The organism is Paraburkholderia ultramafica, from assembly GCF_902859915.1.
In the GTDB taxonomy this organism is placed as follows: domain Bacteria; phylum Pseudomonadota; class Gammaproteobacteria; order Burkholderiales; family Burkholderiaceae; genus Paraburkholderia; species Paraburkholderia ultramafica.
Genome location: NZ_CADIKK010000014.1, coordinates 1 through 57,671, shown reverse-complemented (window position 1 = coordinate 57,671; position 57,671 = coordinate 1). Strand labels below are relative to the sequence as shown.

Below are 57,671 nucleotides of genomic sequence, written 5' to 3'. Positions count from 1 at the left end.
GGCCAGTCGTTCGCACCGTTGCGTGAGCTTGACGTCCAGCGCGGCAAACAGATCACACAGGTGGCCGAAGCTGGGAACCGGGATGTCCAGCCCCCGGGCAGCCCAGTAATCTTCCATATAGCGGTGATTTGCCGCATTCCCCAGCCGAACAGCCGGTAGAACGTATAGATCAGTTCAACGTACGGCCGGCTGTACGACGGCAGCCGTCCAGACACTCCGCGCACATACGGCGACGCCGTGATGAATTGCGCCTTGAGATCGCCATCGGGAAAATAGAGGCCGATTTTTCCACGCTTCTTCAGACTCTCGTTGTATTCACGACAGTTCGTCACCCGATAGTCAGGTTTTTTGCGCTTACGCTCCTGACCGTCTTTGAGTCTGGCTTTGTACGGCATCCGCTTTGATCCACGCGCCCCTTGATCTTGCGATTCTTAACACCCGTCCCCCTTCCGAACAAAGCCGTACGGCAGCGCCTGACGTACCAGAAGTTTGAGCATCTGTACGTAAAAGAAGAACCACGCGCTGCAAGAGCCCAAGTCGGAAAGACAGTTTTGCTTGATGCGGAACATCGTGCGGCGGAGGTTAGCGCCGCGTGCAAAAACGTTCATCAAAGTGCGGCAAGGCGAGTCAGCACCATACTGCCTTCGTCTGTGAGCGCAAACTGCGTGTCGATGATCTGCACGAGTCCCGCATCCACCAATTCAAGATAATCGGCGGTACCGGATGTCAGCTCTACGGGCGCAGATGAGAGCAACAGCAGCGCGGCAAATTCATGGGCGCTCAGAAGGCGCCGAAGCCTGCCGTGGTGCGACAACATATTCAATTTGAGAGCCTTGTAGCGGTCATACTTGCCACCCGAAATCGGAGCAAAATCCTAGAGGTCCGACCCGGAACCTGTCATGTGTTGGTGCCAGCATGAGTCATGGAGCGTATTTCATAACAATGCACTCATGCGTCGAATGCCGAATTTCTAACCATGGCGAATTGCTGTCGCTATCCTGTGGGCTTGCTCCAATTCATTGTAGATATAGCGGCGCGACCACGGCAGTGTCTTCGCGCTGCGTCCTGCCTTGCGGCACACCACCTGATAGATCGACGCGTCGTCGTTTTCGAATGCATACGCGCAGCCCGCGAGATACACGCGCCAGATGCGGAACTTCTCGTCGTCGACGAGCTGCTTTGCCTGTGCAGTCGTGGCCTCGAAGTTCTCGGCCCAGATATCGAGCGTGTGCGCATAGTGACGGCGCAGGCTTTCGACGTCAACCGCTTCGAGCCCACCGCGCTGCATCGATTCGAGCGCGAGGCTGATGTGGGGCAGTTCGCCGTCGGGGAACACGTATCTGTCGATGAACTCGCGGCCGCCGAGCGCCGTTTCGCCGCTGTCGTAATCCGCCGACGTGATGCCGTGATTCATCGCGATGCCGTCATCGGTGAGCAGGTCGCGGATCTTCTGGAAGTACGCGGGCAAATTCTTGCGGCCCACGTGCTCGAACATGCCGACGCTCGTGATGCGGTCGAACTGGCCTTCGACATCGCGATAGTCCTGCAGCCGGATTTCGATCTGGCCTTCGAGCCCGGCTGCTTTCACGCGCTGCGTCGCGAGGTCGAACTGGTTCTGCGACAGCGTCACGCCGACGCACTTCGCGCCGAACTTCTGCGCCGCGCGCAGCACGAGCGCGCCCCAGCCGCAGCCGATGTCGAGCAGACGCTGACCCGGCTGGACCTGGATCTTCGTCAGGATGTGATCGATCTTCTTGATCTGCGCGGTGGCGAGATCTTCGTCGCCGTTCTCGAAGTACGCGCACGAGTACACCATGTTCTCGTCGAGCCACAGCTTGTAGAACTCGTTCGAGACGTCGTAGTGATACTGGATCGCTTTCTTGTCCGACGTTTTCGAGTGATTGAAGTAGCGCCGCACGCGCGCAAGCTTGCTGGCACTGGTGACCGTGCTGCGCGCAAGCGAATAGCCGATGTTGATGATGTCGGACAGCTTGCCTTCGATGTCGATCTTGCCCTTCACATACGCCTCGCCGAGATTGTCGAGGCTTGGTTCGAGCAGGAGGGGCAGCGCGGACGCGCTGTTCACCTTCATTGTCACCTGCGGAGCCGCGAAAGTCCCGAAATCGAAGTGCCGCCCATTCCATAAGACGAGGCGAACTGGCAGGTTCGTGTTCGTTCGCACGGTTTCCACCCATCCACTCAATTTCTTTTCGTAAATCATTCTCGTATTCCCCGAATCCGTCATCTGACCCGTAAGTCCTCGGTGCAACGCATGGCGTCACGCGACCCGTTCACAGCCTTTTCTATATACGCACCATCTCGAACTCGTTCTTTTTCGCGTCGCACAATGGGCATACCCAGCTGTCCGGGACGTTGTTCCACGGTGTTCCAGGTGGAATGCCGTCTTCCGGCACACCGGACGCTTCATCGTAGATCCATCCGCAGATGATGCAGACCCAGAGATGGCTAGCGGGTGAAAAGGGTTCGACTGTTTCGCTCATCGCTTCACATTCAGGTTGACAATTTCTCTCGCCAGGAGGATCGCGCGTGCCTTTAAGAACCCCTGCGTCGCAAGCACCCGCCGGCAAGTGTTATTACCAGATCAAGATAGGTAAAACCCTTGCATCCCGGAAGACCTGCCCGGACAACACAGCTTTGCAAGTTTGGGATGACTGCCATGACTGAGGATGTCTGTATGGATATACCGGCAAGCGACCTTGCATGTTCAGGCTCAAGCGGCAAAACACCGGATCCGAAAGCAGCGCGCATTACGTTGGTAGGCCCTTTCCTGTAATACTGATTTCGAAGCACGGCACTTCTGACGATATCGCGGTCGTCACTAGAATCGGTTTCAGGAGCGATTGCCGACGCAGATGTCCATTGTGCTGATATCAACCTGCAGCGGATCGCATCGAACGCCGAAACCGGCTGCTTCCCCTATCAGGCTGCACGAAGCAAGGATTCCGAGAAATGCCCGTAGCGCCCACTGTCCTTTCATCGCATCACGAGCTGCGGCTCGGGTGGTCATTGGCTGCCGTCGCCGGAGTGCTGAACGCGACCGGCTTTTGCGTCGCAGGCGTATTTTCCGGGAATATGACTGGCAATATCACCTCGCTGGCAGACAACATGGCGTCTGGTGAGGTGCGCTCCGTTCTTACGCTTCTGACGCTCATCGCGATGTTCATAGCAGGTGCAACGCTGTCGGCGGTGCTATTGGAACTGCGCGGCCCGACGCACGCCGCCGAAGCCTGCGCGATTATCCTTATGACTGAAGCTGTGCTGCTCGTCGTGCTAGCGGTTGCCGACGTCACTTTACGTACAGGTAGCGGACCGGTCCTTGTTTTTGGGCTCGGCTTTCTGATGGGCTTTCAGAATGCGGCTGCGGCCGTTGTATCGAACTTCCGCGTCCGCACCACTCACTTTTCCGGAACATCAACCGACATCGGTGTCAATCTCGGCGCAATAGTCGCCCATGCTTTGCAAAGGAAGACGTTGACCGACAGAGACTCCCATATCGATGGTCTCAAGCACAAGGTCATGGCGATGACCGCCTTTTGCGCGGGGGGAGTCATTGGCGCGGGCCTTTACGCACTTGTCGGCGAGATGACCCTGCTGATTTCTGCGCTGGGAATCGTTTTTCTTTCAATACCGCCGTTGCTGCAGTCAGTCCGCCGGAAGGCATAGCGATAGAGGCAACAAGTCAGAGATTCCAGACACCTTGATCGAACATATGGAACTCGAGCACGGTGCAAAGCGCCAATGCAAGCAGTCGACAGACACGAAAACCGGATCATTCAGCAGACTAACGGTACTGAGTTGCAGCATCTGGCGCGTCCATCCCTTGGGACCGAGCCGCTACGACCTTCGACGGATCTAGCTCCAGTTAGCCGACTCGGCACGGGACATGGCGCTACTTGTCGTACAGCCGGACCCGTCGCCGGATGAGTGCGCTCGGCGCGCGTGGGCTCTCGCCGTGCAGGTCGACCAGTCAATCGAAACTGCGCGGATCGCCATCAACAGCATTCCATCGCTCAAAGTAAATGAGCACGCTTTGCTGAGACACCTGTCAAATGCTCTTGATGACGCAGTTCATTCCCGCGATTCGTTGAGTTCACTATCCGCAGTGCTCGAAAGCGATTCCCATATTGGCCGACGCCTTGAACGCGTTTCCCGTTGCCTGAACACATTAGCGGCACTGCTCAGTCTGATTGGCACGGCGATTGGCGACCCCCGATGCACCATTCCGGGTGGCGCTGCGCAATGGTCTGTTTCGACTGTTGGAGCGAATTGAAGAAGCACTCGATCACCATACGCGTGTCCAATTGTGCAGTGTTTCGAACCACGTCATTCTGCTGGATTCACCAGGCGGGCATCGTAAGCCTCGCGTCAATCAGCGATGGTTCGATCGCCCGGCCTTTCTCGTTGCGGTGTGCCTGACGGCGCAAAACAGACTTTCCGAATCGGTCGTTCCACGCGCCCGGATCGGCGCCTATTCTACTTGCTTCTCTCGTTCAATCCTTCCTGAACCTTCACTTCTTAAGGTGTCGCTGCATCGCCCATGACTTCACCCTCTTTCCCGACCGCGAAATGTTCGGTGCTTGCCCTTTCGTTTTGCGCCTCGTTTCTCACAACGACTCTTACCCATGCTGCTGATCGCGTCGTCGTGCTGGATTCCGGCGAGGCAACTTTGAGCCTTCTGGACGAAGCGGGCCACAAGGTCGTCGCGACCGAACCCACGGGGAAGGAGCCACATCACCTGATGATTACGCCCGACGGGAGCTCACTGATTGTGGCGAATTCGGTCTCGAACGACCTGATGTTTCTCGATCCGCACACTGGAAGCGTACAGCGGCGCCTCGAAGGTATCGAAGATCCCTATCAGTTGGGCTTCTCGCCAGACCATAAATGGTTCGTCACGGCCGCGCTGCGACTCGATCGTGTGGATATCTATCGGTATGACGGACATAACTTCCAGCTCGCGAAGCGCGTTGCGGTAGAAAAGACGCCGAGTCACATGACCTTCGCGTCTGACAACAAGACTGTGTTCGTGACGCTGCAAGACTCCGGTGAGCTTGCCGCGATTGATCTTCCGACGCAGACGGTGCGCTGGAAGATGCCGGTCGGTAAGGTACCCGCCGGACTCTGGATGACACCGGGCGACCGCTATCTGCTTGTCGGCATGACTGGTGAAGACGATGTGACCGTGGTCGACTGGCGCACGCAGCACATCGTGAAAAAGATTACGACGGGACGCGGCGCGCATAACTTCCGCAATCTGGACGATGGTACGCACGTCGCCGTTACCAATCGCGTTGATAGCACCATCAGCATTCTCGACTATAACAACCTGACCAAGACTGCTGACATAACGGGTCTGATGCCTGGTCCTGACGATATGGAACTGTCGGCAGACCGCCGCTACTTGTGGGTCACATTTCGCTTCGCACGTCACGTCGGCGTAATCGACCTGACAACGCGCAAGCTGATCGACACAATCGCGGTAGGCCGATCTCCTCACGGCATTTATTTCGCTGACCGCGCATCCGTCTATCCGCCCAACCCCGATTGAGTCGGAGGCCACCTGAGCGGTGGTGTGTACAGAAGGTAGCGAGAACGCAATCGGCACAAACCGGGGCTATTGCACCAGCCCTTCCCGGCGGAAGATGTCTGCATAGAAGTCAATGAACGCCCTGACCTTCGACGATACCGTCTTCTTACGCGGATAGATGGCCCATATCGCTGGTTCACTTCTCGTGGGTTGCGCCTCCCACTCAGGTAGGATCTGAACCAGCTTTCCTTCGCGGAAAACAGTCCGAATGGCCCAGGTAGGCAACATCGCTATCCCTTGGCCAGCAACGGCAAGATCCAGCATTGCTTCGGTATCGTCGACACGCAGACGTCCATGTAGCTGGACAGGGATTTCTCCGTGCGTTGCGCTGCCGCGGTTGACGAGCAACCATTTGTCGTCGGGTGTGAGCGGAAATCGCAGGGTCTCGTGGTCAACGAGTTCCTTCGGCGACGCGGGGGTTCCATGCCTGGCCAGGTAACCTGGGCTCGCGCAGACGATTCTTCGATGCACCGCGAGTTGGCGCGCCATCAGTTGCGAATCCGGCAGCACGCCGATCCTGATCGCAAGGTCAATACCCGAATCGATGATGTTGAGAACATCGTCAGTCACGACGCCATCGACGTCGATCCTTGGGTAGCGATCCATGAATTCCGGAAGATGGGCGATCACATGCCTGCGACCAAACGATCGTGGCATCGTCACACGCAAGAGTCCTTGGGGAGAACTGTTAAGTGATGCGGTGATCTCACGTGCTTCCTCCAGGCTCTTCATGGCAACCTGCGCATGCTCGCGGAAGACCCGCCCTCCTTCGGTCAGCACGAGTCCGCGCGTCGATCGGTTGAATAGCGCAATGCCGAGGTCTTTCTCGAGCTCATTGATGTAGCGCGAAACGGTGGATGTCTTGACTTCGATCTTTCCCGCCGCCTTGCTGAAACTCCCAAGTTCGGCTGCGTGAAGAAAGGCGCGTATCGCTGAAAAATAATCCATTGGGCAGTTCTCGCGAAGGTGAAGCCGCATGGCCTGGCCCCTTGTTCAAGGGTCGCGTCGCAGTTCCCATGACGCCCTGGCGGCCTTGATTCTATCTATGTCGGCCAGGATTCGCTATGTCCACTGCTTCGTGTCCGTCAGCGACCGGACATAGCCAGGAGGAAGCGGTTCGCGCTGGCTGTCGCGACGCGTCGTCACAAGACGACCCTTTCCGGTCCGCTCCCGATGCGGCGGGACGATTCGTGAACCGCCACGTAAGCCGTGGCGCGATCGCCCGCGCGAAACCGAAGGTTCGCACAATTGGAGCATGTCACCCACCAGAAGACGCTCCGCATCAGGCTGCGATGAAAGAAGATCCGCCTGATGCAAATTGGCGGCGTCCCGGTCATGTGAAATTCCATACCAGACGCAAATGACGACGGACCCACAACAGAACATCGCACGCGCCAGCCATGGCGAAGGACGATATCGTTGTGAAGAAGGTCTGATTAAGTGCATCACGGAATAAGTGCTCAAGTGTCCGAGTGACTAACGTGGTCCGATCTGCTTCTGCTCCGGGGTCGCGCAAAGCATCGCTGGAACCGCGTTCAACCAATGTAAAAGAAAAGGAGCACGATGGTTATCCCTTTTGTGCAAAGCTGATTTCTGGCTTGCGTGATTCTGTCTGGTGAAGCTTGGTCCTATAGTTGATCCCAACCCCACGCATCAGCGAGTGCCGCTGTCAGAACTACGTGTGTCCCTTCAGGAGTTTCTACCATGCTTGAAAAAACCGCTTATTCGACGCTTCAACTGACTGACGATGAAGTTACCCGCGATGCCGAGTACTTCGAATACACGTCGTCGGCAAATCCGATTGGCGCGAAGCTGATCTCCCGGGTGCCCTATCGCTCATTCTTCGGCTCCCTGTATGACAGCGGCCCCACGCGTATCGTGCCGCTTGATCTGTCTTCGGATCTCGGCTGTGACTATCCGGCCACCGGTCCGGCGCTGATGGCCAATTTTCTGCGAATCGTCGCGGGCGAAAAACTGTCCGTGAACCCGAACGCGACTTCACAGGTGTTTTACGTCCTCGACGGATCGGGCACAGTCGCTCAGAAGGAGGTTTCCTTGACGTTCGCCACGGGCGACTTCTTTTCGCTTCCCGGTGGTGCTGAAACCGTTCTGGCAGCGGACTCGACCGCGCGCCTCTACTATGTCAACGACGCGCCGTTGCTTGCCTACCTCGGCGTTGAAACGGCGCGTGCCCGCTTCACCCCGACGTTGTATCCCGCTGCCCGCGCACAGGAAGAACTGCAGAAGGTAGCCACAGCACCGGGAGCGGGCCAGCGCAATCGCGTGAGCATTCTGCTCGGCAATACCCACTTCCCGCAAACGCGCACAGTGACTCATTCGATGTGGGCAATGTTCGGTGCTGTTGCGCCGAATACTTCCCAAAAACCCCACCGCCATCAGTCGATCGCGCTCGACTTCATTCCTGATTGCAAGCCGGGCGTCTACACGCTGGTCGGTACCGAACTGGACGCCGATGGCAATATCGTCGATCCCGTCCGGGTCGACTGGGAGCCGGGTATGGCTTTCGTGACGCCGCCGGGCTACTGGCACGCCCATTTCAACGAGTCGGATAAACTTGCCCACGTGATTCCCCTCCAGGACGCTGGGCTCCAGACGTACCTGCGTTCGCTGGACATCCAGTTCGCACGCTAATCGGTAGTCGTCGCGGACGGCTGCGACTGTCAGTTGCAGCCGTCGCGTTCCAGAACCACGCTGGTCCCATTCCACTTAGCCGGAATTTATGCGCGATTCATTCACGTCAGCCACAAGCGCGTTCGTTGCGGCACTGCTATCGGTGGCCAGCGCGACTTCGTTCGCACAGGTTGCGGCGCCCGGACTGCTCGCGCGCTCTTGGGTCATCATGGACGCGGCCAACCAGCAGGTGCTCGCCTCGTCGAATGCCGACTCACGCGCCGAGCCAGCGTCCCTGACCAAGCTGATGACCGCGTACCTGGTGTTTCAGGCGCTGCATTCGAAGAAAATCTCGCTAGACCAGATTGTGCTGCCAAGCGATGCCGTGCGTGCTGTCCGATCGGACGAATCGCGCATGTTCATTGCGCCGAACCAGCCGGTGACCATTCACGATCTGCTGTACGGGCTGATTGTCCAGTCGGGCAACGATGCAGCTATTGCACTGTCGGAGGTGGTCGGCGGGAACCAGGCGCAGTTCGTCAACCTGATGAATAGCGAGGCGCAGCACCTCGGCATGACTCACACGCATTTTGCCGACGTAAACGGCATGCCTGATCCGAATCACTACTCCAGCGCCGGAGATCTCGCGTTACTCGCCACACACCTGATCAATGACTTTCCGGAGTACTACCTGATTTTCTCCGCCAGGAGCTTCACATACGACCACATCCGGCAGTCAAACCGGAATCGATTGCTTTGGCTCGATCCAAGTGTCGACGGCCTCAAAACAGGACACACCCAGACCGCGGGATATTGCCTGATCGCCAGCGCGAGACGTCCGGTGTCGGGCACGCCGGGCACGACGCAACGCATCATCACCGTTGTAATGGGAGAACCGACGGGATCCGACCGCGAACGCGACAGTCTGAAGATGCTTGACTTTGCATTCCATGCATTCGAGGAAGTACGGCCGTACCGCGCAGGACAGCTCGTCCAGACAGCACGCGTCTACAAGGGGACGCTTCTGACTGTAAAAACCGGCATAGAAGGCGACTTCTTTGCGACGATACCGTCCGATGCCAGTATCAAGGTCGTTCCCCGAATCACGCTCGACTCACCACTGGTTGCGCCGCTCGCCGACAGGCAGCGCGTCGGCACGGTCGCACTGGTCGTAAACGGCAAGGTGGTCGCGCAAACACCGCTGATTGCGCTGGAGGCAGTACCGCAGGCCGGATTCGCCAGCCGCGCATGGGACTCGCTGCTGCTGCTATTCGGGGCGAAGGCGTAAATGGCTATAAACCCCTCGGAGGCGATACTGCCGGAAGACAGCGAACCGGAACCGAACTTTGCTGACCCGACCGATTTCACCCGAGATTGTCAATTGCTGGAAGATGCCTGGTCCAGGGCCTTGAACGGAGCAAAAGCGATCGCGACTTTTCCTTATTGTATTTTTCCATCTATGCGGTACGGCAGCGCATTGACGTGAACGAATTCATGATAGTACGTGTAAATCACTACAAAAAACGATGCGCGCAGGTTGAAACCCAGTCCTGTGCGTAGCAAGAGGAGAGAGAATAGGCTGAAGACCAAGGCCTGGCGTTTGGCGGGGGCTGCAAAGCCCCCGCTTTTTTATGAATTTTCCGGAGGCTTCAATTCCACGAACGAGTACTCTGCCGACATCACTCTTGAGCTCAGACTGCGTGTCGCCGGTTCTCTGATCGAGATCGCTAGCCGTCCGGATTCAATGCCGATGACGTCACATATACCGGGAAAATGCTTTGCTTCAACTGCGAATCAACGCGTCGCCTGAGGTGCATCGACGTATCCGTGCGCGACCAGATTTCGAGATTTCGACGCGTAATTTTTTCATCCGGACTCGAAAAGAATCCTCCTCGCACCTTTTGCCACCCATATCGCAGCATATATAGCCAGGTCACAACGTTCTGACGGGACGTTGCGGACTTGGAATCCTGCGTCCGCGTGTCCACGCATTCAACGAGTGCTATCGGCGGGTGGATCCGGGGCCAAGCGGCCTTGTGTCGCGCCCCACGTTGGACAATCCGTTCACTCAGTCTGCCTCGTGTGAGACCAACATGATAGTTGCCGTTAACCAGGCGAATGGCATAGACATGAAATGTCCATTCCAAGGCTTTCGACCGCTTTCAGCCTGTTTCGCGCGCAATACGGGGTGAACCGATGGTCTCAATCTTGCCTTTCACGGGCGCCGATCCTCGCCGTGCAGTTGATAGACGCCCGCCGCGAGTTGGACGCCCAAGTCCGTCACGGTAAGAGCACCCGTCAAGCCGTCGTGAAGGACGTGCTCAAGTGCCCCCATTACTTTGAGTTCACCGAGACAATCGATAATGAGCGAGTGGTCAAACATCGTGCGCGCATAAAGCATCGCGATTTGCTCTCGCAGATTTTTGTCGCGTCCAATCGTCGTCAGATGCCATAGCAACAGGGGTGCGGCAATCGCGAATTCGGTTTTGTCGCGCAAATGAATGCGAGCAAATGTGGCGTTCGTGGTATGCGGTGGGGGGCTTTCTGGTCGCATCGGCGGTTGACTTACAGATGGTGGGCACAGGCATATGGCTGGTACTTCTGCGGAAACGGGCGACTCCAGCCAGGTGCAACGCTACTGAAGTCCAACCGCGCACAGAAGCGCCCATTCGGGAAATCAGCTTTGCGCTGACGGGCTAGCTTTGTGCGCCTTCCACCAATAAAGTGGAGTCGATGCCTCGGACCCATACGCTTCACTGTGCGCGCGATACCGGCGTATAGGCTTTGGACCCTGCAGGTGAATACGCCATAACCGACCGTACGATAGATTCCAGCGTCCCCGGCGTCTATTGTGAGGGACATGGACGGCGCGCATTCGCAGAGCGCCCGCCCCACGAAATCTGGTTTATGCGTCGGCATCCGAGACTTAATCGTCCAGCGGTATCCGTGCGGCCTGCATGCCCCGGCGATGCGTGAAAACCGGGCAACGATATGAAAAGCCAATGATCGTGATTGTGTCACGCACCATTCTTGTTGAGAAATCCATGTTTTTTGGCGAACGAACACGAATGAAGATGTTGCAGCTAGCACAGGCGCATCCTTGGCGTCATAGCACCAAATGGCGGAAAGCCAGATCCGCTGTCATTGCTGCGACGCTTGTCGTGTGCTCGTGGACACTGATCGAGACAGCGTTGGACTTTCTTTGGACCATCAGTGAAGCGGCATTCGCTGCCGCTTTGTCGGCAAGACTGGTGTTGTTGGGCGCCGGCATTGCATCGCTGGTCAGAGTTCGCCATGCCGCTACGGTTTTCTCGTTCCTGTGCGCGATGAGCGTTTTTGCGCTTGCCCCGTCGACCCCAGTGGCCTTTGACCAGTCCGCGCTCCTCGGCTGCGTGGTAGTGATCGACTGCGTAACGAAGGCGTATTTCCTCGCCTGTCTCTATGCCGGGACTGTACGCTCCGATTCGTTTCCCGCACAGCGGCGGAGCTTCATATGCTGTATCCCGATTTTCACAAGATCGCCGTCTCGCGACGGCTGCCAAGGACCTCATATGTTGAACAAGCTGCATAACTGGATCTATGTCGGCGCCAATGCCTACGTCGAATATACCTTCGTGCCCTGGCTCAGCCGGAACGTGTATCGACGAACCGTCGACCTGAACCAGGTCTGCCTTCAATAGGCAGAGCAGTCACTGTTCGCTGGTTGCGTGTTGTTAGGCACGCGCGCTCGTAATCAGGAGGGAATACGGTGATTACCAGACCAGGTTTCCGCGTTGAATGTGATTCGTTGGGCGAGCGGGAAGTACCGGAGGACGCGTACTATGGCATTCACACGCTTCGCGCCGTCGAGAGCTGTCAGATATCAGGGACGCCGCTAGCCGCACACCCAGACCTGTTGAATGCGCTCGCGGCGGTCAAGCAGGCTGTGGCGCAAGTCAATGCCGACCTGCATTTAGTTGAACCGGCACTAAGCGACGCGATCGTCGCCGCTTGCGGCGACGTACGCAACGGGCGCTTGCATGACCAGTTCGTCGTGGACATGATTCAAGGCAGCGCTGGCAGTCAGGCCGACATGAACGCGAACGAGGTGATATGCAATCGCGCTCTTGAACTCTTGGGTCATCGGCGCGGTGAATATGCTCATCTGAATCCGAGCGCGCACCTGACTCTTGGATCCGGCAACGTCTACCCGACCGCTCTTCGGATCTCGATCTGCTTTGCGATCGAACGCCTGTGTTACGAGATGGATGCGTTGCGGTCCGCCTTCGCGAAAAAGGCCGAGGAACGCCGTGATTTGCTGAAGCTCGACTGCACCATCCGGCTATTCGATGCAGGCCACATGGCGCCGGGTTTCAAATTTCTGACGCACGCGATGATGCTGGACGAACAGATAGCCAGGTTGCGAGAGACATCCGCGATGATTCGTGAGATATACGTGGGGGCGACTGCGATTGGCGCGGGTCTTAGGGCCCATCCCGAATATGCAGCTAAAGCGGTTGATGCACTGAACGCAATGACCGGGCTCGGGTTGAGTGTTGGATCTACTCGGGTCGAAAGAACCCAAGACTGCGCCCCATATCTGCAGATCTCCGGCATTCTGACCGACGTCGCCGTCAAGCTTTCGAAAGCATGCAGAGATTTGTGTCGGCCGCCCATCGGAGCACTATCCGGCGAGCGTGAAAGCAAACTTGCGTCGATGCAAACTAACTCCGCCACCGCGCCGGCCAGCCCAAACGCAGTCATTCCCGAAGTCGTCAGTCAGATTGCTCTCGACATTTTTGCGAGCGATGTCGCGGTCACATTTGCAGCAGAATCTGGCGAGATGCATCCCGATGCCTTCCAGCCATTGATCGCGGTTAGCCTCCTTCGAAGCTTCAGGCATCTGACCAATGGATGCAAGACGCTTGCAGAGCTTTCCGGCACCGGAATAACAGCAAATTCTGAACAGTTCCAAGAGACGGCCGCGTCTTGTGGCGCAATGGCTACTCCACCGAATCGCAATGTTAGCTTGAAGAGTGAACGCATAGCCGATGCGCATCCTGGCTGGAACGGAACTGAAAACTGATTCGGGACATCGCTGGATGACGTACAGCAAGGATGCGTACGAAGGCGGGCGCATCTTTCTAACCGCTGAACAGAAACAAGCAGTCGACGAAGGTAAAAAATTTGCGCAACGCGCGTACGCTGACGTCTGGGCTCGGGATGCCGGGCTCGTCCAGCGCGTGCGGACATTCCTCGGTGACAACTTCCACTGGCACGGCCGCCTATCGCAACGGGGAACCGACCTTGAGGTTATTCAGACGCTGCAATCGATGATTCGCGGCGAAAGCGTGGTGCTGGTTGCCGAGAAGCCGCGATCAGGCGGCGCTGGCAATACTGGGCTATTGGCGTCCATCGGGTCGGCATTCGTTGCGTACGACGACGGTGAAACACGCGAGCAGATGCGGGCGTTTGCCAGAAGCATTCTCTACCCGCCTGGTGAACCCGTACTATCGGGCTCCTATGATCCGGCCACACAGCAAGCAAAGCTGATCGCAGCCCGCGCCTCGATAGCAACCATCGGCGGCGCTTTCGATGATGCTGCAGACGCGTCGACGTTGCTTGGCGATGCGCAGCCGTTCGAGTACGGCGAGGATATGCCGGCCGGCGACGACATAGAACTGGCTGGTAGCGAGGGAACGCCCCGCAACAACCAGGCGCAAAACGCGCAGTTCAAAGCCGTTGTGAGGGCACTCGGTCTGGATCCGAGTCAGGCCCGGCAGCTTCACGACGAAATAAGCAAACAGGGACTCGGCTATCACGAGATATTGGAGCGGGGACAGGACATGTTTGGGGGTGGCGATGATTGATGCGAAGACGGAGATTGCGCGGCGTCTTTCCGCACTTGTTGGGCTCGATGTCAGTTGGGTCAGCCACGCGGCGGACATGCTCACCGTGCAATTCGGACCGCAAAGGCAATACACGACGCCTAGAGGGACTGTCCGCGAAGGCGGCGCCTGGGCGCTGCACGTCCAATGCTCCTGGCGGCTTGAGCGCGCGGGCGCCATTGTTGCGACCCAGGACGATCTTCGCGGCCCCGATGAAAAGGCGCACGGGGCCGCCGGCCGCCTCCGAGAAATGTTGGTCGAGCACGGCCCTGCCATTGTCGAGAGCGTGTCAGCAAACGAAACGGGCGGCGTGGTGCTCGCGCTTTCAAGTGATCTGCGCCTTGTCGTCATCCCGGATGGAATCGAGGGAGACGAAGATTGGCGGTTCTTTGCACCCGGCGTCGATGCGGCGCATCTGGTGATTGAAGGTGGGACAGTCGCTCCCGAATCGTTCGATTGAGCCGCTCGAAATTGAGTCGACATGATGCGGCGAAGTGGGACCGTGGACGCACCATCGAGATTGACGAGTACCGATAGGCGCGTGTTTTATCCTGGCCCGCCTCGCGCTGCCCGACCGGTCGCCTACGCACCGGCATGGCGACGGCCGCGCGATTGATAGCAATTGATAACGTAAAAGCACGCCGCGCCATGCGACCTATGATGTAAGCGACACCCTTACGTCAGAGGCAAGCTATGACGAGCCGGGATGTGTTGGGCGCGGGGCGGCGCGAGGCCGTGCGACGTGCAGCATACAGCCTTGCCGACAGCGGCAAGTATGCCGACTGTCAGGCAGTCGAAAAAGCGCTTCGTGCCCGCTATGGCGTGCTTGATGCTCACCAGTTACTAGGCAATCCAGTCGTGCGCGCCAACATCGATCAACGGTGCGCCGCTGCGCGGCCGAAACCCCACGCGGCATGACGACCGATGAGCGCAGACCCAACCGGCCACCCGTGGCCGCGTGGAGTGTCTTTGTGCTCGCGGTCACCCTTTTCGCAGAGATGGCCATCGAGCTCGATGCACTGGAGATTTAGGCGGTTTAACCGGATCGGCGCCCCAGTTCGTCCCGTTCGTGTTGTGGGCCTTTGCGCGGTCGACGCGCGCCGGATATTGGCCAATCCGCTGACTTCCCAGCGCGAGCCAAAGAACCCGCGATAGAACCCGCCCAAAGACCATTCGCCGCCGCAGCCAAATTCTGTTGAGACACGCCCCTCACACAACAATCGGCAGCGCCATCTCCAGACGGCGCCCCTACGATTCAAGTACAATCCGCACGCCTTGCAATTTGGCACTTCAATCCAGAATAACGTGCGCCCGACCTGATCCTCATGCGAACGGTAATAGGACGCAAGCAGACCGGGGCAGTAATGACAGATATTAAAAAGAATTTCGACGAGTACGGTTTCGCTATTCTTCCGTCGTTCTTTCGATCGCGCGCGATTTGAAGAGGCGTACCTCGCCAAATATCCCGATGTCGCGCAAGCCGTTAGAGACAACGCTTTTGCTTCAGGGATTCAGCACTACGATCTCCTGGGAAAGACAGAAGGACGGGCAATCCAAGACTCCAGGCCGCCCCCGCGGCGGCCGTCCAGGGAGTCAGCGCTGCCCACTGCACACATCCCTCCCGACCCTCAATTTCCCATTTGACTCACCTCGGCCCGGAGGCGTATAACCATCCCACTGGATGTCAGCTGGATGGCACATGGATGCCAGATGGAGTGCAAATGCCCAAACTCAACCTGGTCAACAACTCGCGCCCGAAAGGCGGCGAGACCGAGAAAATCACCATCAACCTGGGTCCGATCGATCTTGGCCAGATCGATCTGCTGGTCGAGGAAGGTTTTTACTCGAACCGCACCGACCTGATTCGCACGGCGATCCGCAATCAGCTCGCGGTGCACGCGCAGATCGTCACGGAAACGGTGACGCGCCGCGCGATGGTGCTCGGCCTGCAGCACTTCTCGCGACACGACCTCGAAGCCGCTCAAGCCGCGCACGAACAGCTCGACATTCACGTACTCGGCCTCGCGAGCATCGCCGCCGATGTGCCGCCGGAACTCGCGGCGGCCACTATCGCATCGGTCGTCGTGCTTGGTGCATTTCACGCGTCGCCCGCGGTCAAGGCGGCGCTCGCCGGCCGCATCAGCTAGGCGCTTCGTTCGACTCATCACGCGGCTGAACCGGTGGCTCACCACTGATTCGCTCACGCCACCACACAGTCAACGCAAACCGTCATGAACATGAACGAAGATTTCCTGAAGTCGATGAAAGACGCCTTCGAGCTGCTGCGCACGAAGGGTCCCAATGAAGCGACCGCCGCGGTTCAGCGCGCGCTCGCGGGCGTCAACGCTCAAGCGGGCCGGGCGCCGATACCGCCCATGCCAGCGGCCGCGAGCGATTGGGCGCAAAGCTGGGCACAGGTTCGGACCCAGGCTCAAGCACAAGCTCAAGGACAGGCGCACGCGCAAACCCACCCTCGTCCCAATTCGCACGCCCCTGCCCCGTACACCTTCGACGCCGAGACACCCGGCACCTTCAGCACGCACACGTTCAGCAACAGCGCGGGCCAGCGCCAATACAAGCTGTACGTGCCGGCCGTCTACAACAACGAGCCGGTGCCGCTGATCGTGATGCTGCACGGCTGCACGCAGAACGCCGACGACTTCGCGGCCGGCACGCGCATGAACGAAATGGCCGAGCGTCACGGCTTCATCGTCGTATATCCGAATCAGTCGCAAGCGGCCAATCGTTCGACATGCTGGAACTGGTTCAAGCCTGCCGATCAGCAGCGCGACCACGGCGAACCGTCGTTGATCGCGGGCATCACGCGCGAGGTGATGACGCGCTATCGCATCGATGCCGCGCGGATCTACGTGGCCGGTTTATCGGCGGGCGGCGCGATGGCTGACGTCATGCTGAAGACCTCGCCCGATCTGTACGCTGCCGCCTGCGTGCATTCGGGCCTCGCCTACGGATGCGCGAAGGACTTGCCCTCGGCGCTCGCCGCGATGAAGGGCGGCAAGCCGCAGCGCAACCGCTCGCGCGCCGCGCCGCAACGTCCGCTGATCGTGTTTCATGGCGAGGCGGACACGACAGTCCATCCGTCGAATGCTGTCGAGCTCGTCGCGTGCTTCGATGCTGGCACCACGATCAGCATGCCATCCGCTGCGGCAAGCGCGCCGGGCAACCGACGCGGCGCCACGCTGCAAAGGCTGGTCGCGGCGAACGGCGTCGAAGCGGAGTACTGGTCGATTCACGGCGCGGGGCACGCATGGGCCGGCGGCAGTCAGCGTGGCTCGTACACCGACCCGGCGGGTCCAGACGCCACCGCGGAAATGCTGCGATTCTTCCTCGCTCATCCACACCCGCACTACGCTCCATTGCGGGGCAGGTTCTCTTGATGCGAGGCAGCAGGATATGTTCCCGCACAGCATTGCCGTTCACCGCCAATGCCACCAACAACGCGACACCCACGCGACGCATCAGGGTCGGCGCATCGCCACCGTCGGCCGGATACGCGACGATACCGATACTCGCGGTGATGTTCAGCGCGGTCCCGGCGCAGTCGATCGATCCGGCGATGCGGCCCAGCGCTTCGGCCGCGACCGCATCGGCCGCCGCGTCGGACCGGCGACCGTTATATTCGCGGATATCGCTCGTCGGCAACATCGCATCGATGGGTTCAACGGCGGCGACCGGCGGGGGTGCCGATTATTGGAAGCGCGTGGCGAGGTAACACGGCGCAGCTTTGCAATGTCTGCGGCGCAGCGGTGGCGCAAGCCGCTGCACTGCATCTCGTCGATGGTCGAAAGAAAGAGCCTGGCGTGACACGCCGCGCCGACGATGCGCGCTGCTCAGGACGCCGCGCGCGGCAACGCCGCTTCGATGAACACCGCGCACAGCGCTTCCATGCCCTTCGCGTCTTCCTCATCGAAGCGCGCGACCACCGGGCTGTCGACATCCCACACGCCGATCAGCGTGCCGTCCGGTGCGACGAGCGGCACGACGATCTCCGATTGCGACGCCGAATCACACGCGATATGGCCGGGAAACTCGTGCACGTCGCGCACGACCTGGGTCTGACGGGTTTGCGCGGCCGTGCCGCAGACACCTTTGCCGAGCGCGATGCGCACGCACGCGGGCTTGCCCTGGAACGGTCCAACGACCAGTTCGCGGCCATCGTGAAAGTAAAAGCCGGCCCAGTTCAGATCGCTCAGAGAATGAAACACGAAGGCGGAAAAATTCGCCGCGTTGGCGATCCAGTCGGTTTCGTCGGCAAGCAGCGCGCGCGCCTGGGCGACCAGTTCTTCGTATTGCGCGGCTTTGGGCAGATGCGAGGCGGAGGAGACTTCGAACATGACGGCGTCCGTGATGAAAGCGGAAAAGGGAACAGCAAGGCGTGCAGTGTAAAGCAAGCGGCCGCCTCCTTCACGGCGCGCGGCGCTGCGCATTGCACGCCGAGCTCTTTATGTTCTCTGCCATCCGACCCGCCCGCTTCCAGCCAGATCTGCCGAAGCAGTCGGCGGACGCCGGACCTCGATTACTGATCGACGCCGATGATCACGCTCGACGCCTTGAAGATCGCCGTTGCCGCTTTACCGCTCGCGAGGCCGAGACGGTCGACACTGTCGTTGGTGATGATCGCCACGACCTGCGCGCCGCCCGCGCTGATCGTCACTTCCGAATTCACCGCGCCCTTCGTCACCGCAGACACCGTGCCGGCGATACAGTTGCGCGCCGACACCTGGCTCTTCGCGACATCGACCATCACGATCACCGACGACGCCTTGACCAGTGCAAATGCTTTCCTGCCGGCAGCAAGGCCGAGCGAGGTCGCGCTGCCATGCGTGATGATCGCGACGATCTCGAGACCGTCCTGGGTACGCAGCGTGACTTCGTCGTTCACGGCGCCGTGTTTGACTTCGGCTACTTCGCCGGCGAATTGATTGCGTGCGCTGGTTAGCATGTCGTGCTCCTTGCTGATTGGGCCGCCTCGCACGAACGTTGCGAGGCGAGATGTTTAGGAATGAGACGAGTGTAATGGAAGGCCCGCCGGCTGCGATAGCGTGCGCACGAAGTGCGATTTCGCGCAGCCGCCATGAGCGATCCGAATCCACATGAGAACACATTAGCGCTGTGCATAGGCGTGCATAACGCGGCACCGGCACAACACGTCGCACGACTCGCGGACACCGTATCATCGTGTCCTCGGACCCACTCTGTCGAAACCCATGCCTGTTGCCGTCCTGCCCCGCCGTGCCGTTTCATGGTCGAACGCCTGCCGCGCCGCCGCACTGTGCGCCGCTGTCGCGACGCTCGCCGCCTGCAGCACCCCGTCGCCGCCGCGCGACGTGCACGCACCGATCGACATCGTCACGCTGTTCCCGATCGCCCGTTATGACCAGAACGTCGACCACTGGCTCGAACCCGACAGCCCCGGCTACGACCAGCCATTCCTGAGCCCGGCGGACCAGCAGGCGCACTTCAGGGCGCTCTACGCGCGCTACTTCGGCACCGGCACGAACGCGCCGTCGCCGTGGAATTCCGCCTACGTGACGACGCGCGTCTATCGGCAGCAAGGTGCGGACATTGCCGCGTTGCAGCAGCGCCGCATCGACAGGTTCGACAACACCGGCAAGAGCGGCGCGGCGCTCGGCTACGGCGAGAACTTCCGGCCGCACGACAAGGCGTGGATCGACGCGATCGCGCAGAACATGAACGTCGGGCAGTTCACGCAGACGCCGGTGTATCGGCCCGAGCGCCGCGTAATCGCCACCGGCAACGTGATGGTGCGCGAGTTGCCGACCACCGACCCGTCGTTCTACGACGATCACCTGGCCGGCGAAGGCTATCCGTTCGACAACCTGCAGATTTCGGCGGTGCGCCCGGGCACGCCGTTGTATGTGCTGGGCAGCAGCGTCGACGGCGCATGGCACTACGTGCAGACGCCCGACGTCCAGGGCTGGGTGCGCAGCGACGGCGTCGCGCTGGCCGATGACCGCTTCGTCGACACATGGCGCGCCGCGACCGGCAAAGCGCTCGGTGCGGTGACGGTGGCGTCGGCGCCGGTGCGCGACAGCCGCGGCGTGTTCCGCTTCGACGCGCCGGCCGGCACGATGTTGCCGCTGCTGCCCGCCAGGCCGGCAAACGCCGCACGCCTTGCGCCAGCCGACTCCGCCGCAAGCGAGCCGCACAGCGCCGCCGCCCCCGCTATGCGCCAGGTGCTCGTCCCGGCCCGTGATGTCGATGGCCGCGCGCTCATCCGCACCGCCACGCTGAGCGAAGAACAGATCGCACCGATGCCGCTCGCCGCCACGCCGCGTCATCTGGCGATGCTGATGAAAACGCTGATCGGGCGCCCTTATGGCTGGGGCAATAGCGGCCTCTACAACGACTGTTCGTCGGAACTGCAAAGCATCTTCGCCGTCTTCGGCGTGTGGCTGCCGCGCCATTCGTCGACGCAGATGAGCGCCGGGCGCATGGTCGACCTGTCCGCGTCCACGCCTGCAGAGCGGCTCGACTACCTTGCGCGGCACGGCGAACCGTTGCGCACGCTGATCTACATCGGCGGCCACGTGATGCTGTACATCGGCAACACGACTCGCGACGGCGTCACGGTGCCGGTCGTCTATCAGGACGTATGGGGCTTACGACCGGCCGACGACAGCCGGCGCGCGGTGATCGGCGGCTCGGTGATCCTGCCGCTGTTCGAGCACATCCCCGAGGACGCTACGCTGCAATCGCTGGCGGCCGCGCCGACGTTCCAGATCAGCATCCTCGGCGCGCCGGGCGGCAGCGCCGCGCCGCCGTCCGCTGCGCCGCCTGATGAAGACAATCCGGCCGGTTAAAGTCGTCCGAGGGCACGGCGATGCGGCGGCCCCGGCCGCCGCCCCCCGGCACACCCTTAAGCCCTTACTCCCGCACTCCCGCACTCCCGCACTCCCGCACTCCCGCACTCCCGCACTCCCGCACTCCCGCACTCAAAAATATTTTTTCCGGAGTGTCGATTCAACTGCGCTGAACTCGTCGTAACGTTGAAGGCCTGGCTGACGCAGCCGGTCTTTCAACTCACGAACCTGTTACTTCAAGGAGTCACCGTCATGAGCAGCGCCGCTGTCAAACCGATCCCGGACGGGATGCACTCGCTTACCCCCTATCTGATCTGCGCCAACGCCGCGGATGCCATCGCGTTCTACACGAAGGCCTTCAACGCCGTCGAACAGTTCCGCCTGCCGGGCCCGGACGGCAAGGTGATGCACGCCTGCCTGAAGATCGGCGACTCCATGCTGATGCTGACCGACGAATGGCCCGACCATCAGACGTTCGGGCCGAATACGCTGAAGGGCACGCCAGTCACGATTCATCACTACGTGCCGGACGTCGACGCCAGTTTCAAACAGGCCGTCGAGGCCGGCGCGACCGTCGTGATGCCAGTCGCCGACATGTTCTGGGGCGACCGTTACGGCCAGGTGAAGGATCCGTTCGGCCATAGCTGGTCGCTCGCCACGCACACGCGCGATCTGAGCACGGAGGAAATCCAGCAAGCGATGGCCACGATGAAGTGAGACGGGTGACGCGAGGCCCATCCGCCTGACAGGGAGGAGAAACGTCATGCAGAAGATTGCGCCGTGCCTGTGGTTCGACGGCAACGCGGAAGAGGCGGCCCGCTTCTATACGTCCGTGTTTTCCGATTCCCGCATCGCCACCACGCTGCATTACACGGACGCAGGCCCCGGCCCGCAAGGCGGCGTGCTGGCCATCACGTTCGAGATCGAAGGCCAGGAGTTCATGGCCTTGAACGGCGGCCCGCAATTTCCGTTCACGCCGGCGATCTCGCTGTTCGTGCACTGCGGCTCGCAGGATGAGATCGACCGCTACTGGTCGAAGCTCCTCGACGGCGGCAAGCCGTGGCAATGCGGCTGGCTGCAGGACCGCTTCGGCGTGTCGTGGCAGATCGCGCCCGACGCGCTCGGCCAGATGCTGCGCGATCCGGACACCGCGAAGGCGAGCCGCGTGATGAAGGCGATGATGAAAATGGAGAAGCTGGAAATCGCGCCGCTGGAGCAGGCGTATCGCGGCGGATAGGAACGCCGCGTGGCCTCGCGGCCACCGGGCAGCGAGGCCACCACGGCGCTATCTTTGACAGGATCGGTCTCGCCCCATAAACGGCGGGACATCAACGGTGCGCGTCAATCATCAGGCTTTCTTCTGCTCGCTGTTTGTCGCGCGTCTCGCCGATCAGATCCTGCTGTTTCTCGTGCCGCTCCTCGTACCAGTTGGGTTTCGTCCTCGGTCCAATGCTGGCCGTTTGCCGGTCTGCTGGTCACCCTGTTCTCCGCGCGTGCGCAGACCGGCGCGCTGATAGTCGCGCTTTCGCTGGCGATGGGGGCATCGGCGCGGCGGTGTCGGTCGGCTCGGCACTGCTGCGGCGCAAGCGCGCGCTGTCACTCGGAGAATGACGCGGCGTTCGCCACCGAGCCATGCGCGCAGCGCACCTTGTCGCGCATCGACAACAAGGGATCTCAACGCCGCAACGCGCCTAGACCGGCTCGCACACCACCGCGAATTTCAGCAGTTGCGTGGGCCCGAACGCATTGCTGATCGCGACGTCGGCCGCGTCGCGCCCGCGCGCCATCAGAACCCGCCCGGTGCGCGGCGCGTTGTTGCGGGGATCGAACGTCTGCCAGCAGCCGCCGACGTACGCCTCGAACCACGCGGCGAAATCCATCGGCGCATACGGCGGCGGCAAGCCGACATCGCTGAGATAGCCCGTGCAATAGCGCGCCGGTATGTTCATCGCGCGGCATAGCGCGACGGCCAGATGCGCGAAGTCGCGGCACACGCCCTTCCTCTCGTGCCATGCCTGCCACGCGGTCTTGGTCGGCCGTGCGAAGTCGTAGCCGAACACGATGTGCCGGTGCACGTAGTTGCAGATCGCATCGACGCGCTCGCGGCCGAGCGGCAGTTTGCCGAACGTCTGCCACGCGAATTCGGAGAGCAGATCGGTTTCGCAATAGCGGCTGCCGAGCAGAAACACCAGCGTATCGTCGGGCAACATCTCCACCGGATGCTGTTCGGTAAATGGCGGCCGCTGCTCCGGCTCGGGCGACACGTCGAGCACCGCGCTGGTCGAGAACGCAATTTTTCCCGGCGGCGCGACGAGCCGGCTGCACAGATTGCCGAAGCCGTCGCGATACTGGCGGATCGGCACTAGCGGATCGACCGTCAGCAGATCGGGACTCAGCATCTCATTCGCATGCGAATAGTGCGTGTTCAGCATCAACAACATCGGGGTCGGTTGCACGCACTCGTAGACCAGTTCGTAGCCAACGCTCAATTTCATCGCGGCGCCCTCTTCCTGTTGAAACGTTCACTTGATGCGCACGGAGAACCGGCCACGTGGATGCTCGTCGCTAACACGTTTCGATTTGCAGCACCGGGAGATTCAGCGCGCGCTCATTCACCGGCATTCACCCTCATCCACTTTCGGTCACGCTCACGTCGACCTGCAAGCCGCGAAACGAATGGGTGTCGCCCGGACGGTTCACGCATTTCTCCGTGCGGCGCACATAGAAAAACGCGCTCTTGATGTCGAGTGTCATCGCGCGCAACAGCGCCATCGTGCTGCCTTTTGCGCTGATGCCCGCGCCGCCATTGCCATCGTTATAAGCAATGCTCGTGCCACCGCTGCTCGCGCTCGGCACGAATCGGCGCGCCCGCTTGTCGACATCGCTGTCCGGATACGGGCGGCTGCACGTGTTGACAAGATCACACGCCTCTTCGTCGGTGTAGGCAAACGGCCTTGATTGTGCTCTTGCTCTGTGAGCATAGCCACCCTTGCGATCCACCGCCGCGATGTAGCCAGCGGCGCGTCGATGCTTCGACGCGCCGCGCTACATCGATGCAAAAAGCAGCTCAGGCCGCCGCTGCTTGCGGCATCGCGTCGCCCTGCTCGCCGCCCAGCGCGTCGAGCAGATCGGTCAGCATGCGGTCGAGTTCGGCGGTCATCAGCGTGACGTCGGAATCGAAGCGTTCGTCGTCGTTCTGCGCGGTCGGGTCGCTCGTTTCCTTCAGCACGTCGAGCGGCGCGATGCGTTTGATCGTGAGCGAAGGCGTCAGCACGAACGACACGCGATCGTTCCACGTCATCGCAAGACGCATGCACTGCTTGCCGGCTTCGATATGGCGGCGCATATCTTCGGTATCCAAAGTATGTCCCACGTAACGCACGGTGGCGTTGCCTTCCGTGGGCGAGCGCAACTCGGTGTCCTGGTCGAGCGTGAAGCCCGCCGGACCCTCGCCGGACAGCAGCCATTCGGTCATCGCCGCGACCGGCGACTGCGTGACGCGCACCGTGCCGAGCGGCAGCTGATCGATCGACTTGACCAGCAGACCGCGCACTTCGTCGGCGACCGTTGGCGACGCCGCGTCGATCACGAGCCAGCCGTTCTTGCAGTCGATCCACACACGGGTATCGCGGCGAATGCTGAACGCGCGCGGCAGCAGTTCGTCGGTGACCTGCTCCTTGAGTTCGCGCATCTGCTTGCGGCCGGGTTTGAAGCCCTGCTGTTCCTCGAGTTCGAGCGCGCGCGCCTTGGTCACTTGCGTGACGACCGACGCGGGCAGCAGTTTCTTTTCGGTGCGGAACACCAGCAGCATCTGGCCGTTGAGCGCGTACACGAGCGAATCGTTGTCGCGCGGCGACGCCCAGCCGTGGCTTTGCATCTCGACGCTATTGCCGGGCGCAAACGCGTGCGGCGCGAGCCACTTCTGCATCTGTTCGGGGGTGACGGACCACGGAGCGGGAAGACGGTGCAGCTGAAGGTTTTTGAACCACATGGGCGAGGTCGTTTCCGGGCAAAGCGCGTCATTCTATATGACGAAGGAGCTGGCGCGTTCGCGCGGAGCATCACGGCTTGCCGGTCATTTTCAAATTGACACCGAGAATCCTTCAAACGATAGGCCGATTATCAAATTTCGACCGTGAGCCAGAGAATGTGTTTCATCCACTTACACTTCTCCCGGCCGCATCGTCGAGAACGGGCACCTCGAAGACAATCTGACGCTGCTCAAACAGCTCGGCGCGATCAAGCCATAGTGCTTTGCCGTATCCGTCTTTAAGCGCGTTTTACGCGCAAATCACCTAGACTTTTTGATAGGCGCGACGAAGACGGAGGCGGCCATGGCCGATGAAACCGCACCCTGGCAAATGGTGGAATACGAGGGCTTCGAGATTCACGTGGCGCCCTTCCCCAAGGACCCGCCCAACGAAGCGAAGCCGGCGGCCACGGCGGATAACCGCTACACGTACGTCGGCTATGTGTGTCATCCGGGCGCCGATCCGGCCATCCCCGGCCATGCGGTGCCGTTTCATGCGGACGGAGAAGAGAGCTTCGCCAGCAAGGACGATGCGCTCTACGAAGGGGTGCATGTGGGACGCAGCATTGTCGACGGCACGCATCCGGATCTGACGGTGCTGCCGCTGGTGACTGGCGGCGTGTGACGCGCGTGCGTTGTCGGCGCGGGCTGTTGAGGGCAGGTGTGCTACGTTGGGCGCCCCGTCAGCTAAACGCCCGCTTGATCCGCGACTTCAGCAGCGCGCGCCGCAGACGACCGGTTTGCTCGGGCTCGCTCACCGCCGCGCCGCCTTCGATAGCGGTGCCGCGGCGCAGGTAGTAGCGATCGAAGGTGGCTTGCGTCATGCCCCACTTGTTGAGGAACTGGCGGCGCCCATCGTTCTTGACGACCTTGCCGGTGCTCTTCTGCTGGAAGTGATAGACCAGACTGTCGCCGACGCCGACGAACACGCGGCAGCCGGCGTCCCACAGTTTCATCGAGAAGTCGTTGTCGCTGCTCATGCCGGGACTCAATTCGCTGCTATAGCCGCCCACCTTGTGCCACCAGTCGCGATGCACGAGCGTCGGCGGCCAGGTCGCGCCGCGCCAGTCGGCGCGCACGAGTCCGGGCGCGGCGGCGACGAGTTCGCCGGCGCGGAAATTCTCCACGTCGCGGCCGAAGTTATGCACGACCACGCAGGGATTGCCGGAATCGACCGGTTCGATCATCGTGCCGGACAGCATGAACAGGTTGTCGGCCGGCATCTGCGCGAGACGTTTGACGAGCGCGTCGTCCCAGCCGGGGCAGCAGTACATGTCGTCGTTCATGTAGACGACGTAGTCCTGCGTGGCGCGCGCCGCCGCGATATTGACCGCGTGACAGATGCCGATGTTGCCGGGTGACGCGGTATGTTCGATGCCCTCGTCGCGCACCCAGGCGAGCGTGCCGTCCGAGCCGTCGTTGACGTGCACGATGATCTGATGCGCGTGCGTCGAATGACGCCGCAGGCTGTCGATCACGAGACGCAGGTAAGGCAGATTGTTCCAGGTCGGGATGATGATAGAGAACATCGATTCGGTCCGTTGAGCTGGGTGCGGGCGCGGCATGCGCCGCGCGCCGGCCATGAGTTTCGCGGGGATTGTACCGCCGCGGCCCGCCCGCACGACAAATACCGCGGCCCAGGTCTCCGGGCTCGCGCCTTCCCTCGACTGACCGCAAGCATTTCGCAAGGAAGGGCACGGTTATAATCGCGATCGCTCTACCGTCTTGAAAATGTATCCAAATGGTCCGGCTCCCCCAGCAACTCCACCACCGGAACGGTAGTGTTCATACAAATCGTTGCCCTATGATTTTTGCTTCCAGTCTGGTCTGGCTCTGCACAGCCCTGCTGTTTCTCGCGCCCGCGGTCAATCTGATGTGGCGCGGCGGCACCGGCTACTGCTTCTTCGCACTTCTCGCGCTGGCGCTCGGCGCCGCTGTCGTCAACCGGCGCATGCCGGGCTATTTCTCGGCGCTGCGCACCTACCGCTGGTTCACCATCGGCATGCTGGCTCTGGTCGTGGCGATCGGCGTCCAGCAATTGCTGTTCGGCTACTGGCTGCCTCGACAGTTCGACGCGTTGTCGCGCTTCGTGCTCGCGTTGCCGGTCTTCCTGCTGCTGCGGCAGTTGCCGTCGCGAAATCTGCGCATGATCGGCTGGGGCTGCGCGGCCGGCGCGCTGGCAGTCGGCGTCTGGGCAATCGCCAATCAGCCCCCCGGCGGCTGGACCGATGCGAATCGTCTGAATAATTCGTATACGAACGCGATTCCGTTCGGCGATACCGCGCTGCTGCTCGGTTTCCTGTCGGTCTTCACGCTCGGCTGGGACCAGCCGCGCGACTGGCGCGTGCTTCTGCCGCGCCTGCTGGCGCTGGCGTCAGGCGGCTACGCGTCGTATCTGTCGGGCACCCGTGGCGGCTGGCTGGCCGTGCCGGTGTTCGTCGTGCTGCTCGGCATGCAGTATCAGTGGTTCGCGCACAAGAAGCGGCTGCTGGTCGCGACGCTGGCGATCGTGATCGCGGCCGGCGCGCTGCTCTCGACCGAGCGCATTCATAAGCGCCTCACCGAAGTGTCGACCGATGTGTCGATGCTGCATAAGGGCGAAGACTCCACGTCGGTGGGTCTGCGTCTGCAGTTGTGGAATGCGTCGCGGATGATCTTTGTCCATCATCCGGTGTACGGCATCGGCAAGGGGCATCTGGTGGACGAGTTGGGCGTGATGGCCAAACGCGGTGAAGTAAAGGCCGAGATCGTCAACGAGCGCGCCCATAGCGACTTTTTCTCCACACTCGCCGAAATGGGCGCGGTCGGCGTGGCCTGCCTGCTGCTGTTTTACTACGGAATCTCGGTGTATTTCTGGCGGCACCGGCACTCGACCGACCCGGCGACTCGCGCGGCCTCCTATGCGGGCCTCGCGGTCGCCACCAGCACGGTGATTTTCGGCCTGACCATCGACGTGCTCGTGCCGATCATGGTCACAGCGCTGCTCGCGTTGCTGGTCGCCACGCTGCTCGCGGTCGTCGATGCAAGGAAGCGCGAATTGCAGACGGAGCAAGCGCCCGCGTCACGTGCGGAGCGCCGCGCCGCTGAGGTCAAGGCCTGAGGTCTCGTCCGGGTTCTCGACAAGCCGGCGCGTCCATCCGGTTCGCGCCGGCTTTTGCTTGCCATCGTCCACACTGCCTTTCACTGTCCCGCTCGCACGCCGGCGGCTTTCGCTCACCTGCTTTCACACCGTCGGCCGCGCCCCACCCGGGCGCGCGGCGCACACCGGTTCACCGCGTGAAGAGCGCATAGAGCGCGGCGACATGCGCATCGATGCCCGGGTCGTACACCAGACTGTCGAGCGGCTTCGCGATCCGCGCGCCACCGCCGCGCACCCGTTCCACCGCCTGCTCGATCGCACGCTCGAAACTCCCCGCCGACTGCCGCGAAAACTCGATCTTCGCCGCGCCGGTGACGGTCTCCGCCGAGCCGACGTTGTCCGCGATCACGAGCGGCGTGCCGCACATCACCGACTCGACGCCCACGAGGCCGAACGGCTCGTACGCCGATGCGACGACGGTAAAGTCAGCGGCCGCGAACAGCTTTTCGATCTCCTTGCTGTAGCCGGCATAACGAATCGTGTCGCTGGTTTGCGGCACCGGCCGGCCTGCCACCACGAGGCATACCGGCAGCGTGGTCCGCGCAAAGAACGCCTCCAGCAGCGGATAGCCTTTGCGTTCGTGGCTGGTCGAGGAGAACACGAAGATCACGCGGTCTTCCGGCAGATCGAGCTGGCGGCGCACCGCCGCACGCGCCGCGTCGGTCAGCGGCTGGAAGCGCGCGGTGTCGACCGGCGGATAGAGCACGTCGATGCGCCCGGCCGGCACGCCGTAAAAGCGCTGCAACTCGCGGCTCATCAATTGCGAATGCGCGACGATCGCGCGCGCCTGCGTGTAGGCGCGTCGCTCCAGTTCGATCTGCCACTCGTCGCTGCGACGCACGCTGCGGCCTGCGGCTTCGAGCGAGCCCGGGTGCGTGCCGCCGCACAACACGACGTCGGCATGCGTGGAGTGATTGATCGAAAAGACGCAGGCGGGCCGGTGCCGTTTCAGGCGCTGTTTCAGACGCCAGTCGAACGCGAGGTTGCGCAGCTTGCGCGGCGCCCAGCGCACGTTCAGCGGCTGTGCGTCGATCCATGCCGCCTCGGGCAGCGCGCGGTCGATTTCACGGGCGAACAGCGTGGGACGCAGCCCCATTCGATGCAGCCCGGCGATCACGTCACGGGTGTAGCGTTCGGCGCCACCGCTATTTTTCAGCGCCTGGGCGGTCAGCGCGATGTCGGTGAGTAGACGGCGGGTCGGGTCGGACAAGGATCGGATCTCGGTAAAGGGCCACTCGGGCCACTCGGGCCACTCGGGGCACACGCGCGGCACAGGCGGCGAACACATGGCGCAGCGCTGCGCGGGCTGGTTTTTCGAAAGCAGCGGCAATTGTAAAGGATGCCTCTCACGGCTCTCCTGAAGCTCTCTCCGCGCAGCCCTCGCGCGACCGATTAAAATCTAGCCCAATTGCAACCGCCCTCACTCCATGACCGATAGCCTGTCGTCCAACCCTTCCCCCGCCGCGTCGGCCACCGAACGCCCGTTGGTCACGATGCTGCTGATCGCCTACAACCAGGCCGGGCAGATCGGCGACGCCGTGCGCAGCGCGCTCGCGCAAACCTATCAACCGCTCGAAATCATCATCTCCGACGACGCGTCCAGCGACGCCACCTTCGCCGCGATCGAAGCGGCGCTCGCCGGCTACAGCGGCCCGCATCGGGTGATCACGCGGCGCAACGCGGCCAACCAGGGCATCAGCGCGCATCTGTCGCAAATCGCGCAGCGGGCTCGCGGAGAACTGCTGTTCGTCGCCGCCGGCGACGACATGTCCGCGCCCAATCGCTGCGAGCGCGTGGTCGACTTCTGGCTCGCGCACGAGCGCCGCCCCGACCTGATCGCCACCGACCTCGCCGACATGGACGAAGCGGGCCACGTTCACGAACGGGTCAGCCCGACCGAACTCGATACCTATCGCAGTTTCGACGACTGGCTGGCCGGCCGCCCATGGCTCGTCGGCGCGGCGCACACGTGGTCGCGGCGTCTGTTCGAGCGCTTCGGGCCGATGCTGCCAGGCGCCGCCGCCGAAGATCAGATCATGGTGCTGCGCGCGATCCTGTCGGGCGGCGCCGTCAGCCTGCGTGAGCCGCTGGTGCGCTACCGGCGCGGCGGCCTGTCGCGCAAACGCCGCTATGGCTCGGTGGCTGAGCTGGTCGCGCGGATGCGCCAGAGCAATCGTTATGGACTGGCGGAACTCGCGCAGTTGCAGCGCGACGCCGAGATCGGCGGCGTGGGCGAACGCATGCGCGCGGCGCTGGCGCCCAAGCTCGCGCGTGAACAGTTCATCCACGCGATGTTCGAGGCTGGCAGTACCGGGGAGCGTGCGGCATTGCTGATGCGCGGCGCCGGCGTGAAGCTCGGGCTGCGCGTTCGCATGTTTCTGTACGCGAGCTGTCCGGCGGTCTACGCGCCTGGCATCTGGCTCAAGCGCGTCGTGCGGAAAAACCGCCGCTGAGAGAAGCGTGTTACAGCGGCGTGTTACAGCGCGCCGCGGCGACGGCGCAGCCGTCGCCCAAAGCTTGACCGCGGCGCGTCGACGCCGAAGCTCAGCACGTTCCTGCGCAAGCGCCGGATCATCTTCACCGCACGCACGAAGGTCTCGCCGGTGTGGCTGAGCATCACGAATTCGAACGCGCCGCGCCAGCTTTCGATGCCGCGTGAGAACGCGTGCATATCGTCGCGCGCGTCGACCGGCAACTCCGCGCCAAAACGCCACGCGAACAGACGGATCTGATCGGCGATGCCGTCGATCTGCCGCCGCCGGCCGGCGCCGCGCCGCCGCGCCGCCTCGACGCCGCATTCGTCGCGCGCGCCGGCCGCGGCCCGTTGATTGGTCGCGCTCGCGCCGACCGCATTGCTGTCATGCTGACGATATTTGAGGTGCGGCGCCGCGACGTGCCGAATCTCGCCGAACGACGCCACCACCATCGAGAGCCACCAGTCGTGCATCACGATGCCGGCGGGAAACGGCAACGCGCGCTCCAACGCGGCGCGGTTGACCAGCATCGCGCAGCCGGGGACATGATTGCTCAGCAGAAAGTCGCGCAGACGCTCGGCTCGGCGCGACTTCGCGGTGATGTCGAACAGCGATTTCGACAGACAGCCCAGCGTGGCGTCCACCAGTTCGATGTCGCAGAAGGCCAGCGCCGGCGTGGCCCTGCCCCGCGCGCGTTCCACGCGTTGCAGATCGTGCATCAGATCGGTGACTTTCTCGGGCGCCCACACATCGTCCTGATCGGCGAGTGCGACGTAGTCGCCACGGCAGCCTGCCAGCGCGCGCTCGAAGTTGCCCACGATGCCGACCCGTTCGCCATTGCCCACCAGCCGCACCGGGACTCGCCCGGCGCAGGACGCCAGCAGCTCGCGCGTGCCGTCGCTGGAGGCGTCGTCGGACACCACCAGTTCGAGATTCGGCCAGCTCTGCGCTTCCAGCGAAGCCAGCAGCTCAGGCAGATAGGTGCGGCCGTTGTACGTCGCAAGCGCAATTGAAACCAGTGGCTTGCTGGGGTCGTCGTGAAACATGGGTGGTCGGATCTCCGCGGTGCGGGCTGGTGGCAGGCCGCCAGCATGCGATTAGTGCGACAGGAGCGCAACAAATTGAGACTAAAACGCAACATTGTCCCAAAAATCAAACTAGAGGATCACTTGACAAGCGCGGGTAAGGGAAATCGGCAGCCAATCCGCCGACAATGCCGGCTGGCCCGCCCTGGCGCGGCGATGACCAGCAAACGCCCGCTGATAGCGCCGCCAGCCGGATATTGCCGCAATGCGGGAAATGGCCCCTGATCAACCGGGGTAATGATGCGCGACGCCAGCCGACCGGCCGAGCGTCGGTCAAACGGGCCAGATCAGGCCGCGTTCTGCTGGAACTGGATGCGGTGCAGATGCGCGTACAGCCCGTTCTCCTTCAGCAGTTCGCGATGGCTGCCGCGCTCGACGATGCGCCCGGCTTCCATCACGAGAATCCGGTCGGCGCGCTCGATCGTCGACAGCCGGTGCGCGATGACCAGCGTCGTGCGCCCCTTCATCAAGGTTTCCAGCGCCGACTGCACGTGGCGCTCGGACTCGGAATCCAGCGCCGAGGTGGCTTCGTCGAGAATCAGGATCGGCGCGTCCTTGTAGATCGCGCGCGCGATCGCCAGACGCTGCCGCTGGCCGCCCGACAGCATCATGCCGTTGTCGCCGACCAGCGTGTCGATGCCGTTCGGCATCGCCTCGACGGTGTCCCACAGGTTGGCCGCGCGCAGCGCCGCCTTGACCTTCTCCGGGTCGGCCGTCTGACCGTACGCGACGTTGTTGGCCACCGTGTCGTTGAACAGCACCACGTCCTGGCTCACCATCGCGATCTGGCTGCGCAGCGCGTGCAGGCCGTATTCCGGCAGCGCCACGCCGTCGACCAGAATCGCGCCGCCGGTCGGATCGAAAAAGCGCGGCAGCAGATTCACCAGCGTGGTCTTGCCGCTGCCCGATGGGCCCGCCAGCGCGACCATTTCGCCCGGCGCCACCTTGAACGACACCCGGTCGAGCGTGTGGCGGTTATGCGTGGCGCTGGTGCCGTACGTGAACGACACGTCGCGGAATTCCACTTCGCCGCGCGCGCGCTCAAGTGCCTTGCCGCGGCCTTCCGGCTCGGACGGCTCGTCGATCAGGCCAAAGATCAGTTCGCAGGCGGTCATGCCGCGTTGCAGCGGCTGGTTCACGTCCATCAGGTGCTTGAGCGGCGAGATGATCAGCAGCATCGAGGTGACGAACGCGACGAAGCCGCCGACCGTGGTCTGATCCGACGACGACTGCACCACCGCGATCGTAATCACGACAGCCAGCGCGATCGAGGCGAGGAACTGCGTCAACGGTTGCGCGAGACCGCCGGAGACCGTCATGCGCATCGCGTAGCCGCGCAGGCGCTTGCTCATCGCCGTGAAGCGGTCGATCTCGTACTGCTCGCCGTTATGCACCTTGACGACTTTGTAGCCGCCCACCGTCTCTTCCACGATGTACGACAGTTCGTTGGTCAGCAGTTGATGCTCGCGGTTCAGGCGCCGCAGCCGGCGGTTGATCTTGCCGACCAGCCAGCCGATGCCGGGCAACAGCACCGCGACGATCAGCGTCAGACGCCAGTTCAGATAGAACAGATAGCCGAGCAGGAAGATCACCGTCAGCGAATCGCGCACCAGCGTCACCATCACGCTCAGCAGCACGTTGAGAATCTGGTTCACCTCGAAGACGATCGCGTTGATCACCGTGCTCGCGGTTTCGCGCTGGAAGAACGCGACGCTCGTGTGGATCATGCGGTTGAACATCTTCAGGCGCAGGTCGAGCAGGATCCTGTTCGACACGTACGCGAGCAGATAGCCGGACGCATATTGCGACACGCCGCGCACCAGCGCGAGGCCGATCACCGCGACCGGCACGAACCACCTGGCGTTGTCGCTCGCATGCGCGCCGAAGCCCTTGTCCAGCAGCGGTTTGAGCAACGCGGGGATGGCGGCGTCGGTGGCGGCGCTGACGGCCATTGCGATGATCGCGCCGACGACGACCCACAGCAGCGGCTTGATATACGGCCACAGGCGCCGGAAGACGACGGCCGGCGACGACGCCTCACCTGAACCGATGGGTTTGCTTAACGTTGGCTTCGCGCTCAAGGAATCCTCTGGGAATGCGGGACAGCAACCGCGCGGCGGACTGGATGGGCGCCGCGCGGAATATCAAAAGAGAGCATTGTAATCGGTTGGGGATGACGGCCGGGGCCAGGTGGGCCGTGCTGTGTATACTCGCGGGACTCGCTTGCGCCGCGCGCTTGCACAACACGCTTCGTCATTTCGCCCGCCACGCAACTCAGTCCACGCAACTCAGGTATGCAAGAAACCACCCTCGGCGTCGCCATCATCACCCGAAACGCGGCGGCGCGGCTGGCCGAATGCCTGCAAGCCGTGGCCTTCGCCGATCAGATCGTCGTGATCGACGGCGGCAGCACCGACGGCACCGCCGACATCGCCCGCGCGCATGGCGCCCGCGTGATCGAACAGACCGACTGGCCAGGCTTTGGCCCGCAAAAGAACCGCGCGGTGGACGCGCTCAGCACGAGCTGGATTCTGTCGATCGACGCCGACGAAATCGTCTCGCCGCAACTGGCGTCGGCGATCCGCGCGGCGCTCATGGCGCCCACCGCCGACGTGTACGCGGTGGACCGGTTGTCGAGTTTTTGCGGCCACTGGATTCATCACAGCGGCTGGTATCCGGACTGGATTCCGCGTCTGTTCAAACGCGGCGCCGCGCGTTTCTCCGATGACCTCGTGCACGAGCGCCTGGTGTTCGACACGCCCGCGCAGCGTCTGACCGGCAAGCTGATGCACTTCTCGTACGAGGACTTCGAAGGCGTGCTGCGCAAGCTCGACGCGTATTCGACGGCCGGCGCCCAGCAGCGTCATGCGGCGGGTCAGCGCGGCAGTTTCGGCAAGGCGCTTGGGCGCGGCGCCTGGGCGTTCATGCGGACCTATCTGCTACGGCGTGGCTTTCTGGACGGCCGCGCCGGCTTCATGATCGCAGTGTTCAATGCGGAAACGGTGTACTACCGGTTTTTGAAGCTGGCGCGTCCGGGCGAGCAGACGCGGCGGTAAGTAACGGAGAAAAGGCGGCGCCGGGTGACGTTGTTGGCGTTGGCTGCTGATTGGCGCCACATAACGCTCGTATCGCCAAGCGACACGCCTTACGGGACGCTGGCAGGACGTCGGTGATCAAATCCCGGCAGCAGCTTCACCAACCAAACCCCGACCGCCGGCGTCCACCACCGCAGCGTCCGACAGGGCTTTGCCCGCTCCAACCGCGCGAACAAAACCCCCGCCTCAATAAACGATCTCGATCGAGCTTCCCGCAAACTCGTCGCGCAACGCAGCGAGCAGTTCGTCGGTCGGCTTCACGCGCCATGCGTCGCCCAGACGCATTTCGCCTTGCGCATTTTCACTGCGATAAACCACCTGCACAGCCAGTCCGTTCGGAATCTGCACCGCCTGACGCTGACGGCCATTGTCGCCACCGCCATAGCCGCCGCCGTTGCGCCCGCCACCACCGTTGCCGCCGCGCGATGACGCCGCCGGCGCGGCGGCCGCCTGCGGCTCGTCCTTGCCCGCGCTATGCGCTTCGAGCACACGGCGCAACGCCTGCGCGTCCGCATTGCCGTTCATCTGCACCTTCACGGCTTCCGCGTAACGGCAGCGCGCGCGGCCCAGATCCATGACCGTATCGACGGTAAAGCGGATACCGCCGGTGAACGCGTCGTTACGCGCCTGGCCTTGCACCACCAGCAGTTCGTCTTCCTTGAACAGTGGCTTGTGCGCTTCGAAGGTCTCGTTGAAGACCGTCACTTCGCACTGGCCCGTGCCGTCGTCGAGCAGCGCGATCAGCATCTTGCCGCGCTGGGTCATCTGCGTGCGCAGCGACGCGATCACCCCCGCCACCAGCTTGTCGCGCCCTTCCTTCAGCTCGCCGATCTTCTGCCGCACGAACCGGCGCACTTCGTCCCTGTACGCGTCGAACAGATGGCCCGACAGATAGAAGCCGAGCGCGGCCTTCTCTTCCTGCAGCTTCTTCTTTTCCGGCCATTCCGGCTCGTCGACCAGCTCGTGACCTTGCGACGGCGCGTCGCCCATGTCGAACAGACCCGCCTGCAGCGCGTTGGCGCTCGCCTGCTCGGCCGCTTCCATCGCGAGCGAGACGGACGCGATCAGTTGCGCGCGGTTCGCGTGCAGCGTGTCGAAAGCGCCCGCGCGGATCAATGCCTCGACCGTGCGGCGATTGACGATGCGGCGGTCGACCCGGTTGCAGAAGTCGAAGATGTCGATGAACGGACCTGCTTCGCGCGCGCGCAGGATTTCTTCGATCGCGTTCTGGCCACTGCCCTTGATCGCGCCGAGCCCGTAACGGATCGTTTTCGAGCGTTTGCCGTCGGGTTCGGCAACCGGCTCGAAGCGATACGCGGACAGATTCACGTCCGGCGGCAACACGGCCATCTTGTTCGCGAGGCAGTCTTCGAACAGGATCTTGACCTTGTCGGTGTCGTCCATGGCGAGCGACATATTCGCCGCCATGAATTCCGCCGGATGGTGCGCCTTCAGCCAGGCGGTGTAGTACGCGAGCAGCGCATACGCGGCCGCGTGCGACTTGTTGAAGCCGTAGCCCGCGAACTTCTCCATCAAGTCGAAGATTTCGTCGGCCTTCCCGGCGGTCAGCCCGTTCTTCGCGGCGCCCTGGCGGAACAGCTCGCGATGCTCGGCCATTTCCTCGGCCTTCTTCTTGCCCATCGCCCGGCGCAGCAAGTCGGCGCCGCCCAGCGAATAGCCGCCGATGATCTGCGCCATCTGCATCACCTGCTCCTGGTAGACCATGATGCCGTAGGTCTCTTTCAGAACAGATTCGACGCGCGGGTCCGGATACTCGACCACTTCGCGGCCGTGCTTACGTGCACAGAAGCTGGGGATCAGGTCCATCGGGCCCGGACGGTACAACGCGACCAGCGCGATGATGTCCTCGAAGCGGTCAGGCTGCGCGTCTTTCAGCATGCCCTGCATGCCGCGGCTTTCCAGCTGGAACACCGCGACCGTATTGGCTTTCTTCAGAACCGAGAACGACGCCGGATCGTCGAGCGGCACCTGGCCTAGCGACCAGTCCTGCTTCGCCGGATCGAGACGGCGGATATAGCGCTCGGCCCAGTCGAGAATCGTCAGCGTGGTCAGACCCAGGAAGTCGAACTTCACGAGGCCGACGGCTTCGACGTCGTCCTTGTCGTACTGGCTGACGACGCCGCTTTCGTCGCCCTGCGTGTACAGCGGACAGAAATCGGTCAGCTTGCCGGGTGCGATCAGCACGCCGCCCGCGTGCATGCCGACGTTACGCGTGAGGCCTTCCACGCGTTGCGCGAGTTCGATCAGCTGATGCACTTCGTCTTCGTTGTCGAAGCGCTCCTGCAACAGCGGTTCTTCCTTCATCGCGTCGGCGATTGTGACGTGCTTGCCCGGCTTGAACGGAATCAGCTTGGCGATGCCGTCGGTGAACATGTAGCCGAGATCGAGCACCCGGCCGATGTCGCGCACCGCCGCCTTCGCCGCCATCGTGCCGAACGTCGCGATCTGCGACACCGCATCCGCGCCGTATTTCTCCTTCACGTACTGGATCACGCGATCGCGGCCGTGCTGGCAGAAGTCGATGTCGAAGTCGGGCATCGACACCCGTTCCGGATTCAGAAAACGTTCGAACAGCAGGTTGTAGCGCAGCGGGTCGAGATCGGTCACGCCGAGCGCGTAGGCGACCAGCGAACCCGCGCCCGAGCCCCGGCCCGGTCCGACCGGCACGCCATTGTTCTTCGCCCAGTTGATGAAGTCCGCAACGATCAGGAAGTAGCCCGGAAAGCCCATCTTGATGATCGTGCCGCACTCGAATTCGAGGCGCTGGTAATAGGTTTCGCGCTGCGCGGCGCGCTCGGCTTCGTCCGGGTACAACTGCTCGAGACGCTTTTCGAGGCCCTCTTTCGACAGCAGCACGAGGTAGTCGTCGAGCGACATGCCGTCGGGCGTCGGGAACAGCGGCAGCTTCGGCTTGCCGAGTTCGAGCGTGAGGTTGCAGCGCTTCGCGATCTCGACCGTGTTGGCGAGCGCCGACGGAATGTCCGCGAACAGCGCGGTCATTTCCTGCTGCGTGCGGAAATACTGCTCGGACGTGAAGCGCTTCGAGCGGCGCGGATTCGCGAGAATGTCGCCTTCGGAAATACACACGCGCGCTTCGTGCGCGGTGAAGTCGTCCGGCGTCATGAACTGCATTGGATGCGTGGCCACCACCGGCAATTTCAGCGACGCCGCCAGCGCGACCGCCCGCCGCACGTACTGCTCGCCGCCCGGCTGAGCGCAACGCTGCAACTCGATATAGAAGCCGCCAGCAAACACCTTCGCCCAACGCAGCGCATTGCGCTTCGCCGCTTCCTCGTTGCCGGCCGCGAGCGCGAGGCCGACGTCGCCTTGCTGCCCGCCCGACAATGCGAGCAGCCCTTCGCCGAGACCGGATTCGAGCCAGCCGGCTTCGACTTCCGCGCGGCCACGATACTGGTTCGTGAGCGACGCCTTGCTGAGCAGCTCGCACAGATTCAGATAGCCGCGCCGGTCTTTGACCAGCAGCAGCAAACGGGAAGGCTTGTCGCGGTCGTCCGGATTGGTGATCCAGACGTCGCAGCCGGCAATGGGTTTGACCCCTTTGCCACGGGCTTCCTTGTAGAAGCGGACGAGGCCGAATGCGTTGCTGAGATCGGTGAGGGCGAGCGCGCCCTGACCGTCTTTGGCCGCGGCCTTGACGATGTCGTCAAGACGCACGATGCCATCGGCAATCGAGAATTCGGAGTGAACGCGGAGATGAACGAAGCGGGGATCTGACATGGGCGACATTGTAACTCCACCCTTCCGGAGTGTTCAGGCCAAAACCGCGCGTTAGCCATCCGGCTTAGGACGCGAACGCGGCAGCGCCGCGCACAGCCTTTTGCAACGTGGGGAACGGCTGCCGCGACGGGTCGCGCGCGGCAATTGCGCGGCAAGTTGATCGACGATTTGAGCTAGCGCAAGCGGCTGGCCATTCGGCCGAGTCGGGGAAAACGCCGGGTTGAGGGATAATACGGGTTTCGCTCTATTCGACGTGGCCGCGATACAGGGGCTCACCCCGGGACTCACCCCGGGCTCCCCAAGGCTCAACGCGGCGGCGCAACGCGCTCCGTTTCTCGCCACGCCGGCCACTTCTTACCGCTGGACACACATGAGTATCGTCAATCTCGCCGCGTATCATTTCGCGACAATCGAAGACACCGCCGCATGGCGCCCGTTCGTCACCGAACGCTGCAACGCGCTCGGCCTGCGCGGCACCATTCTGCTGGCGCCGGAAGGCATCAACCTGTTCGTCGCCGGCACGCGCGACAGCACGGACGCATTCATTGACTACATCCGTCACGACGCGTTGTTCGAGGGCAAGTTCGCGACTCTGCAATTCAAGGAAAGCCTGTCGGACAAGCAGCCCTTCACCCGCATGCTGGTCAAGCTCAAGCGCGAAATCATCACGATGAAGAAGCCGGCCATCCGTCCGGAGCTCGGCCGCGCGCCGTTCGTCGACGCCCCCACGCTGAAGCACTGGCTGGACCGCGGCCATGACGACGAGGGCCGCCCGGTCGTGATGCTCGACACGCGCAACGCGTTCGAAGTCGACGTTGGCACCTTCGACCACGCGCTCGACTACCGCATTACGAAGTTCAGCGAGTTTCCCGACGTGATCGAGAACCATCGCGTCGATCTCGAAGGCAAGACGGTCGTGTCGTTCTGCACCGGCGGGATTCGCTGCGAGAAGGCCGCGATCCACATGAAGGAAGTCGGCATCGAGAACGTGTACCAGCTCGAAGGCGGCATCCTGAAGTACTTCGAGGAAGTGGGCGGCGCGCATTATCACGGCGACTGCTTCGTGTTCGACTACCGCACCGCGCTGAATCCGCAACTGGAGCCCACCGCCACCGCGCAATGTTTCGGTTGCCGCGCCGTGGTCACGCCCGAGGCGCAACAATCGCCGATGTACGTGGCGGGCAAGACGTGTCCGGCATGCCATCCGGACGGCAAGGCAGCGCGCGCCGCGTGATGGCGGCGGCGCACACTAGTGGACAAGTGGGGCGCCGCGCGTGGGTCGGGGGCGGTGCGTTTGATGCGGCTATGACTAGTGCGTCTGTTGCGTCTGTTGCGTCTGTTGCATCTGCCGCGTCCGCTGCGTCCGCGGCGTGTGCCAGGACGCCAGCATCAGCAGCATCTGCATCCTTTAACTCGTCCCCTGCCGCCGCTACGTCTGCGCCCGCCCCCGCAACAACCCCACGCACCCAACCATGACCTACCGTGGACGCTTTGCACCGTCGCCTACCGGGCCGCTGCATTTCGGCTCGCTGGTCAGCGCGCTCGCAAGCTGGCTCGACGCCCGCGCGCATGAAGGCGCATGGCTCGTGCGCATCGACGACATCGACGGGCCGCGCACCGTGCCGGGCGCCGCCGAGGATATTCTCGCGACCCTCGAACGCTTCGGCATGCAGGCGGACGAAGAGCCGGTCTGGCAAAGCCGCCGCGTGGCGCGCTACGAGCAGGCGCTGGAGCAGTTGAAGCCCACCGGCTTGATCTATCCGTGCGGCTGCACGCGCAAGGAAATCGCCGACTCGCTTTTGCACGCGCATGCGCGCAACACGACGCTCGCCTATCCCGGCACCTGCCGCGCGGGCCTGCACGGCAAACCCGCGCGCGCATGGCGTCTGCGCGTGCCCGACGGCGATGCCGCCGTGATCACCTTCGAGGATCGCTGGCAGGGCGAGCAGACACAGAATCTGGCCACCGAAGTCGGCGACTTCGTTCTGAAGCGCGCGGACGACCAATGGGCGTATCAACTGGCGGTGGTGGTCGACGATGCGGACGCGGGCATCACGCACATCGTGCGGGGTGCGGACTTGATGGATTCGACGGCGCGGCAGATTTACCTGCAACGCTGTCTTGGCGTGCGGACGCCTCAGTACCTGCATGTGCCCGTCGTGACGAACGAACAAGGCGAAAAACTGAGCAAGCAGAACGGCGCAACCGCGCTCGACAACGACAAGCCGCTTGAAGCACTGAGCGCCGCGGCGCGGCATCTGGGACTTGATCTGCGCGGCCACGCCCAGACAACGCTAGACGATTTTTACGCCGCCGCCACGGCCGCATGGGCGAAGCGGATGGGCGTCAGAAAGTGAAAGCGCTTCGCCGTTGAAGCTGCGAAGCGCTTGAGACGCTGAAGCGTTTAGACCTTCACAGAATCATGAAGACGAAGTCGACTTCCTCGGCATCCCAAACCCGCCCAGCAACGCCGCCAACGGCTGCTTGGAACCCGACTTCTGCGGCGCAGCCGAAGCAGCGGCGGCCTCCTCGACCTTGCGCACGGACGCAGGCGACGGCTCATACGGCTTCAGGAAGAAATCGTCGACCGGCTGCGCGCGATGATGATGGTGATGCGGACGCTCGAACGAACCCGACGACGGCGCACCCGTGCGACGGCGGCTGCCGCGCTCATCACGGCCGTCGCCGCTGCGCTCACGGCGCGGCGCGCGCTCTTCATGGTGATGCCGCACCGGCGCATCCACGGTCAGGCGTTGCACGTCCAGAGGACGCTTGATCAGCTTCTCGATATCGGCAAGCTGCTTGCGCTCGTTCGGGCTGCACAGCGACAACGCGTCGCCCGACGCACCCGCACGTCCGGTACGGCCGATCCGGTGCACGTAATCTTCCGCGTTGAACGGCAGGTCGAAGTTGATCACCGCAGGCAGCTCGGCGATATCCAGACCACGCGCGGCAACGTCAGTTGCCACCAGCGCTTCGATCTCGCCGCGCTTGAACGCGTCGAGTGCCTGCATGCGCTCGTTCTGCGTACGGTCGCCGTGAATCGCGGTCGCGACCACGCCGTCGCGTTCGAGACTGCGCGCGAGACGGCTCGCGCCGATCTTGCTGTTGCAGAACACGATCACCTGCTTGAGGCTGCGCTCGCGAATCAGTTGCACGACCGCGCCGGTCTTGTCGCCCTCGGCGACTTCGAAGACGATCTGCGTCACGTTGGTCGCGGTCGAGTTGCTGCGCGCGACTTCGATGGTCTGCGGGCTGCGCAGATAGGTGGCCGCCAGCTTCTTGATTTCGCCTGAGAAGGTGGCCGAAAACAGCAGCGTCTGACGTTCCTTCGGCAGCAGGTTCAGGATGCGCTGCAGATCCGGCAGGAAGCCCATGTCGAGCATCCGGTCGGCTTCGTCGAGCACGAGGATCTGCACCTGGCCGAGGTTGGCGGTTTTCTGTTGCACATGATCGAGCAGGCGGCCCGGCGTGGCGATCAGGATTTCGACGCCGCGGCGCAGTTGCTCGGACTGCGGATTCATGTCCACGCCGCCGAACACCACGGCGCTGCGCAGCGCCGTGTGCTTCGCGTACGACTGCACGTTCGCGGCGACCTGGTCGGCCAGTTCGCGGGTCGGCGTGAGGATCAGCGCGCGCACCGGATGGCGCGCGGGCGATGCGCTCGTGCTGGCCTGCGGCAGCAGACGCTGAATGATCGGCAGCGAGAAGCTCGCGGTCTTGCCGGTGCCGGTCTGCGCGGCGCCCATCACGTCACGGCCGGCCAGCACGACGGGAATCGCCTGTGCCTGGATCGGCGTAGGCGTGGTGTAGCCCGATTCCTTGACGGCTTTCAGGATGTCGGGCGCGAGACCGAATTGATCAAAAGTCGCAGTGCTGGGCGTGACGGCTGTGTCGGACATGGTGGCTTTCGCTAAAAATGCGCTTGGCGCGGTGCGCGCGGCAGCGGTCGGAACCGCAGAGGGCATCAGGATGAAGGCGGAGCCACGGCGTTCCGCACGGGACCCGTCAGTATCACGGGAAAAATGCGGCCGGCTCCGGCCGGCGGAAACACCCGCCGGAAAGGCCGGTATTGTAGCACTTCAGCAAAAACACTCATGGCGCATGTGACGGCTTTCTGCTTGCGCCTGCGAAAGCTCGCTGGCGGACGCGTCGCGCGAGCCTCGGCGGGCGCCGCAAGATTGCCGCAAAGCGGCGGCCCGCCTAGCTCGCGAGCGTAATTCGCGCAGACTACAGTTGCGTGACAGCAGACGGCGCTTCGATAACGGACACGGACGGCCTCGGCCCCAGCCGCACAAGCGGCCCATGCCCGCCGCGGCCCGCCCCGCATCACCACGTCTCGCGCATCACCATCAAGCGCAACTCGGTCATATCCTCGATCGCGTAGCGCACGCCTTCGCGCCCCAGCCCCGAATCCTTCACGCCGCCATACGGCATGTTGTCGACCCGGAACGACGGCACGTCGTTGATCACCACGCCGCCCACATCGAGCTCATCCCACGCGCGATGCGCGTGCGCCAGCGAATCGGTGAATACGCCGGCTTGCAACCCGAAATCGCTGTCGTTGACGGTCTCCAGTGCGACCTCGAAATCGTCGAAGCGCTCCAGGATCGCCACCGGCCCGAACGCTTCCTTGCGATACAGATCGGTGTCGCGCTTCACGCCTTCGAGCAGCGTGGCCTCGAACATCGCGCCGTCCACCTTGCCGCCCGCGACGATTTTCGCGCCCGCCTGTACCGCGCTGTCCATCCAGCCGGCGAGGCGTTTGGACTCCGACTCGGAGATCATCGGCCCGACGAAAGTCTTTTCGTCCTTCGGATCACCCATCACGAGCGACTGCGTCTTCGCGATCAGCTTCTCGCGCAGCGCGTCATAGACCTTCGCGTGCACCAGAATCCGCTGCACGCCGATGCAGCTCTGCCCCGACTGATAGAACGCGCCGAACGCCAGCCGCTCGACCACGTAGTCGAGCTTGTCGCCCTGATCGCCATCGACGATCGCGGCCGCGTTGCCGCCCAGCTCCAGAATCACCTTCTTCTTGCCGGCCTTCTTCTTCAGCTCCCAGCCCACCGCCGGCGAGCCGGTGAACGACAGCAGCTTGAAACGCTCGTCGGTGGTGAAGAGATCGGCGCCGTCGCGATGTGCGGGGAGAATCGAGAACGCGCCTTTCGGCAAATCGGTTTCCGCGAGGATCTCGCCCATGATCAGCGCGCCGACCGGAGTGCGGCTCGCCGGCTTCAGCACGAACGGCACGCCCGCCGCGATCGCCGGCGCGACCTTGTGCGCGGTCAGGTTCAGCGGGAAATTGAATGGCGAGATAAACGAGCACGGACCGATCGGCACGCGCTTCACATAACCGTGATAGCCTCTCGCGCGCGGCGAGATCTCCAGATTGACGATCTCCCCGTCGATCCGCACGCTTTCCTCGGCGGCCACCTTGAACGTGTCGATCAGGCGCGTCACTTCGCCTTTCGAATCGTTGATCGGCTTGCCGGCTTCTATGCACAGCGCGAGCGCCAGTTCGTCGTAGCGCTCGCGAAAGCGCTTCACGCAGTGTTCGAGCACCGCCTGGCGCTTGAACGGCGGGAACGCGCGCATCGCGGGCATTGCGTCGACGGCGTGGCCGATCGCTTTGTCGATTGCGCTCGCGTCGGCCATCGCCACGCGGGTCGCCACTTCGCCGCTGAATTTATCGGTGACTTCGAGATCGGTGTTGGCGGCCACCGCTTCGTTCGCGAGGTAGTACGGGTAAGTCTTCTTCAACATGACGCGCTCTCCTTGATCCGATGCCTGACAGTCGCTGCGCGGCCAGCAAGGGCCGTGCCGCCCGTATGCCGCTCATATATCGCTCACTTGCCGCTCCAATACGGTTCAGATAAAGCTCACAGTTGCGCGGACAGCCGCTTGATCTCGCGATTGAGCACACGCTCGTTGTCCGAATAGTCGATCGGCAGGTCGATCACGTGCACGCCGGGCGTCACGAAGCATTCGCGCAGCAACGGCGCGAACTCCGCCGCCGATTCGATCCGATGCCCCTGCGCGCCATAGCTCTGCGCGTACGCGACGAAATCCGGATTGGCGAGCGTCATGCCGTAGTCGGGAAAGTTCATGTTTTCCTGCTTCCAGCGGATCATGCCGAACGCGTCGTCGCGCAAGATCAGGATCACCAGATCGAGCTTCAGCCGCACCGCCGTTTCCAGTTCCTGCGAATTCATCATGAAGCCACCGTCGCCGCATACGGCCATCACCTTGCGGTCCGGGTGCACGATCTTGCTGGCGATCGCGGACGGCAAGCCCGCCCCCATCGACGCCAGCGCGTTGTCGAGCAGCAGCGAATTTGGTTCATGCGCACGGTAATAGCGGGCGAACCAGATCTTGTACATGCCGTTGTCCAGACACACGACGCCGTCCACCGGCGTGGTCTCGTACACGTCGTTGACGATGCGCACCGGGTACATCGGAAAGCGGTCGTCGTGCTGGCCTTTGACCAGATGCGCTTCGAAGTGCTGCTTGATCTCCTTGAAGCGCGTGAAGTCCCAATGCTCCTGGCGCGCCTTGAGGCTTTCCTTCAGTTGCCACACCGCGTTGGCGATATCGCCGACCACTTCGATCTGCGGGAAATACACCGTGTCGACTTCCGCGCCGAGAAAGTTGACGTGAATCACCGTTTTCTCGCCCGCTTCGCCGCTGCGCATGAAGAACGGCGGCTTCTCGATCACGTCGTGACCGACATTGATGATGCAGTCCGCGTGGTCGATCGCGCGGTGCACGAAGTCGCCGTCGGACAAGGTCGCGTTGCCGAGCCACATCGGATGCGATTCGTCGATCACGCCCTTGCCCATCTGCGTCGTGAAGAACGGAATGCCGATCTGGTCGACGAACTCGCGCAGCATCCTGGTGGTGGTCTTGCGATTGCCGCCCGCGCCGATCATCAGCAACGGATGCTTCGCGCTGGTGATCGCCTCGACCGCGCGCGCCACCGCTTTTTCCTCGGCGACGGGGCGGCGGCTGAAGCTCTTCGGAATCGGCTTGCCGTCGCCCTCCTCATGCGCGACGTCTTCGGGCAATTCGAGGTGGGTGGCGCCGGGCCGCTCCTCTTCCGCCTGCCGGACCGCCTCGCGCACCGCCGCCGGAATATTGCCGATCGACACGATCTGCCGTGTGTACTTGGTGAGCGGCTCCATCATCCGCACCACGTCGACGATCTGGAAATGGCCCTGCTTGCTCGACTTGATCGGCTTTTGCCCGGTGACCATCAGCATCGGCATGCCGCCTAGCTGCGCGTACGCCGCGGCGGTCACGAAGTTGGTCGCGCCCGGGCCGAGGGTGGCCAGACACACGCCGGTGCGGCCGGTGAGACGCCCGTAAGTCGCGGCCATGAAGCCGGCCGCCTGTTCGTGGCGCGTGAGGATCAGACGAATTTTCGAGCGGCGCAGCGATTCGAGCAGATCGAGATTTTCTTCACCGGGGATGCCGAACACGTACTCGACACCTTCGGCTTCCAGCGATTTGACGAACAGGTCCGATGCTTTCATTGAGGGTCTCGCTTGATGATACGGACTTGGGGCCCTGAGCCCGACCGTTAGGGTCCGGAAACGGACGATCGAGGACGACGGCCGCGCGGACAGCGGGCAACGCACGGCATGGCATGACGGCACGGCGAATGCCATGCCGGACAGCTTACTACTCGAACGGAATTGATGCGCGCTGGCGGACCATGCCGCGCTGCGGGGACGACGTGAAGCAGCCGGGGTGCGAGCGGGACGGGCGGCGGCATGGAGAACGAAAGCCGCCGCCTCATGGCTAGCGAATGATGGTGACGCAGTCGGAGAGAATCGGTGGCGCGTTTGCGCCGCTCATCGCGTCGTACAGGTCGGCACGCGGGCCCTTGGTCCACCACGTGTAGCTGCCGGCCTGGTATTTCGCGCCGGACGCCGAGATCGTGTTGACGAACAACATCGGTTTGCCTTTCACCGGCACCAGCGCGAAGCTCTGACCGTTCGCCGTGTTCCAGTAGGTGACGTGCAGGATCTTGCCGGTCGCGCAGGTGTATTTGTGCGTCTGGTGATTCCTGGTCTGAATCTCCGGGAACTGCAATGGCGCGGCCCATGCGCTGCTGTCAAGCGCAGCGAGACCCGCCGCGATGATTGTTGCAACAAGCCATGTCTTCATCGGATGCCTCGATTGTTGCTGCGTATCGAACATGGCCGGCGCGCGGGTGTTGGATCGTGGGTCGCGCATCGTCGCGCATCGACATGCGTGAGCGCATCTCAGCGCGCCGCGCCGCCGCTTACTTCGCCGACACCGGCCGCACCGCCGCCGCGGCCTGCTTCGCGCGCGAGCGTGCTTCGTCGAGGTTCTCGCCGGTGGCCACCGCCACACCCATGCGGCGCTTGACGAAGCTCTCCGGCTTGCCGAACAGGCGCAGATCCGCATTGGGCACCGCCAACGCCGCCGCGACACCTTCGAATGCAATGCCGGCCTCGTCCAGACCGCCGTAGATCACCGCCGACGCACCCGGCGCCCGCAGCGACGTATCGACCGGCAAGCCGAGGATCGCGCGCGCATGCAGCTCGAATTCCGAGAAGCGTTGCGAGCACAGCGTGACGAGCCCCGTGTCGTGCGGACGCGGGCTCACTTCCGAGAACCAGACCTCGTCGCCGCGCACGAACAGCTCCACGCCGAACAGGCCCCGGCCGCCGAGCGCGGCCGTCACCTTGTGCGCCACTTCGCGCGAACGTTCGAGCGCGAGCGGGCTCATCGGCTGCGGCTGCCACGATTCGACGTAGTCGCCCGCCACCTGCACGTGGCCGATCGGATCGCAGAAATACGTGCTCACCGCGCCGCTCGCCGGGTCGATCGCGCGCACCGTCAACTGCGTGATTTCGTATTCGAAGTCGATAAAGCCTTCGACGATCACGCGGCCGTGATTCACGCGGCCGCCCGCCATCGCGTATTGCCACGCGGGTTCGACGTCGGCGTCGCTCTTGAGCACCGACTGGCCCTTGCCCGACGACGACATCACCGGCTTCACGACGCACGGATAGCCGACCTTGGCGATGCCCGCGCGCAACTCGTCGAGCGAATCGGCGAACGCGTACGGCGAGGTCGGCAGGCCGAGCTCTTCCGCGGCGAGACGGCGGATGCCTTCGCGATTCATCGTGAGCTGGGTGGCGCGCGCGGTCGGGATCACTTCGGCGAGACCGTCGGTTTCGATTGCGGCGAGCGCATCGGTGGCGATCGCCTCGATCTCGGGGACGATCAGATGCGGGCGTTCCTGTTCGACCAGCGCGCGCAGCGCGGCGCGGTCGGTCATGTCGATCACGTGCGCGCGATGCGCGACCTGGTGGCCCGGCGCATTCGGGTAACGGTCGACGGCGATCACTTCGACGCCCAGCCGTTGCAGCGCGATGATCACTTCCTTGCCGAGCTCGCCGGCGCCGAGCAGCATGACGCGCGTAGCGGAATCGGAAAGGGGCGTGCCGATCCGTTGGCCGATCTGCATGGGGTCTCCAGATAAATGTCGGGATGAGGGTGGGATTGGTCAGGGCACGATGTTAACATGCGGGCCCCTCGCCGCGCCTTGCTCGCGGCGGCCATCTCCCTGTATCTCGATCTGCGCGTGAAGGGCACGACGGCGCCGCGCACCGGCGCCGCTATGTCTCAATAAGCTTGCCGCACGCCGTTGCGCTCGCGTGCGGCAAGCTTAGTGCGTTACCCTTACGCCTTCGCCAGTTTGAAGAGGAACGACGCAATGCTCCAAAGCTCCTCCGCGCGACGTGTTGCGCGCTTCACCCCGTCTCTGCGCGCGGCCATCGTCACGCTGAGCGTCGCCGCGCTGTTGAGCGCCTGCGCGATGCCGAAGCATCCCGACTCGGCAGCCCCGGCGCCCGACCCGTTCAATCCCGCCGCCGCCCAGTTGCTCGACGACACCAGCTGGGTGCTGAGCGCCTGGAAACAGGCCGACGGCACGGCGCGCGCGATTCCATCCGCGGACCAGGGTGAGCCGCTCACGCTCACGCTCTCCACCGCGACTGGCCAGCGTCACGCCAGCGGCTTTTCGGGCTGCAACCGCTTCATGGGTTCGTACGCGTTGAAGGACGGCAAGCTGAGCTTCGGCGCGCTGGGCAGCACGCGCATGGCGTGCATGACGCCGGGCGGCAAGATTGAAAGCGTGTTTCTCGACGCGCTGACGCGCATCGACCGCACCGGCGTGCAGATGCGCGCGCCGCAGCAGATGCAGCTGATACTCGATAACGGCGACACGCTGACCTTCGACCGCAGCGCCAGGTGAACGGCGCACGCATCGGCAGGCGGATTGCCGGTTGGCAGCGTGATGTTCGGTGTGGATGTGGTGGTGTGGCGGCGGGTGAACCGTTCGATGCACCAACGAACGTGTGCGGCCGCGTTCGATGCGGTCTGCGCGATGGGCGCGGACCGCTTCGTCAGCCGTTGTTTTTCGCCGATGGCGGGCCGCGCGGCGGTCCGCTTTCCCATGGGACGCAAGCATACTTGCGTCGGCCTTCGAAGCCTCGGCTTCGCCGGTTTAAACTCGACGGATTGCGTTTTTACGCGTCCCTCATTCGTTGATGTCTAGTATGCACACGGTAGTTTTCGGCTGGTTCGGCGGGTCGGCCGTCTGGTTCATTCCTCTCTTGTGGCGTCTCGTGAAGTCGGTGCTGCCGGGCGGCGCAGGCTTGCGCGGCCCCGGCACGATCCGTCTTTGGCTGGGCTTCGTCTGTGTGATGGCGGCGAGCTGCACGCTGGAGGCGTCGCTGATCGGCGTGGCCGGCGTCAATGGCCTGGGCCATGCGCTGGCCGCGGGCTTCGGCCATCTGCTCGGACATATCGGCACGCCGCTCGCGGCGCTCGCACTGCTCGCGATCAGCCTGCCCTGGCTGATCGACTTCCGCTGGCGCGATTTCGCCGCCTGGGCGGATGGCGCGTTCGGTCTCGGTCTGTCGCGCGGTTTGGCTAAGCGCGACGAAGCAGCGCGTCGGCATCGCAGCGTCGACGACGGTTTGCCGTCGCACGTTTCGCCGGCCACCAACACGATGGCGCCGAAAAGCAATGGACGCTATGCGCGTCCGACGGTCTGGCGGCCGCCGGCGAGCGGGCGTGGTGCGGGTACGGCTGGTGCTGGTGCTGGTGCTGGCAAAGCCGGCACCGCGGCGGGCAGGGACGCGGCGGCGCGTGGTGCCGGGTCGAGCTGGCGCGCAGGCGCGCCAACACCGCGCAGCCAGCCGACGCAGATCGAGCCGGTGCTGCGCACCGGCGCGTCGACTTCGCCGCGGCAGGCGTCGGTGCAAAACCAGGCGCCGAATGCGGATAAGGCGGCGTTCATGCCGACCGAGCCGGTCGCGCCAGCGGGATGGTTACGTGAGACGGCGCCGCGTGCGGGTGCGTCGGTGGCGGGAGCGGCGGTGGGGACTGGGGCATTTGGCGCATCAGGCGCATCTGGCGCATCTGGCGCTGTGCCTCGCGATGCCGCGTTGCAGGTCGGCCGGCGCTCGGCCGGTGAGCAGCGCTCGGCAGGATCGTTTGGCGCCGGCGCGGGTTTGGCGGCTGCGGCCGCCGCGGCTGGCGCGTCGGGCGCGTCAGCGAAGGCGGCGCACGCCGGCGCGGCGGCACGCACTGCTTCGGGCGCGGCTACCAGCTCGGCTGCGGGTTCGCTGGCGAATGCCGCGGCCGGCGCGAGCCGCCCGTCGACGATGCAGGGCGCGGCGGGCGCAGCGGCTCCGGTCACCCGCACCGCGATACCTGGCCAACCATTCCCGGCCGCCCCGCTTGCGAACGGCGTCACACCGACGTCGGCCACGCGTCGGCCGACTCCGAGCTACACGCGGCCAATGGCGACAACGCAGAAAGTCTCGCCGCCCGCCAGCGTCGAGGAGACGCTTCGCAGCATCGCGGAAAACGCCGCGCGCTGGACCGATCTGGCCGGCGTGAGCCTCGCGCGCAGCAGCAGTGCGGAAGGCGTGAAGGTTGTGGCTGCGGCGAACGCCGCGCCGTCGGTCGAGGTCGAGCAATCCGGCGACGGTGCGCAGGGTATCGGCGCGGTTCAGACGGCTGCGTCGGCTAGCGCGTATGAACCTTTGCAGGAGGTCGTCGAGCGTGCATCGGCGCCGTCGTTTGCGCAAGCGCCGGTCGAAACGGCGCCCATCGAACCGGCATGGATGGAAACCGCAATCGATACGCCGGTCGAGGCAAGCACCGAGTCCGTCGTGCAATGGCCGATTGAGCCGCCGATCATTCATGCGCCGTTGACGGATACGCCGGTGCTGGCGGCAAACGTGGCGGCTGTGGATATGGCTGAAGCTGCGGCTGTGGATGCCGCGTTTGTGCCTGCTGCATCTGTACCTGCTACGTCGGAACCTGCAGTGCGGACATCCCACGACACCGCGCCGCTGCACGTCGCCAGCGCGAGCGAATCGGCACCGTCGCACAACACGGAAACGGTGGACGCCCCTCCCCTGCCAGACGTATCGGAACCGGCAGGCGCATTCGCTTCGTCAACCGCAACGAACGCAGCAAACCTCGCTGCGTCCGTAACGCCGCAAAGCGTCGAGCCGCACGCGTCGTCGAACGTGGTTCGCTTCCCAGGTTTCGCTGCTCAAGCCGCGCGGTCGGCATCCGCCGACCGCGTTGAAGAAACGCTCAGCGCATTTGCACCCGCTATCGCCGACGCCCCCAGCAGCGAACCGTCCATCGCCGCAATAGCGTCGACAACACCAACAACCCCAGGCCCCCCCACCGCCCCACCACCACCCCAACTCACCACCGAGCCGACCCCGGAACCCGCCGTCCAGCGCCCACCGCTACGCGGCCACGCGCCGGCCAACGGCTTCGAGTTCCGCGCCCCCGCCGCGTCGATGGTCGAATTGCCGACGCTCGATCTGCTCGCGCGCGCGGACACCGACGTCGAACCGGTCTCCGAAGAAAAGCTCATCGAAACCGGTCTGCTGATCGAGCAGCGTCTGCAGGAATTCAAGGTGCCGGTCACCGTGGTCGGCGCATCGGCCGGTCCGGTCATCACGCGCTTCGAAGTCGAGCCGGCGCTCGGCGTGCGCGGCAGTCAGATCGTCGGCCTGATGAAGGACCTGTCGCGCGGTCTCGGCCTCACGTCGATCCGCGTGGTCGAAACGATTCCCGGCAAGACCTGCATGGGCCTCGAATTGCCGAACGCCAAGCGCCAGACGATCCGTCTGTCCGAGATCCTCGAAGCGAGCGTCTATCAGAACTCGCATTCGCAGTTGACGCTGGCGATGGGCAAGGACATCACCGGCCATCCGGTGGTCGCCGATCTGGCGAAGGCGCCGCACATGCTGGTCGCGGGCACGACCGGTTCGGGCAAGTCGGTCGCGATCAACGCAATGATCTGCTCGCTGCTCTATAAAGCGACGCCCGAAGAAGTGCGCCTGATCATGATCGACCCGAAGATGCTGGAGCTTTCGGTGTACGAAGGCATTCCGCATCTGCTCGCGCCGGTCGTCACCGACATGAAACTGGCGGCCAACGCGCTGAACTGGTGTGTCGGCGAAATGGAAAAACGCTACCGGCTGATGTCCGCGGTCGGCGTGCGCAACCTCGCCGGCTTCAACCAGAAAATCCGCGACACCGAAGCCAAGGGCAAGAAGCTCGGCAACCCGTTCTCGCTGACGCCTGAGGCGCCCGAGCCGCTCGCGCCGCTGCCGCTGATCGTGGTCGTGATCGACGAGCTCGCCGACCTGATGATGGTCGCGGGCAAGAAGATCGAAGAGCTGATCGCGCGGCTCGCGCAGAAGGCGCGCGCGGCCGGCATCCATCTGATTCTGGCGACGCAGCGCCCTTCGGTGGACGTGATCACCGGGCTCATCAAGGCGAACATCCCGACGCGCGTCGCGTTCCAGGTGTCGTCGAAGATCGACTCGCGCACGATTCTCGATCAGATGGGCGCCGAGTCGCTGCTCGGCCAGGGTGACATGCTGTTCCTGCCGCCGGGCACCGGTTACCCGCAACGCGTGCACGGCGCATTCGTCGCCGACGAGGAAGTGCATCGGATCGTCGAGTATCTGAAGCAGTTCGGCGAGCCGCAATACGAGGAAGGCATTCTCGACGGCCCGGCCACCGACGGCGGCGCGGCCCAGGACCTGTTCGGCGAATCGCCGGATGCCGAAGCCGACCCGCTCTACGACGAAGCGGTCGCGTTCGTGGTGCGCACGCGGCGCGCGTCGATTTCGTCGGTGCAGCGACAGTTGCGCATCGGCTATAACCGCGCGGCGCGTCTGGTCGAACAGATGGAAACGGCGGGCCTCGTGTCGGCGATGAGCATCAACGGCAGCCGCGAAGTGCTGGCGCCTGGGCCGGCGGAATAGCGGGCCGGCGCGCCGCTGCCGCCAGTCGAAAAGGCGACGGGCGGCGGCAGGCGGCAAGGGACCGCAACCGACTGCGACGCACACTCAGCCGCAAAAAACACGGGCCGCTTCAAGCGGCCCGTGTTTTTTTCATCCCGCCCGCGCGTTCAGCTCAGACCGCGCGCAGAGCCGTCCGTCATGACGGCGACACCAGCTTGAAATCCACCGGCGAGCCGAGTTCGAAGTGCTGCTTCGGCGTCGGATCGAGCAGGCCGCTCTGCTGATCGCGCTTGAACACATAGACGGTATCGCTGTTCTGATTACCGACGATCAGCCAGTTGCCGGTCGGGTCGATCGCGAATTCACGCGGCGACTTGCCGAGGCTCGATTGATGTCCGATCTTCTTCAGATGCCCATTGGCGGGATCGACCGAGAAGATCACGATCTCGTTCGCGTCGCCGCGATTGGACGCGTACACGAAGCGCCCGTCCGGCGACAGACGGATCGCCGCCGCGCCCACCGCCCCCTTGAAACCCGGCTCCGTCAGCGGCAGCGTTTGCACCGGGGTGAGCTTGCCGTCGCGGTAGTCGAAGGTGCTGACCGTGGCGGCCAGTTCGCTCGTCAGATACGCGTGCTTGCCGTCCGCGCCGAACACCAGATGGCGCGGACCCGTGCCCGGCTTCTGCCGGGTGTAGCCCGAGTCGGTCGGCGTGACCGGGCCGTGGCTGTCGCCCGGCGCGTAGTGGTACGAGTACAGCTTGTCGGCGCCGAGGTCTTGCGTGAACAGATAGCGGCCGTCCGCCGAAAACACGGTGGAGTGCACGTGCGAGTTGTCCTGACGCCCCTTCACCGGTCCGCCGCCCTCGTGATGCACGGTCAGCACCGACGTGCCGAGCTGGCCGTCGGCCTGCACCGGGAACACCGCGAAGCTGCCGCCCGGGTCGGGCGCCACCGAGTAGTTCGCGCCCAGCAGATACTTCTCATCGGGCGACAGGCTCAGGTAGCACGGATCGTTGCCATCCGACGACACCTTGTTGAGGAACATCAGTTGCCCGCGCGCGGCGTCGAAGCGAAACGCGCTGACGCCGCCGCGCTGCGTGGCCGGGCCGTTGTCACCGGGCAATTCGTTGACCGCGTAGACGAAGCGGCGGTCGCGGCTCACCACGAGGAAAGACGGATTGACCGTCTGCGCCACCGACACGCGCGTGGCCGCACCCGTCTTCGTGTCGAAGCGGTAGACGTAGATGCCCTCGCTCTTGCCGGCGGTGTACGTGCCGACCAGCATGTTGTAGACGCCGTCCGCGGGGACCGGGCCGGAATCTTGCGCATACGCATGCGAAGCAACAATCGAGACCATGAGCACGAAACCTTTTATTATCGAGCGGGCGGCGCGCAGAGGAACAGGCCGCCCTGTGCGCCACCCAGCGGATGCAGCGGCGGAAGGTGCAAAAGAAAGCGCAGCATAAGGCGAAGCAGAACTCGAAACGGCACGCACGGCGGCCCGGCGACCACGAAGCATATGACCTCCTGGACATCGGTTATTGGGTCGAAGCAATTGTTGTCGTGTCTCTGGTCCGCCACGCGGAGGGTCGAGCGTTGTTCTTATCGAGGCAAGTATAAAAGCGTTATGTCGGATCAAGCAGCGGATCATGCAGCGGATCCGGCTACCGGCACCCGGCGTGCATCGGTAGCTCCTGTCCCGCGTCGCGGGGCGTTTGTTCAATCGCGTCCTGGCGTCTCACACTCACAACTACGGAGTCTTCATGAACGTCACACTCAGTCTCGGCCCGGTCGTTTCGTTGATCGCCGGCATTCTGATTCTCGTCATGCCGCGCCTGCTGAACTACATCGTCGCGCTCTATCTGATCATCATCGGCATCATTGGGATCTTCGACGTCGGGTCGAGGCACTTCTGAGCGGGCGCAGTCAGCCGGCGCAAGCGGCAACAGGCGCACGAGCGGGCGCGGCGCGGGTCCGGCTGCGTCCCGCATCGCCGGCGCACCACGCGCGACGATGCGCACGCGCATGGCGGCGGCCGCGCGGATGGATGAGGGAGAGCAGGACTGCGGGAGCGCCGCGGCGGAAATGAAACTGCCCCAGCGCCGACGCTCAACCGTTCGAAAGCTGGTCGAGCCGCAAACGCCCCTGCAGCGACAGCGCGCCGACGGCATAATGGCCGTCACCTTCCTGATAGCGCCGGAAGCAAGCCCGTTCGACCAGAAAAGACGCTGCGGCCAGCATGCCGTTGCGGCTCAGGCCCAGCCGGCCATGATCGAGCGGCAACATTGAATCGTCAGCGAGTTCGCTGGCGGCCGAGAGAATCGTGATGCAATCGGATTTCGACGGATTCAGCATAGCTTTCGTCCTCGGAAACGGCGTCTGCATACGCCATGGGCAAGGCCGACTCGCGACCCGGAAGGCTCCGGACGTCGGCACGAAGTCCGATTGTAGGCATTGGTTTGACAAATTACCAACTCACGTTTTGCCGCATTGCGTGATGAACCAAAGCGCATCATGCGAGTCCGGTAATAACGACGACCCCGGCGCGGCGGCCCTCGCCACGCGTCATCACTGACACGCTCCCCATGCCCGCACTCATCGAAGACTATGCGCTCATCGGCGACGGCCATACGGCCGCGCTCGTCTCCCGCGAAGGTTCCGTCGACTGGCTCTGCTGGCCGCGCTTCGACTCCGGGGCCTGCTTCGCCGCCCTGCTCGGCACGCCCGACAACGGCCGCTGGCTGATCTCCCCGGTCGCGGACACCGCGCCGAGCATCGCGCGCCGCTATCGCGGCGAAACCATGATCCTCGAAACCGATTTTGAAACCTCCGAAGGCGCCGTCACGCTGGTCGACTTCATGCCGCCGGGCAATGGCTGGTCGGAGTTGGTGCGCATCGTCGTCGGCAAACGCGGCACCGTGCGCATGAAGATGGAGCTGGTGCTGCGCTTCGACTACGGCTTTTCGATTCCGTGGGTCGACCGGCTCAAGCACGACAGCGGCATCAAGGCGATCGTCGGACCGGACAACGCGGTGCTGCGCACGCCGGTCGAGTTGCGCGGCGAAGACATGAAGACCGTCGCCGAGTTCACCGTGAGCGAAGGCGAGCGGGTGCCGTTTTCGCTGGCCTATGCGGCTTCGCATCTGCGCATCCCGCCCGCGCGCGATCCGCACACGGCGCTAGCGCGCACCGAGAATCACTGGCTCGAATGGTCGGCGCGCGGCACCGTCGAAGGCCGCTGGGCCGAGCCGATCCGCCGCTCGCTGATCACGCTGAAGGCGCTCGCCTACGAGCCGACCGGCGGCATCGTCGCCGCGCCCACCACGTCGCTGCCGGAACAGCTCGGCGGCACGCGCAACTGGGACTACCGCTACTGCTGGCTGCGCGATGCCACTATCACGCTGCTCGCGATGATGCGCGGCGGCTACTACGACGAAGCGCGCGCGTGGCGCAGCTGGCTCGGCCGCGTGATGGCCGGCGCGCCGGATCAGTTGCAGATCATGTATGGGATCGCCGGCGAGCGGCGGCTGCCGGAACTCGAAATCGACTGGCTGCCGGGTTATCAAGGCGCGCAGCCGGTGCGCATCGGCAACAACGCGGTCGACCAGCGCCAGCTCGACGTCTATGGCGAAGTGATGAATGCACTGCATCTGGCGCGCGTCGGCGGCCTGCAGGCGGACGACACCGCGTGGAACGTGCAGCGCGCGCTGCTGGGCCACCTCGACACGATCTGGCAGGAGCCCGACGAAGGCATTTGGGAAACGCGCGGCGGCCGCCAGCATTTCACCTTCTCGAAGGTGATGGCGTGGGTCGCGTTCGATCGCGCCATCCGCTCGGCCGAGATGTTCAAGCTCGACGGCCCGCTCGACGAATGGCGCGCGACCCGCGCGAAAATTCACGCGCAAGTGTGTGAAAAGGCGTGGAATCCCGCGCTCAACGCGTTCTCGCAGTCCTACGGCAGCGACCAGCTCGACGCGAGCGTGCTGCTGATGCCGATGCTCGGTTTCCTGCCGCCGCACGATCCGCGCATCAAAGGCACCGTGGCGGCGATCGAGAAGGACCTGATGCGCGACGGCTTCGTGATGCGCTATCGCACCACCGAATACGACGACGGCCTGCCGCCCGGCGAAGGCACGTTCCTCGCCTGCTCGTTCTGGATGGTGGACAACCTGGCGCTGCAAGGCCGCATCGACGAAGCGATTGCGATGTACGAACGGCTGCTCGCGCTGTGCAACGACGTCGGCCTGCTTGCCGAAGAGTACGATCCGGCTGCGAAGCGCCTGGTCGGCAATTTTCCGCAGGCGTTTTCGCATGTGGCGCTGGTGCACACCGGTCTGAACCTGATGAAGCACGAACAGGAGATGGCGCAGGCAACCGGCCATCCGGCCCATGACGGCAACCCATCAGGAAAACTTAAGGCTGAGGCAACCCCCGATAGCGGCGCGGCAACATCGCCGGTAGCATGATTGAATGACAGTTTGCGGGCTACTCGCGCGCAGATTGCTGCATTGCACAAATGCACTTTGTTCGATATGATCGAGCAAACTGTCGGCCAAAAAACAATGTGCCTACAACCATAATGGCCCGCCGCAACGCTTCACGCGTGTTTGCGAAGCCCCATGCGAACCGCTTAACACGGAGCACCTATGCTCTACCAACTGCACGAATTCCAGCGGGCGATGTTGAGCCCCCTTACCGCCTGGGCCCAGGCCGCGTCGAAATCGTTCGCGAATCCCGCCAGTCCATTGGCCTATGTGCCGGGCGCCACGCGCCTCTCAGCCGGTTACGAGCTGCTCTACCGGCTT

48 protein-coding genes and 1 pseudogene (1 of these 49 running past the window's edge) are annotated in these 57,671 nt (G+C 63.3%); 26 read left to right on the top strand and 23 right to left on the bottom strand.

Annotated elements, in window-relative coordinates; all coding sequences use genetic code 11:
- From HV744_RS16325 to HV744_RS16310, 4 genes are all read right to left on the bottom strand, one after another.
- A protein-coding gene (locus HV744_RS16325; RefSeq protein WP_175150519.1) for a transposase crosses the window boundary here: on the bottom strand, nucleotides 1-395 show its 5' portion. 16 nt of this gene lie to the left of the window's left edge; only the first 395 of its 411 coding nucleotides appear in the window; its start codon is at nucleotides 393-395; its stop codon lies off the left edge, out of view.
- Nucleotides 396-607: 212 nt separating this feature from the next.
- Nucleotides 608-823: a hypothetical protein gene (locus HV744_RS16320; protein ID WP_425497739.1), complete on the bottom strand. Its 216-nt coding sequence runs from the start codon at nucleotides 821-823 to the stop codon at nucleotides 608-610.
- Nucleotides 824-970: 147 nt separating this feature from the next.
- Nucleotides 971-2,221, bottom strand: a complete 1,251-nt coding sequence (locus HV744_RS16315; protein ID WP_175150518.1) for an SAM-dependent methyltransferase — start codon at nucleotides 2,219-2,221, stop codon at nucleotides 971-973.
- A gap of 82 nt (nucleotides 2,222-2,303) precedes the next feature.
- Nucleotides 2,304-2,501: a rubredoxin gene (locus tag HV744_RS16310; RefSeq protein ID WP_175150517.1), complete on the bottom strand. Its 198-nt coding sequence runs from the start codon at nucleotides 2,499-2,501 to the stop codon at nucleotides 2,304-2,306.
- Nucleotides 2,502-2,970: 469 nt separating this feature from the next.
- On the opposite strand from HV744_RS16310, the gene HV744_RS16305 reads away from it, so the two are divergent.
- The 3 genes from HV744_RS16305 to HV744_RS16295 all read left to right on the top strand — a co-directional run bounded on the left by HV744_RS16305 (nucleotide 2,971) and on the right by HV744_RS16295 (nucleotide 5,569).
- Nucleotides 2,971-3,684: a YoaK family protein gene (locus tag HV744_RS16305; protein ID WP_175150516.1), complete on the top strand. Its 714-nt coding sequence runs from the start codon at nucleotides 2,971-2,973 to the stop codon at nucleotides 3,682-3,684.
- A 536-nt stretch (nucleotides 3,685-4,220) separates the two neighbouring features.
- Nucleotides 4,221-4,562, top strand: coding sequence for a hypothetical protein (locus HV744_RS16300; RefSeq protein ID WP_175150515.1), 342 nt, complete (start codon nucleotides 4,221-4,223; stop codon nucleotides 4,560-4,562).
- Entirely contained in the window at nucleotides 4,559-5,569 is a 1,011-nt protein-coding gene (locus tag HV744_RS16295; protein WP_175150514.1) for a YVTN family beta-propeller repeat protein, read from the top strand. Before HV744_RS16300 ends, HV744_RS16295 begins: the two co-directional genes overlap by 4 nt.
- Before the next feature lie 66 nt (nucleotides 5,570-5,635).
- Here the strand turns inward: HV744_RS16295 and HV744_RS16290 are convergent, their stop codons facing one another.
- Nucleotides 5,636-6,556: a LysR family transcriptional regulator gene (locus tag HV744_RS16290; RefSeq protein ID WP_175150513.1), complete on the bottom strand. Its 921-nt coding sequence runs from the start codon at nucleotides 6,554-6,556 to the stop codon at nucleotides 5,636-5,638.
- A gap of 756 nt (nucleotides 6,557-7,312) precedes the next feature.
- Between HV744_RS16290 and HV744_RS16285 the strand changes: the two genes are divergently transcribed.
- A complete protein-coding gene (locus HV744_RS16285) occupies nucleotides 7,313-8,260 on the top strand; it encodes a cupin domain-containing protein (RefSeq protein WP_175150512.1) in 948 nt (315 codons plus the stop codon).
- An 88-nt stretch (nucleotides 8,261-8,348) separates the two neighbouring features.
- Nucleotides 8,349-9,527, top strand: coding sequence for a D-alanyl-D-alanine carboxypeptidase family protein (locus HV744_RS16280; protein WP_175150511.1), 1,179 nt, complete (start codon nucleotides 8,349-8,351; stop codon nucleotides 9,525-9,527).
- 927 nt (nucleotides 9,528-10,454) lie between these two features.
- Here HV744_RS16280 and HV744_RS16275 read toward each other — a convergent pair.
- A complete protein-coding gene (locus HV744_RS16275; RefSeq protein ID WP_175150510.1) occupies nucleotides 10,455-10,736 on the bottom strand; it encodes a hypothetical protein in 282 nt (93 codons plus the stop codon).
- A gap of 505 nt (nucleotides 10,737-11,241) precedes the next feature.
- On the opposite strand from HV744_RS16275, the gene HV744_RS16270 reads away from it, so the two are divergent.
- From HV744_RS16270 to HV744_RS16240, 7 genes are all read left to right on the top strand, one after another.
- Nucleotides 11,242-11,919 carry a hypothetical protein gene (locus HV744_RS16270; RefSeq protein ID WP_175150476.1) on the top strand — a complete coding sequence of 226 codons (678 nt, stop codon included), beginning with the start codon at nucleotides 11,242-11,244 and terminating at the stop codon, nucleotides 11,917-11,919.
- Nucleotides 11,920-11,987: 68 nt separating this feature from the next.
- Complete coding sequence (locus HV744_RS16265; RefSeq protein WP_175150509.1) at nucleotides 11,988-13,304, top strand: lyase family protein; 1,317 nt, start codon at nucleotides 11,988-11,990, stop codon at nucleotides 13,302-13,304.
- A complete protein-coding gene (locus HV744_RS16260; protein ID WP_175150508.1) occupies nucleotides 13,270-14,088 on the top strand; it encodes a hypothetical protein in 819 nt (272 codons plus the stop codon). Before HV744_RS16265 ends, HV744_RS16260 begins: the two co-directional genes overlap by 35 nt.
- The gene (locus HV744_RS16255; RefSeq protein WP_175150628.1) at nucleotides 14,081-14,566 is read left to right on the top strand and encodes a hypothetical protein; all 486 of its coding nucleotides are present in this window, start codon (nucleotides 14,081-14,083) and stop codon (nucleotides 14,564-14,566) included. Before HV744_RS16260 ends, HV744_RS16255 begins: the two co-directional genes overlap by 8 nt.
- A gap of 1,261 nt (nucleotides 14,567-15,827) precedes the next feature.
- Nucleotides 15,828-16,253, top strand: coding sequence for a CopG family transcriptional regulator (locus tag HV744_RS16250; RefSeq protein ID WP_175150507.1), 426 nt, complete (start codon nucleotides 15,828-15,830; stop codon nucleotides 16,251-16,253).
- 84 nt (nucleotides 16,254-16,337) lie between these two features.
- Nucleotides 16,338-17,504 (top strand): extracellular catalytic domain type 1 short-chain-length polyhydroxyalkanoate depolymerase, encoded by a 1,167-nt coding sequence (locus tag HV744_RS16245; RefSeq protein ID WP_175150506.1) that lies wholly within the window; start codon nucleotides 16,338-16,340, stop codon nucleotides 17,502-17,504.
- A 16-nt stretch (nucleotides 17,505-17,520) separates the two neighbouring features.
- The gene (locus HV744_RS16240) at nucleotides 17,521-17,931 is read left to right on the top strand and encodes a hypothetical protein (RefSeq protein WP_175150505.1); all 411 of its coding nucleotides are present in this window, start codon (nucleotides 17,521-17,523) and stop codon (nucleotides 17,929-17,931) included.
- A gap of 26 nt (nucleotides 17,932-17,957) precedes the next feature.
- Here the strand turns inward: HV744_RS16240 and HV744_RS16235 are convergent, their stop codons facing one another.
- Complete coding sequence (locus HV744_RS16235; RefSeq protein ID WP_175150504.1) at nucleotides 17,958-18,461, bottom strand: GAF domain-containing protein; 504 nt, start codon at nucleotides 18,459-18,461, stop codon at nucleotides 17,958-17,960.
- Nucleotides 18,462-18,643: 182 nt separating this feature from the next.
- Nucleotides 18,644-19,069, bottom strand: coding sequence for a TOBE domain-containing protein (locus tag HV744_RS16230; protein WP_175150503.1), 426 nt, complete (start codon nucleotides 19,067-19,069; stop codon nucleotides 18,644-18,646).
- Between the two features lie 265 nt (nucleotides 19,070-19,334).
- On the opposite strand from HV744_RS16230, the gene HV744_RS16225 reads away from it, so the two are divergent.
- The 3 genes from HV744_RS16225 (at nucleotide 19,335) to HV744_RS16215 (ending at nucleotide 22,188) form a co-directional block, all read left to right on the top strand.
- Nucleotides 19,335-20,951, top strand: coding sequence for an SH3 domain-containing C40 family peptidase (locus HV744_RS16225; protein WP_175150502.1), 1,617 nt, complete (start codon nucleotides 19,335-19,337; stop codon nucleotides 20,949-20,951).
- Between the two features lie 252 nt (nucleotides 20,952-21,203).
- Nucleotides 21,204-21,668: a VOC family protein gene (locus HV744_RS16220; RefSeq protein ID WP_175150501.1), complete on the top strand. Its 465-nt coding sequence runs from the start codon at nucleotides 21,204-21,206 to the stop codon at nucleotides 21,666-21,668.
- 46 nt (nucleotides 21,669-21,714) lie between these two features.
- Nucleotides 21,715-22,188, top strand: coding sequence for a VOC family protein (locus HV744_RS16215; RefSeq protein ID WP_175150500.1), 474 nt, complete (start codon nucleotides 21,715-21,717; stop codon nucleotides 22,186-22,188).
- A gap of 454 nt (nucleotides 22,189-22,642) precedes the next feature.
- Here HV744_RS16215 and HV744_RS16210 read toward each other — a convergent pair whose 3' ends face one another.
- From HV744_RS16210 to HV744_RS16200, 3 genes are all read right to left on the bottom strand, one after another.
- The gene (locus HV744_RS16210) at nucleotides 22,643-23,446 is read right to left on the bottom strand and encodes a transglutaminase-like domain-containing protein (RefSeq protein ID WP_175150499.1); all 804 of its coding nucleotides are present in this window, start codon (nucleotides 23,444-23,446) and stop codon (nucleotides 22,643-22,645) included.
- Between the two features lie 133 nt (nucleotides 23,447-23,579).
- Nucleotides 23,580-23,807: a hypothetical protein gene (locus HV744_RS37300; RefSeq protein ID WP_246279060.1), complete on the bottom strand. Its 228-nt coding sequence runs from the start codon at nucleotides 23,805-23,807 to the stop codon at nucleotides 23,580-23,582.
- A gap of 211 nt (nucleotides 23,808-24,018) precedes the next feature.
- Nucleotides 24,019-24,942 (bottom strand): recombination-associated protein RdgC, encoded by a 924-nt coding sequence (locus tag HV744_RS16200; RefSeq protein ID WP_175150498.1) that lies wholly within the window; start codon nucleotides 24,940-24,942, stop codon nucleotides 24,019-24,021.
- 343 nt (nucleotides 24,943-25,285) lie between these two features.
- Between HV744_RS16200 and HV744_RS16195 the strand changes: the two genes are divergently transcribed.
- Nucleotides 25,286-25,606 carry a hypothetical protein gene (locus HV744_RS16195; protein ID WP_175150497.1) on the top strand — a complete coding sequence of 107 codons (321 nt, stop codon included), beginning with the start codon at nucleotides 25,286-25,288 and terminating at the stop codon, nucleotides 25,604-25,606.
- 58 nt (nucleotides 25,607-25,664) lie between these two features.
- Here HV744_RS16195 and HV744_RS16190 read toward each other — a convergent pair whose 3' ends face one another.
- Nucleotides 25,665-26,510 (bottom strand): glycosyltransferase family 2 protein, encoded by an 846-nt coding sequence (locus tag HV744_RS16190; RefSeq protein ID WP_175150496.1) that lies wholly within the window; start codon nucleotides 26,508-26,510, stop codon nucleotides 25,665-25,667.
- Between the two features lie 275 nt (nucleotides 26,511-26,785).
- Between HV744_RS16190 and HV744_RS16185 the strand changes: the two genes are divergently transcribed.
- Nucleotides 26,786-28,081, top strand: coding sequence for an O-antigen ligase family protein (locus HV744_RS16185; protein ID WP_175150495.1), 1,296 nt, complete (start codon nucleotides 26,786-26,788; stop codon nucleotides 28,079-28,081).
- Between the two features lie 169 nt (nucleotides 28,082-28,250).
- Here the strand turns inward: HV744_RS16185 and HV744_RS16180 are convergent, their stop codons facing one another.
- Nucleotides 28,251-29,330, bottom strand: coding sequence for a glycosyltransferase family 4 protein (locus tag HV744_RS16180; RefSeq protein WP_175150494.1), 1,080 nt, complete (start codon nucleotides 29,328-29,330; stop codon nucleotides 28,251-28,253).
- Nucleotides 29,331-29,547: 217 nt separating this feature from the next.
- Here HV744_RS16180 and HV744_RS16175 point away from each other — a divergent pair, with 217 nt between their 5' ends.
- Nucleotides 29,548-30,573: a glycosyltransferase family 2 protein gene (locus HV744_RS16175; RefSeq protein WP_175150493.1), complete on the top strand. Its 1,026-nt coding sequence runs from the start codon at nucleotides 29,548-29,550 to the stop codon at nucleotides 30,571-30,573.
- A 23-nt stretch (nucleotides 30,574-30,596) separates the two neighbouring features.
- Here the strand turns inward: HV744_RS16175 and HV744_RS16170 are convergent, their stop codons facing one another.
- Together HV744_RS16170 and msbA are read right to left on the bottom strand one after the other, a co-directional pair.
- Entirely contained in the window at nucleotides 30,597-31,640 is a 1,044-nt protein-coding gene (locus HV744_RS16170) for a glycosyltransferase family 2 protein (protein ID WP_175150492.1), read from the bottom strand.
- A 326-nt stretch (nucleotides 31,641-31,966) separates the two neighbouring features.
- Nucleotides 31,967-33,760, bottom strand: a complete 1,794-nt coding sequence (gene msbA, locus HV744_RS16165; protein WP_175150491.1) for a lipid A export permease/ATP-binding protein MsbA — start codon at nucleotides 33,758-33,760, stop codon at nucleotides 31,967-31,969.
- Between the two features lie 213 nt (nucleotides 33,761-33,973).
- On the opposite strand from msbA, the gene HV744_RS16160 reads away from it, so the two are divergent.
- The gene (locus HV744_RS16160) at nucleotides 33,974-34,735 is read left to right on the top strand and encodes a glycosyltransferase family 2 protein (RefSeq protein WP_175150490.1); all 762 of its coding nucleotides are present in this window, start codon (nucleotides 33,974-33,976) and stop codon (nucleotides 34,733-34,735) included.
- A 225-nt stretch (nucleotides 34,736-34,960) separates the two neighbouring features.
- Here HV744_RS16160 and dnaE read toward each other — a convergent pair whose 3' ends face one another.
- Complete coding sequence (gene dnaE / locus HV744_RS16155) at nucleotides 34,961-38,542, bottom strand: DNA polymerase III subunit alpha (RefSeq protein ID WP_175150489.1); 3,582 nt, start codon at nucleotides 38,540-38,542, stop codon at nucleotides 34,961-34,963.
- A 361-nt stretch (nucleotides 38,543-38,903) separates the two neighbouring features.
- On the opposite strand from dnaE, the gene HV744_RS16150 reads away from it, so the two are divergent.
- Entirely contained in the window at nucleotides 38,904-39,767 is an 864-nt protein-coding gene (locus HV744_RS16150) for a sulfurtransferase (RefSeq protein WP_175150488.1), read from the top strand.
- Between the two features lie 238 nt (nucleotides 39,768-40,005).
- Nucleotides 40,006-40,890 (top strand): tRNA glutamyl-Q(34) synthetase GluQRS, encoded by an 885-nt coding sequence (gluQRS, locus tag HV744_RS16145; protein ID WP_175150487.1) that lies wholly within the window; start codon nucleotides 40,006-40,008, stop codon nucleotides 40,888-40,890.
- Between the two features lie 63 nt (nucleotides 40,891-40,953).
- On the opposite strand, the gene HV744_RS16140 is transcribed toward gluQRS, so the two are convergent.
- The 5 genes from HV744_RS16140 to purT all read right to left on the bottom strand — a co-directional run bounded on the left by HV744_RS16140 (nucleotide 40,954) and on the right by purT (nucleotide 48,038).
- The gene (locus HV744_RS16140) at nucleotides 40,954-42,435 is read right to left on the bottom strand and encodes a DEAD/DEAH box helicase (RefSeq protein ID WP_175150486.1); all 1,482 of its coding nucleotides are present in this window, start codon (nucleotides 42,433-42,435) and stop codon (nucleotides 40,954-40,956) included.
- Nucleotides 42,436-42,862: 427 nt separating this feature from the next.
- On the bottom strand, nucleotides 42,863-44,299 hold the full coding sequence (locus HV744_RS16135; protein WP_175150485.1) for an aldehyde dehydrogenase family protein: 1,437 nt from the start codon (nucleotides 44,297-44,299) through the stop codon (nucleotides 42,863-42,865).
- 116 nt (nucleotides 44,300-44,415) lie between these two features.
- Nucleotides 44,416-46,068: an acetolactate synthase large subunit gene (locus HV744_RS16130; protein WP_175150484.1), complete on the bottom strand. Its 1,653-nt coding sequence runs from the start codon at nucleotides 46,066-46,068 to the stop codon at nucleotides 44,416-44,418.
- Between the two features lie 268 nt (nucleotides 46,069-46,336).
- The gene (locus HV744_RS16125; protein ID WP_175150483.1) at nucleotides 46,337-46,705 is read right to left on the bottom strand and encodes an MliC family protein; all 369 of its coding nucleotides are present in this window, start codon (nucleotides 46,703-46,705) and stop codon (nucleotides 46,337-46,339) included.
- Between the two features lie 118 nt (nucleotides 46,706-46,823).
- A complete protein-coding gene (gene purT / locus HV744_RS16120) occupies nucleotides 46,824-48,038 on the bottom strand; it encodes a formate-dependent phosphoribosylglycinamide formyltransferase (protein WP_175150482.1) in 1,215 nt (404 codons plus the stop codon).
- 249 nt (nucleotides 48,039-48,287) lie between these two features.
- On the opposite strand from purT, the gene HV744_RS16115 reads away from it, so the two are divergent.
- Entirely contained in the window at nucleotides 48,288-48,827 is a 540-nt protein-coding gene (locus HV744_RS16115; RefSeq protein ID WP_175150481.1) for an META domain-containing protein, read from the top strand.
- A gap of 304 nt (nucleotides 48,828-49,131) precedes the next feature.
- Nucleotides 49,132-52,887 carry an FtsK/SpoIIIE family DNA translocase gene (locus tag HV744_RS38010; RefSeq protein ID WP_281363650.1) on the top strand — a complete coding sequence of 1,252 codons (3,756 nt, stop codon included), beginning with the start codon at nucleotides 49,132-49,134 and terminating at the stop codon, nucleotides 52,885-52,887.
- A gap of 175 nt (nucleotides 52,888-53,062) precedes the next feature.
- Here HV744_RS38010 and HV744_RS16105 read toward each other — a convergent pair whose 3' ends face one another.
- On the bottom strand, nucleotides 53,063-54,223 hold the full coding sequence (locus HV744_RS16105; RefSeq protein ID WP_246279059.1) for a lactonase family protein: 1,161 nt from the start codon (nucleotides 54,221-54,223) through the stop codon (nucleotides 53,063-53,065).
- 406 nt (nucleotides 54,224-54,629) lie between these two features.
- Here HV744_RS16105 and HV744_RS16100 point away from each other — a divergent pair, with 406 nt between their 5' ends.
- Nucleotides 54,630-54,782, top strand: a complete 153-nt coding sequence (locus tag HV744_RS16100) for a DUF3096 domain-containing protein (RefSeq protein WP_175150479.1) — start codon at nucleotides 54,630-54,632, stop codon at nucleotides 54,780-54,782.
- 193 nt (nucleotides 54,783-54,975) lie between these two features.
- On the opposite strand, the gene HV744_RS16095 is transcribed toward HV744_RS16100, so the two are convergent.
- On the bottom strand, nucleotides 54,976-55,221 hold the full coding sequence (locus HV744_RS16095; RefSeq protein WP_175150478.1) for a hypothetical protein: 246 nt from the start codon (nucleotides 55,219-55,221) through the stop codon (nucleotides 54,976-54,978).
- 230 nt (nucleotides 55,222-55,451) lie between these two features.
- On the opposite strand from HV744_RS16095, the gene HV744_RS16090 reads away from it, so the two are divergent.
- Both HV744_RS16090 and HV744_RS16085 read left to right on the top strand, forming a co-directional pair.
- The gene (locus HV744_RS16090) at nucleotides 55,452-57,332 is read left to right on the top strand and encodes a glycoside hydrolase family 15 protein (protein ID WP_175150477.1); all 1,881 of its coding nucleotides are present in this window, start codon (nucleotides 55,452-55,454) and stop codon (nucleotides 57,330-57,332) included.
- Between the two features lie 180 nt (nucleotides 57,333-57,512).
- Nucleotides 57,513-57,671: pseudogene (locus HV744_RS16085) on the top strand (polyhydroxyalkanoate depolymerase); the annotation flags it as partial.

What these genes read in the sequence shown, in the direction of transcription:
- HV744_RS16240 (WP_175150505.1), top strand. Translation starts at nt 17,521, where the DNA reads ATGTTCCCGCACAGCATTGCCGTTCACCGCCAATGCCACCAACAACGC.
- dnaE (WP_175150489.1), bottom strand. Translation starts at nt 38,542, where the DNA reads ATGTCGCCCATGTCAGATCCCCGCTTCGTTCATCTCCGCGTTCACTCC.
- HV744_RS16115 (WP_175150481.1), top strand. Translation starts at nt 48,288, where the DNA reads ATGCTCCAAAGCTCCTCCGCGCGACGTGTTGCGCGCTTCACCCCGTCT.
- HV744_RS16235 (WP_175150504.1), bottom strand. Translation starts at nt 18,461, where the DNA reads ATGTTCGAAGTCTCCTCCGCCTCGCATCTGCCCAAAGCCGCGCAATAC.
- HV744_RS16250 (WP_175150507.1), top strand. Translation starts at nt 15,828, where the DNA reads ATGCCCAAACTCAACCTGGTCAACAACTCGCGCCCGAAAGGCGGCGAG.
- HV744_RS16175 (WP_175150493.1), top strand. Translation starts at nt 29,548, where the DNA reads ATGACCGATAGCCTGTCGTCCAACCCTTCCCCCGCCGCGTCGGCCACC.
- HV744_RS16305 (WP_175150516.1), top strand. Translation starts at nt 2,971, where the DNA reads ATGCCCGTAGCGCCCACTGTCCTTTCATCGCATCACGAGCTGCGGCTC.
- HV744_RS16105 (WP_246279059.1), bottom strand. Translation starts at nt 54,223, where the DNA reads ATGGTCTCGATTGTTGCTTCGCATGCGTATGCGCAAGATTCCGGCCCG.
- HV744_RS38010 (WP_281363650.1), top strand. Translation starts at nt 49,132, where the DNA reads ATGCACACGGTAGTTTTCGGCTGGTTCGGCGGGTCGGCCGTCTGGTTC.
- HV744_RS16315 (WP_175150518.1), bottom strand. Translation starts at nt 2,221, where the DNA reads ATGATTTACGAAAAGAAATTGAGTGGATGGGTGGAAACCGTGCGAACG.
- HV744_RS16130 (WP_175150484.1), bottom strand. Translation starts at nt 46,068, where the DNA reads ATGAAAGCATCGGACCTGTTCGTCAAATCGCTGGAAGCCGAAGGTGTC.
- HV744_RS16255 (WP_175150628.1), top strand. Translation starts at nt 14,081, where the DNA reads ATGATTGATGCGAAGACGGAGATTGCGCGGCGTCTTTCCGCACTTGTT.
- HV744_RS16150 (WP_175150488.1), top strand. Translation starts at nt 38,904, where the DNA reads ATGAGTATCGTCAATCTCGCCGCGTATCATTTCGCGACAATCGAAGAC.
- HV744_RS16200 (WP_175150498.1), bottom strand. Translation starts at nt 24,942, where the DNA reads ATGTGGTTCAAAAACCTTCAGCTGCACCGTCTTCCCGCTCCGTGGTCC.
- HV744_RS16090 (WP_175150477.1), top strand. Translation starts at nt 55,452, where the DNA reads ATGCCCGCACTCATCGAAGACTATGCGCTCATCGGCGACGGCCATACG.
- HV744_RS16270 (WP_175150476.1), top strand. Translation starts at nt 11,242, where the DNA reads ATGATCGTGATTGTGTCACGCACCATTCTTGTTGAGAAATCCATGTTT.
- HV744_RS16280 (WP_175150511.1), top strand. Translation starts at nt 8,349, where the DNA reads ATGCGCGATTCATTCACGTCAGCCACAAGCGCGTTCGTTGCGGCACTG.
- HV744_RS16230 (WP_175150503.1), bottom strand. Translation starts at nt 19,069, where the DNA reads ATGCTAACCAGCGCACGCAATCAATTCGCCGGCGAAGTAGCCGAAGTC.
- HV744_RS16210 (WP_175150499.1), bottom strand. Translation starts at nt 23,446, where the DNA reads ATGAAATTGAGCGTTGGCTACGAACTGGTCTACGAGTGCGTGCAACCG.
- HV744_RS16310 (WP_175150517.1), bottom strand. Translation starts at nt 2,501, where the DNA reads ATGAGCGAAACAGTCGAACCCTTTTCACCCGCTAGCCATCTCTGGGTC.
- HV744_RS16140 (WP_175150486.1), bottom strand. Translation starts at nt 42,435, where the DNA reads ATGTCCGACACAGCCGTCACGCCCAGCACTGCGACTTTTGATCAATTC.
- purT (WP_175150482.1), bottom strand. Translation starts at nt 48,038, where the DNA reads ATGCAGATCGGCCAACGGATCGGCACGCCCCTTTCCGATTCCGCTACG.
- HV744_RS16225 (WP_175150502.1), top strand. Translation starts at nt 19,335, where the DNA reads ATGCCTGTTGCCGTCCTGCCCCGCCGTGCCGTTTCATGGTCGAACGCC.
- HV744_RS16260 (WP_175150508.1), top strand. Translation starts at nt 13,270, where the DNA reads ATGCGCATCCTGGCTGGAACGGAACTGAAAACTGATTCGGGACATCGC.
- HV744_RS16100 (WP_175150479.1), top strand. Translation starts at nt 54,630, where the DNA reads ATGAACGTCACACTCAGTCTCGGCCCGGTCGTTTCGTTGATCGCCGGC.
- HV744_RS16215 (WP_175150500.1), top strand. Translation starts at nt 21,715, where the DNA reads ATGCAGAAGATTGCGCCGTGCCTGTGGTTCGACGGCAACGCGGAAGAG.
- HV744_RS16160 (WP_175150490.1), top strand. Translation starts at nt 33,974, where the DNA reads ATGCAAGAAACCACCCTCGGCGTCGCCATCATCACCCGAAACGCGGCG.
- HV744_RS16095 (WP_175150478.1), bottom strand. Translation starts at nt 55,221, where the DNA reads ATGCTGAATCCGTCGAAATCCGATTGCATCACGATTCTCTCGGCCGCC.
- HV744_RS16295 (WP_175150514.1), top strand. Translation starts at nt 4,559, where the DNA reads ATGACTTCACCCTCTTTCCCGACCGCGAAATGTTCGGTGCTTGCCCTT.
- HV744_RS16135 (WP_175150485.1), bottom strand. Translation starts at nt 44,299, where the DNA reads ATGTTGAAGAAGACTTACCCGTACTACCTCGCGAACGAAGCGGTGGCC.
- HV744_RS16220 (WP_175150501.1), top strand. Translation starts at nt 21,204, where the DNA reads ATGAGCAGCGCCGCTGTCAAACCGATCCCGGACGGGATGCACTCGCTT.
- HV744_RS16195 (WP_175150497.1), top strand. Translation starts at nt 25,286, where the DNA reads ATGGCCGATGAAACCGCACCCTGGCAAATGGTGGAATACGAGGGCTTC.
- HV744_RS16125 (WP_175150483.1), bottom strand. Translation starts at nt 46,705, where the DNA reads ATGAAGACATGGCTTGTTGCAACAATCATCGCGGCGGGTCTCGCTGCG.
- HV744_RS16190 (WP_175150496.1), bottom strand. Translation starts at nt 26,510, where the DNA reads ATGTTCTCTATCATCATCCCGACCTGGAACAATCTGCCTTACCTGCGT.
- HV744_RS16185 (WP_175150495.1), top strand. Translation starts at nt 26,786, where the DNA reads ATGATTTTTGCTTCCAGTCTGGTCTGGCTCTGCACAGCCCTGCTGTTT.
- HV744_RS16285 (WP_175150512.1), top strand. Translation starts at nt 7,313, where the DNA reads ATGCTTGAAAAAACCGCTTATTCGACGCTTCAACTGACTGACGATGAA.
- HV744_RS16170 (WP_175150492.1), bottom strand. Translation starts at nt 31,640, where the DNA reads ATGTTTCACGACGACCCCAGCAAGCCACTGGTTTCAATTGCGCTTGCG.
- gluQRS (WP_175150487.1), top strand. Translation starts at nt 40,006, where the DNA reads ATGACCTACCGTGGACGCTTTGCACCGTCGCCTACCGGGCCGCTGCAT.
- HV744_RS16290 (WP_175150513.1), bottom strand. Translation starts at nt 6,556, where the DNA reads ATGGATTATTTTTCAGCGATACGCGCCTTTCTTCACGCAGCCGAACTT.
- HV744_RS16245 (WP_175150506.1), top strand. Translation starts at nt 16,338, where the DNA reads ATGAACATGAACGAAGATTTCCTGAAGTCGATGAAAGACGCCTTCGAG.